Annotated in this window: 57 protein-coding genes, 1 tRNA gene and 1 pseudogene (1 of these 59 running past the window's edge); 29 read left to right on the top strand and 30 right to left on the bottom strand. The window is 63.8% G+C overall.

All coding sequences use genetic code 11. From position 1 onward, the window contains the following. Positions 1 to 195 (bottom strand): annotated as a pseudogene (gene sthA / locus O7A05_RS14695) (Si-specific NAD(P)(+) transhydrogenase); it reaches 1193 nt to the left of the window's first position. A 176-nt stretch (positions 196 to 371) separates the two neighbouring features. Between sthA and O7A05_RS14690 the strand changes: the two are divergent. From O7A05_RS14690 to O7A05_RS14675, 4 genes are all read left to right on the top strand, one after another. Continuing rightward, positions 372 to 1055 (top strand): methyltransferase family protein, encoded by a 684-nt coding sequence (locus tag O7A05_RS14690; protein ID WP_337093794.1) that lies wholly within the window; start codon positions 372 to 374, stop codon positions 1053 to 1055. Positions 1056 to 1154: 99 nt separating this feature from the next. Continuing rightward, a complete protein-coding gene (locus O7A05_RS14685) occupies positions 1155 to 1625 on the top strand; it encodes an RDD family protein (protein ID WP_073989170.1) in 471 nt (156 codons plus the stop codon). A gap of 148 nt (positions 1626 to 1773) precedes the next feature. Beyond that, positions 1774 to 2538, top strand: coding sequence for an arginyltransferase (locus tag O7A05_RS14680; RefSeq protein ID WP_337093793.1), 765 nt, complete (start codon positions 1774 to 1776; stop codon positions 2536 to 2538). Between the two features lie 125 nt (positions 2539 to 2663). After that, complete coding sequence (locus O7A05_RS14675; protein ID WP_337093923.1) at positions 2664 to 3560, top strand: DMT family transporter; 897 nt, start codon at positions 2664 to 2666, stop codon at positions 3558 to 3560. Here the strand turns inward: O7A05_RS14675 and O7A05_RS14670 are convergent. Further along, positions 3548 to 4747, bottom strand: a complete 1200-nt coding sequence (locus O7A05_RS14670; RefSeq protein ID WP_337093792.1) for an AI-2E family transporter — start codon at positions 4745 to 4747, stop codon at positions 3548 to 3550. The two genes, O7A05_RS14675 and O7A05_RS14670, sit on opposite strands and share 13 nt — an antisense overlap. Positions 4748 to 4984: 237 nt before the next feature. Beyond that, positions 4985 to 7243, bottom strand: a complete 2259-nt coding sequence (gene parC / locus O7A05_RS14665) for a DNA topoisomerase IV subunit A (protein WP_337093791.1) — start codon at positions 7241 to 7243, stop codon at positions 4985 to 4987. A 166-nt stretch (positions 7244 to 7409) separates the two neighbouring features. On the opposite strand from parC, the gene O7A05_RS14660 reads away from it, so the two are divergent. Next, positions 7410 to 7604, top strand: coding sequence for a hypothetical protein (locus tag O7A05_RS14660; protein WP_337093790.1), 195 nt, complete (start codon positions 7410 to 7412; stop codon positions 7602 to 7604). A gap of 56 nt (positions 7605 to 7660) precedes the next feature. Beyond that, a complete protein-coding gene (locus O7A05_RS14655; protein WP_337093789.1) occupies positions 7661 to 8851 on the top strand; it encodes a hypothetical protein in 1191 nt (396 codons plus the stop codon). Positions 8852 to 9082: 231 nt separating this feature from the next. Here O7A05_RS14655 and aspS read toward each other — a convergent pair whose 3' ends face one another. Together aspS and O7A05_RS14645 are read right to left on the bottom strand one after the other, a co-directional pair. Then, the gene (gene aspS, locus O7A05_RS14650; protein ID WP_337093788.1) at positions 9083 to 10876 is read right to left on the bottom strand and encodes an aspartate--tRNA ligase; all 1794 of its coding nucleotides are present in this window, start codon (positions 10874 to 10876) and stop codon (positions 9083 to 9085) included. A gap of 111 nt (positions 10877 to 10987) precedes the next feature. Then, positions 10988 to 11746 (bottom strand): DeoR/GlpR family DNA-binding transcription regulator, encoded by a 759-nt coding sequence (locus O7A05_RS14645; protein ID WP_337093787.1) that lies wholly within the window; start codon positions 11744 to 11746, stop codon positions 10988 to 10990. 114 nt (positions 11747 to 11860) lie between these two features. Here O7A05_RS14645 and O7A05_RS14640 point away from each other — a divergent pair, with 114 nt between their 5' ends. Together O7A05_RS14640 and rnd are read left to right on the top strand one after the other, a co-directional pair. After that, positions 11861 to 13087 (top strand): MFS transporter, encoded by a 1227-nt coding sequence (locus O7A05_RS14640; RefSeq protein WP_337093786.1) that lies wholly within the window; start codon positions 11861 to 11863, stop codon positions 13085 to 13087. A gap of 196 nt (positions 13088 to 13283) precedes the next feature. Continuing rightward, the gene (gene rnd, locus O7A05_RS14635; protein ID WP_337093785.1) at positions 13284 to 14435 is read left to right on the top strand and encodes a ribonuclease D; all 1152 of its coding nucleotides are present in this window, start codon (positions 13284 to 13286) and stop codon (positions 14433 to 14435) included. 2 nt (positions 14436 to 14437) lie between these two features. Here the strand turns inward: rnd and O7A05_RS14630 are convergent, their stop codons facing one another. Genes O7A05_RS14630 through guaB form a run of 3 tightly spaced genes read right to left on the bottom strand, consistent with a single transcriptional unit; the run spans position 14438 to position 16965 of the window. Then, the gene (locus tag O7A05_RS14630; protein WP_337093784.1) at positions 14438 to 14857 is read right to left on the bottom strand and encodes an MAPEG family protein; all 420 of its coding nucleotides are present in this window, start codon (positions 14855 to 14857) and stop codon (positions 14438 to 14440) included. Positions 14858 to 14867: 10 nt separating this feature from the next. After that, entirely contained in the window at positions 14868 to 15416 is a 549-nt protein-coding gene (locus tag O7A05_RS14625) for a hypothetical protein (protein ID WP_337093783.1), read from the bottom strand. A gap of 46 nt (positions 15417 to 15462) precedes the next feature. After that, positions 15463 to 16965: an IMP dehydrogenase gene (gene guaB / locus O7A05_RS14620; RefSeq protein WP_337093782.1), complete on the bottom strand. Its 1503-nt coding sequence runs from the start codon at positions 16963 to 16965 to the stop codon at positions 15463 to 15465. Between the two features lie 295 nt (positions 16966 to 17260). Between guaB and O7A05_RS14615 the strand changes: the two genes are divergently transcribed. After that, positions 17261 to 18682 carry an MFS transporter gene (locus O7A05_RS14615; RefSeq protein WP_337093922.1) on the top strand — a complete coding sequence of 474 codons (1422 nt, stop codon included), beginning with the start codon at positions 17261 to 17263 and terminating at the stop codon, positions 18680 to 18682. 65 nt (positions 18683 to 18747) lie between these two features. On the opposite strand, the gene O7A05_RS14610 is transcribed toward O7A05_RS14615, so the two are convergent. Both O7A05_RS14610 and O7A05_RS14605 read right to left on the bottom strand, forming a co-directional pair. Continuing rightward, positions 18748 to 19461 (bottom strand): RlmE family RNA methyltransferase, encoded by a 714-nt coding sequence (locus O7A05_RS14610; RefSeq protein WP_337093781.1) that lies wholly within the window; start codon positions 19459 to 19461, stop codon positions 18748 to 18750. A gap of 331 nt (positions 19462 to 19792) precedes the next feature. Further along, a complete protein-coding gene (locus tag O7A05_RS14605) occupies positions 19793 to 21145 on the bottom strand; it encodes a Ppx/GppA phosphatase family protein (RefSeq protein WP_337093780.1) in 1353 nt (450 codons plus the stop codon). A gap of 263 nt (positions 21146 to 21408) precedes the next feature. On the opposite strand from O7A05_RS14605, the gene O7A05_RS14600 reads away from it, so the two are divergent. Next, positions 21409 to 22341, top strand: a complete 933-nt coding sequence (locus O7A05_RS14600) for a lysylphosphatidylglycerol synthase transmembrane domain-containing protein (protein WP_337093779.1) — start codon at positions 21409 to 21411, stop codon at positions 22339 to 22341. A gap of 145 nt (positions 22342 to 22486) precedes the next feature. Further along, positions 22487 to 22560, top strand: a tRNA-Gln gene (locus tag O7A05_RS14595). Positions 22561 to 22607: 47 nt separating this feature from the next. Here the strand turns inward: O7A05_RS14595 and O7A05_RS14590 are convergent. The 5 genes from O7A05_RS14590 to O7A05_RS14570 all read right to left on the bottom strand — a co-directional run bounded on the left by O7A05_RS14590 (position 22608) and on the right by O7A05_RS14570 (position 24966). Continuing rightward, positions 22608 to 23651 carry a tyrosine-type recombinase/integrase gene (locus O7A05_RS14590; protein WP_337093778.1) on the bottom strand — a complete coding sequence of 348 codons (1044 nt, stop codon included), beginning with the start codon at positions 23649 to 23651 and terminating at the stop codon, positions 22608 to 22610. Continuing rightward, a complete protein-coding gene (locus O7A05_RS14585) occupies positions 23641 to 23829 on the bottom strand; it encodes a hypothetical protein (RefSeq protein ID WP_337093777.1) in 189 nt (62 codons plus the stop codon). The genes O7A05_RS14590 and O7A05_RS14585 overlap by 11 nt, the downstream gene beginning before the upstream one ends. Then, complete coding sequence (locus tag O7A05_RS14580) at positions 23829 to 24068, bottom strand: hypothetical protein (RefSeq protein WP_337093776.1); 240 nt, start codon at positions 24066 to 24068, stop codon at positions 23829 to 23831. Before O7A05_RS14580 ends, O7A05_RS14585 begins: the two co-directional genes overlap by 1 nt. Continuing rightward, positions 24065 to 24661: a hypothetical protein gene (locus O7A05_RS14575; protein WP_337093775.1), complete on the bottom strand. Its 597-nt coding sequence runs from the start codon at positions 24659 to 24661 to the stop codon at positions 24065 to 24067. Before O7A05_RS14575 ends, O7A05_RS14580 begins: the two co-directional genes overlap by 4 nt. Positions 24662 to 24729: 68 nt before the next feature. Continuing rightward, positions 24730 to 24966: a hypothetical protein gene (locus tag O7A05_RS14570; RefSeq protein WP_337093774.1), complete on the bottom strand. Its 237-nt coding sequence runs from the start codon at positions 24964 to 24966 to the stop codon at positions 24730 to 24732. A gap of 419 nt (positions 24967 to 25385) precedes the next feature. Between O7A05_RS14570 and O7A05_RS14565 the strand changes: the two genes are divergently transcribed. Next, positions 25386 to 25808 (top strand): hypothetical protein, encoded by a 423-nt coding sequence (locus O7A05_RS14565; protein WP_337093773.1) that lies wholly within the window; start codon positions 25386 to 25388, stop codon positions 25806 to 25808. Between the two features lie 10 nt (positions 25809 to 25818). Here O7A05_RS14565 and O7A05_RS14560 read toward each other — a convergent pair whose 3' ends face one another. The 9 genes from O7A05_RS14560 to O7A05_RS14520 all read right to left on the bottom strand — a co-directional run bounded on the left by O7A05_RS14560 (position 25819) and on the right by O7A05_RS14520 (position 33604). Continuing rightward, complete coding sequence (locus O7A05_RS14560; protein WP_337093772.1) at positions 25819 to 26658, bottom strand: hypothetical protein; 840 nt, start codon at positions 26656 to 26658, stop codon at positions 25819 to 25821. A gap of 4 nt (positions 26659 to 26662) precedes the next feature. Next, positions 26663 to 28405, bottom strand: coding sequence for a phage terminase large subunit family protein (locus O7A05_RS14555; RefSeq protein WP_337093771.1), 1743 nt, complete (start codon positions 28403 to 28405; stop codon positions 26663 to 26665). Positions 28406 to 28532: 127 nt separating this feature from the next. Continuing rightward, entirely contained in the window at positions 28533 to 28880 is a 348-nt protein-coding gene (locus tag O7A05_RS14550) for a DUF2190 family protein (RefSeq protein WP_337093770.1), read from the bottom strand. Next, positions 28877 to 29098, bottom strand: coding sequence for a phage head-tail joining protein (locus O7A05_RS14545; RefSeq protein WP_337093769.1), 222 nt, complete (start codon positions 29096 to 29098; stop codon positions 28877 to 28879). The genes O7A05_RS14550 and O7A05_RS14545 overlap by 4 nt, the downstream gene beginning before the upstream one ends. Before the next feature lies 1 nt (position 29099). Beyond that, positions 29100 to 30947, bottom strand: coding sequence for a prohead protease/major capsid protein fusion protein (locus O7A05_RS14540; RefSeq protein ID WP_337093768.1), 1848 nt, complete (start codon positions 30945 to 30947; stop codon positions 29100 to 29102). Further along, positions 30944 to 32359 carry a phage portal protein gene (locus O7A05_RS14535; protein WP_337093767.1) on the bottom strand — a complete coding sequence of 472 codons (1416 nt, stop codon included), beginning with the start codon at positions 32357 to 32359 and terminating at the stop codon, positions 30944 to 30946. Before O7A05_RS14535 ends, O7A05_RS14540 begins: the two co-directional genes overlap by 4 nt. A gap of 165 nt (positions 32360 to 32524) precedes the next feature. Then, a complete protein-coding gene (locus tag O7A05_RS14530; RefSeq protein WP_337093766.1) occupies positions 32525 to 32698 on the bottom strand; it encodes a hypothetical protein in 174 nt (57 codons plus the stop codon). Between the two features lie 439 nt (positions 32699 to 33137). Next, complete coding sequence (locus tag O7A05_RS14525) at positions 33138 to 33365, bottom strand: hypothetical protein (protein WP_337093765.1); 228 nt, start codon at positions 33363 to 33365, stop codon at positions 33138 to 33140. Beyond that, positions 33362 to 33604, bottom strand: a complete 243-nt coding sequence (locus tag O7A05_RS14520) for a hypothetical protein (protein WP_337093764.1) — start codon at positions 33602 to 33604, stop codon at positions 33362 to 33364. The genes O7A05_RS14525 and O7A05_RS14520 overlap by 4 nt, the downstream gene beginning before the upstream one ends. Before the next feature lie 848 nt (positions 33605 to 34452). On the opposite strand from O7A05_RS14520, the gene O7A05_RS14515 reads away from it, so the two are divergent. Further along, positions 34453 to 34686 carry a hypothetical protein gene (locus tag O7A05_RS14515; protein WP_337093763.1) on the top strand — a complete coding sequence of 78 codons (234 nt, stop codon included), beginning with the start codon at positions 34453 to 34455 and terminating at the stop codon, positions 34684 to 34686. Between the two features lie 131 nt (positions 34687 to 34817). Here the strand turns inward: O7A05_RS14515 and O7A05_RS14510 are convergent, their stop codons facing one another. Next, positions 34818 to 34991 carry a hypothetical protein gene (locus O7A05_RS14510; RefSeq protein ID WP_337093762.1) on the bottom strand — a complete coding sequence of 58 codons (174 nt, stop codon included), beginning with the start codon at positions 34989 to 34991 and terminating at the stop codon, positions 34818 to 34820. A 184-nt stretch (positions 34992 to 35175) separates the two neighbouring features. Here O7A05_RS14510 and O7A05_RS14505 point away from each other — a divergent pair, with 184 nt between their 5' ends. Further along, positions 35176 to 35478, top strand: a complete 303-nt coding sequence (locus O7A05_RS14505; protein ID WP_337093761.1) for a hypothetical protein — start codon at positions 35176 to 35178, stop codon at positions 35476 to 35478. Positions 35479 to 36165: 687 nt separating this feature from the next. Further along, complete coding sequence (locus O7A05_RS14500) at positions 36166 to 37227, top strand: YeiH family protein (protein WP_337093760.1); 1062 nt, start codon at positions 36166 to 36168, stop codon at positions 37225 to 37227. A 23-nt stretch (positions 37228 to 37250) separates the two neighbouring features. Here the strand turns inward: O7A05_RS14500 and O7A05_RS14495 are convergent, their stop codons facing one another. Further along, the gene (locus O7A05_RS14495; RefSeq protein WP_337093759.1) at positions 37251 to 37760 is read right to left on the bottom strand and encodes a GAF domain-containing protein; all 510 of its coding nucleotides are present in this window, start codon (positions 37758 to 37760) and stop codon (positions 37251 to 37253) included. Between the two features lie 90 nt (positions 37761 to 37850). On the opposite strand from O7A05_RS14495, the gene O7A05_RS14490 reads away from it, so the two are divergent. The 6 genes from O7A05_RS14490 to O7A05_RS14465 all read left to right on the top strand — a co-directional run bounded on the left by O7A05_RS14490 (position 37851) and on the right by O7A05_RS14465 (position 44471). Next, a complete protein-coding gene (locus tag O7A05_RS14490; protein WP_337093758.1) occupies positions 37851 to 38279 on the top strand; it encodes an NUDIX hydrolase in 429 nt (142 codons plus the stop codon). Beyond that, positions 38276 to 39253: a GlxA family transcriptional regulator gene (locus O7A05_RS14485; RefSeq protein WP_337093757.1), complete on the top strand. Its 978-nt coding sequence runs from the start codon at positions 38276 to 38278 to the stop codon at positions 39251 to 39253. The genes O7A05_RS14490 and O7A05_RS14485 overlap by 4 nt, the downstream gene beginning before the upstream one ends. Positions 39254 to 39428: 175 nt before the next feature. Then, positions 39429 to 40727 carry a M24 family metallopeptidase gene (locus O7A05_RS14480; RefSeq protein ID WP_337093756.1) on the top strand — a complete coding sequence of 433 codons (1299 nt, stop codon included), beginning with the start codon at positions 39429 to 39431 and terminating at the stop codon, positions 40725 to 40727. Positions 40728 to 40754: 27 nt separating this feature from the next. Further along, positions 40755 to 41432, top strand: coding sequence for an isochorismatase family protein (locus O7A05_RS14475; RefSeq protein ID WP_337093755.1), 678 nt, complete (start codon positions 40755 to 40757; stop codon positions 41430 to 41432). Further along, positions 41429 to 42406, top strand: coding sequence for an alpha/beta hydrolase (locus O7A05_RS14470; RefSeq protein WP_415927013.1), 978 nt, complete (start codon positions 41429 to 41431; stop codon positions 42404 to 42406). Before O7A05_RS14475 ends, O7A05_RS14470 begins: the two co-directional genes overlap by 4 nt. 424 nt (positions 42407 to 42830) lie before the next feature. Then, positions 42831 to 44471: an ABC transporter substrate-binding protein gene (locus tag O7A05_RS14465; protein ID WP_337093753.1), complete on the top strand. Its 1641-nt coding sequence runs from the start codon at positions 42831 to 42833 to the stop codon at positions 44469 to 44471. 357 nt (positions 44472 to 44828) lie between these two features. Here O7A05_RS14465 and O7A05_RS14460 read toward each other — a convergent pair whose 3' ends face one another. Continuing rightward, positions 44829 to 45692 (bottom strand): hypothetical protein, encoded by an 864-nt coding sequence (locus O7A05_RS14460; RefSeq protein ID WP_337093752.1) that lies wholly within the window; start codon positions 45690 to 45692, stop codon positions 44829 to 44831. A gap of 142 nt (positions 45693 to 45834) precedes the next feature. Between O7A05_RS14460 and O7A05_RS14455 the strand changes: the two genes are divergently transcribed. Genes O7A05_RS14455 through O7A05_RS14425 form a run of 7 tightly spaced genes read left to right on the top strand, consistent with a single transcriptional unit; the run spans position 45835 to position 52163 of the window. Continuing rightward, on the top strand, positions 45835 to 46461 hold the full coding sequence (locus O7A05_RS14455; RefSeq protein WP_337093751.1) for a DUF4129 domain-containing protein: 627 nt from the start codon (positions 45835 to 45837) through the stop codon (positions 46459 to 46461). Continuing rightward, positions 46458 to 47672, top strand: a complete 1215-nt coding sequence (locus O7A05_RS14450; protein WP_337093750.1) for a DUF4350 domain-containing protein — start codon at positions 46458 to 46460, stop codon at positions 47670 to 47672. The genes O7A05_RS14455 and O7A05_RS14450 overlap by 4 nt, the downstream gene beginning before the upstream one ends. Continuing rightward, entirely contained in the window at positions 47659 to 48615 is a 957-nt protein-coding gene (locus O7A05_RS14445) for an AAA family ATPase (RefSeq protein ID WP_337093749.1), read from the top strand. The genes O7A05_RS14450 and O7A05_RS14445 overlap by 14 nt, the downstream gene beginning before the upstream one ends. Beyond that, positions 48612 to 49901 (top strand): DUF58 domain-containing protein, encoded by a 1290-nt coding sequence (locus O7A05_RS14440; RefSeq protein ID WP_337093748.1) that lies wholly within the window; start codon positions 48612 to 48614, stop codon positions 49899 to 49901. Before O7A05_RS14445 ends, O7A05_RS14440 begins: the two co-directional genes overlap by 4 nt. A gap of 11 nt (positions 49902 to 49912) precedes the next feature. Next, positions 49913 to 50929 carry a stage II sporulation protein M gene (locus tag O7A05_RS14435; protein WP_337093747.1) on the top strand — a complete coding sequence of 339 codons (1017 nt, stop codon included), beginning with the start codon at positions 49913 to 49915 and terminating at the stop codon, positions 50927 to 50929. Next, entirely contained in the window at positions 50916 to 51794 is an 879-nt protein-coding gene (locus O7A05_RS14430) for an RDD family protein (RefSeq protein ID WP_337093746.1), read from the top strand. Before O7A05_RS14435 ends, O7A05_RS14430 begins: the two co-directional genes overlap by 14 nt. A 15-nt stretch (positions 51795 to 51809) precedes the next feature. Continuing rightward, complete coding sequence (locus O7A05_RS14425; RefSeq protein ID WP_337093745.1) at positions 51810 to 52163, top strand: hypothetical protein; 354 nt, start codon at positions 51810 to 51812, stop codon at positions 52161 to 52163. An 8-nt stretch (positions 52164 to 52171) separates the two neighbouring features. On the opposite strand, the gene O7A05_RS14420 is transcribed toward O7A05_RS14425, so the two are convergent. Next, the gene (locus O7A05_RS14420; RefSeq protein ID WP_140684126.1) at positions 52172 to 52858 is read right to left on the bottom strand and encodes a D-lyxose/D-mannose family sugar isomerase; all 687 of its coding nucleotides are present in this window, start codon (positions 52856 to 52858) and stop codon (positions 52172 to 52174) included. 205 nt (positions 52859 to 53063) lie between these two features. On the opposite strand from O7A05_RS14420, the gene O7A05_RS14415 reads away from it, so the two are divergent. Beyond that, entirely contained in the window at positions 53064 to 54122 is a 1059-nt protein-coding gene (locus O7A05_RS14415) for a D-TA family PLP-dependent enzyme (RefSeq protein WP_337093744.1), read from the top strand. Positions 54123 to 54231: 109 nt separating this feature from the next. Here O7A05_RS14415 and O7A05_RS14410 read toward each other — a convergent pair whose 3' ends face one another. Beyond that, positions 54232 to 55035: a heme ABC transporter permease gene (locus O7A05_RS14410; RefSeq protein WP_337093743.1), complete on the bottom strand. Its 804-nt coding sequence runs from the start codon at positions 55033 to 55035 to the stop codon at positions 54232 to 54234. Positions 55036 to 55377: 342 nt separating this feature from the next. After that, positions 55378 to 55811: transposase (locus O7A05_RS14405; protein ID WP_337093742.1), on the bottom strand; the 434-nt coding region annotated here is incomplete at its 5' end.

Genomic DNA, 55811 nt, shown 5'->3' with positions numbered 1-55811 from the left:
GCGTTCGCGCCAGCCCGAGAGGTTGAGCACCGTCTCGCGCAGCGTCTTCGACGGGATGGTGCCGGTATGCACCGAGACGCCGCCCAGGCGCCGGCCCCTGTCGACCACCAGCACCGACTTACCGAGCTTGGCCGATTGCACCGCGGCGCGGCGGCCCGAAGGGCCGCTGCCGATGACCAGCATGTCGTAGTCCATGAACCCGTCCCTTTGTGCGCCGCAGCAAGCTAGACCGGGAAGAATGTCATGTTCAACAGCCAACACCATTCGCCGACAGACGAATCCGCAATGCAACCGAATGCATGCGAAACCTTAACTGGACGGCAAGGCTTACGTGCAATGGTGCCAGCGAGGGATCACTTGGGGTAACAGAGTTGGCGATTTACAAAAGTGAGTCCCTTGTCGGGGCAGAAACGGGGTTTTGGTCCGGGCTGCGAAGCAGCGAGACCCTCACCGATCTGCGCGAGGGCCTGTTCCGTTTCATCGCGCTGGCCGTCGCCGCGGTCTTCGTCTATCGCGGCGCGTACCATATGGTCATCGATCCGGGCCGGCTGAACATCCTGCTGCTCATGATCTCCGACGTCCTGACTTTTACCTGGCTGCTGCTGGCGCGCCGACCGATTGTCCGCGACTGGAGCCCTTTCACGGTGTTCATCTCGCTGACGGCCGGTTTCGGCTCGGGTTTCGTATCGCTCCAGGACGGCATCGCCATTATCCCGCTCTATATCGCGGCGCCGCTGCAATTCCTGGCGCTATGGCTGGTGATCTGGGGCAAGATGTCCCTCGGGCGGTCCTTCGCTATCCTGCCTGCCAATCGCGGCGTGGTCACCGGCGGCGCCTACCGCTTCGTGCGGCACCCGATCTATGCCGGCTACCTGGCGGGGCACATCCTTTTCCTGCTTTCGAGCTTCTCGCTCTACAATTTCACCGTCTATGCGATCATCACCCTGTTCCAGATCCATCGCATCCTGCGGGAGGAGCGCATCCTGGCGCTGACCGAGGAGTATCGCGACTATCTCGGACGGGTCCGCTACAGGCTCTGCCCCGGCATCTTCTGACATCGCGCCCGTTCGTTGGCCCGCATGTTCCTTGAATTCAGGGCCATTCTCACCATTTGAGAAGGCAGGCACATACGAGTGCCGCGATCGAGGAACGACATGAACGCACGCGTATTGGACGGAGAGATCATCACGACGAGGTTCGAGGACACCCGCGCCTATCGCGGGGTGCGGACAAGGCGCATCTTTGCCTTCCTGCTCGACTATTTCTTCGTCGCGCTGCTGACCATTCCCTTCGCCATCCTGGTCGCCATTCTCGGGCTGTTGACCTTCGGCCTCGGGTGGGCGCTGTTTTCGGTGCTGGTGCCGATGGTTGCCATTCTCTACATCTGGAACACGCTGGGCAGCCGCGACCAGGCGACGACCGGCATGAAGATCATGGGCATCCGCCTGGAGAAGCTCGACGGCAGCCGCATCGACGGCATGACGGCCGTGGTTCACTCGGTGCTGTTCTGGGCCGGCAACGTCATCCTGACGCCGCTGGTGCTCCTGGTCACGCTGTTCTCCGACCGCAAGCGCACGCTGCACGATTTGCTGCTCGGCACCGTGGTCACCCGCACCGATATCTGACGGTGTCCAGGGCCGCGTTCATCGAACCGCCACGCCGCCTGCGCGTAAATATGAACAGGTCGAGGCCGTCGCGTCAGCACAATCCTGTTGAATTTTTCGTCGGCCGGGCCAAAGGTAGGGCGATTCGCAGGAGCGTTTCCAAGATTAGATGACGCAGCATCCGACCCAGTCGCCGCAGTTCTTCCTGACCGCGCCGTCACCGTGCCCCTATCTGGAGGGACAGTTTGAGCGCAAGGTGTTCACGCACCTTGTCGGCGACAAGGCGCCGGAGATGAACGATCTGCTGACGCAAGGCGGCTTCCGGCGCTCGCAGAACATCGCTTACCGCCCGGCCTGCGAATCGTGCCGCGCCTGCGTGTCGGTCCGCATCCTGGCACAGGAATTCAGCCCCAGCCGCAATATGCGCCGCGTCGTCCAGCACAATGCCGACCTCGTCGGCGCCATGCACGACGCGCAGCCTTCAACCGAGCAATACTCGCTCTTCCGCGCCTATCTCGATGCCCGCCATCGCCGCGGCGGCATGTCCGACATGACCGTGCTCGACTACGCGATGATGGTGGAAGACACGCATGTCGACACCAAGATCATCGAATACCGGCGGCGCGGCCCCGACACGTTCATCACCGGCAAGGGCCACGGCGAACTGATAGCTGTCGCGCTCACTGACAAGATGGCCGATGGCCTGTCGATGGTCTATTCCTATTTCAATCCCGACTTCGAGGACCGCTCTCTCGGCACTTTCATGATCCTCGACCACATCGCCCGCGCCAAGGCGATGGGCCTGCCCCACGTCTATCTCGGCTACTGGGTCAACGGCTCGCGCAAGATGAATTATAAGATGCGTTTCATGCCGCAGGAGCATCTCGGCCCGAAAGGCTGGGAGCGCTACGACCACGAAGCGATCAGTCGCTGAACCGCCCCACGCTTCATCCTTAAGCTGTTTCAAGGAGGAGGACGCTGGTCTTTCGGCCCTCAGGCTGGAAGGACCGCGGCATGGCCGCTGTGCGCCTCCTCAAGATTGTTTGCGAGACTGCCCAAGTGTCCACCCACACCGATCACCACAAAGGCCTCCTGATCACCGCCATAGGCGGCCTCACACTGACCATCGACATACCGCTGATCCGGCTTGCCGATGGCACACCTTGGACAATCATGCTGTTGCGCACCGGCACCACCTTGCTGGCGGGGCTGGTGATGTGGGCCATCTGGCGATCGTTCGACAGGAACGCGCCCCGGCTCATTCCGGGCTGGTCGGGACTTACCGTGGCATTCTGCTACGGAATGACCGGCATAAGCTTCGTCACGGCTGTCTATCACACCTCGACGGCCGACCTCGTCTTCATCCTGGCCTTCAACACCGTGTTCGCGGCGCTGCTGTCGTGGCTCTTCCTGAAGGAAAGACCACGACTTGCAACCGTGATCGCCATGCTGGCGATGATCCTTGGCGTGCTGATCATCGTCGGCGGCTCGGTCGGCACCGGGCATCTGTTCGGCGATTTCATGGCGCTGTGCTCGGCCTTCTTTGTCGCTCTGGCCATCACCATTTCGCGCGCCAGCGGCAAGGACATGGGCTTCACGGCGCTCGTCGGCGTCATCATACCGCTGGCGCTCGCCGCCTTCATGGTTTCGGGTGAAGGCTTCCACGTGAACGCGCCGTGGTGGATCGTCTTCAACGGCGCGGTGGTCATGCCGATTTCGTTCTTTTGCCTCGCCAACGGACCGAAATACATTTCCGGTCCGGAAGTGGCGATGTTCTATCTTCTGGAAACCGTGCTGGCGCCGATCTGGGTCTGGCTGATCTTCGCTGAGGCGCCCACGCGCAACAGCCTGATCGGCGGCACGATCCTGATCGTGACGCTGGTGGCGCATTCGCTGTGGCAATTGCATGAGGGCCGCAAGCGCCGTGCCGCGCTTGCCGTGGTTCACCCGGCCTGAACTTTCCTCGGCTCGGCCGCCGCTTCGATCTGCAGCGGCCCGCCGGCCTCTTCGGCGACAGGCGGAAGCTCGTCCATGATCTCGACCTCGCGCAGCCATTCGCGCCAGATGGCGACCAGCAGCGCCATCAACACCGGGCCGATGAACAGGCCGAGGAAACCCATCGTCTTGACGCCGCCGATTAGGCCGAAAAAGGTCGGCAGGAACGGCAGCTTGATCGGGCCGCCGACGAGCTTGGGCCGCAAGGTCTTGTCCACTATGAAGAGCTCGACCGCGCCCCAGATGAAGAGCGCCGTGCCAGCGAAAAGCTTGCCGCTGGCGGCGAGGTAGATCGACACCAAGGTAAAGGAGAGCGGCGCACCGCCGGGGATCAGCGCCATGATGCCGGTTAGCGCGCCGAGCGTCACCGGCGATGGCACGCCGGCCAGCCAATAAGCGATGCCGAGCACCAGGCCCTCGCCGATGGCGATGATGGTCATGCCCGTCACGGTCGAGGAGATGGTTGCCGGCACGACGCGCGAGATCCGTTCCCAGCGCGTCGGCAGGATGCGTTCGCCGAGGCGATCGATCTGGGCCGCAAAAGCCTCGCCGTCGCGATAGGCGAAGAACAGCGCGATCATCATGAACAGAAGCGTCAGCATCAGGCTGAAGGCGCTGCCGCCGGCAGCCAAGGCGCCGCGGTAGATGCTGCCGATGTTGGAGCCGCTGATCAGCTGGATCGCCTCGCCGATGCCGCCGGGATGGCCGAGATAGGCCGTCCACTGCTCGTTCAGCCACTGGCCGACGACCGGTATGGCGGCGATCCAACCCGGTGTCACCGCGCCGTGGCGATTGGTCTCGATCGCCCAGGTGACCCACTCGCGCAGCTCGTTAATGGCATAGGTGCCGGCAAGCGCGATCGGCACCACCAGGAAGGTGAGGATGAAAAGGATCGCCAAGGTCGCGCCGACCGTGCGGTTGCCGCCGACGCCAACGAGCAGCCGGCGGTAGAGCGGCCAGCTGGCAAAGGCGATGACGAGCGCCGCCAGCACCGGGAACAGGAAGCCGTGGAAGAAATAGACGCCGGCAGCGACGATCAGCACCAGGAGCCAGCGCGCCGCCGACAGCGGCGGGATGACGGCCGCCCTCAGCGGCGTCGACAGGCCGAACAGGCGCTGCCCCGGCTTCTGGATTTCAGCCCGCTTCAATCCGGTGTTTCTCCCTGCCCTATGGTTCATGGATGCTTATGCACCATCATAGTGCAGCAATCGTGACGATAGTCCAAATGATTGGGCGTCTCCCCCCTTGAGGGGGAGATGTCGCCGAAGGCGACAGAGGGTGCTAGCGCGTGGAGCGCCAGCGCCTTGTGCGACAAGACCGCGTCGGCGATCTATGCAAGACGACCCTCTCTGGCCTGCCGGCCATCTCCCCCGCAAGACGGGAGATTAGGTGCTAAATTTCCCCGTCCGCGGGAAACCCTTCGGCACCATGCGGCCGGCGGCGGCACGCGCTCCGATCCACTCGGCCAGCTCCTCGCGCGACTTGGTGAAGGTGCGGTCGGCCGAATCCTGCCAGGAGAGCCCCGTCTCCAGGGTGAAGGTCTTCAGGTCCAGCACGCCGCCGTCCTTGTATTTTTGCAGGCGCACGCCCTTGCCGCGCGCCATTTCCGGGATTTCGGCGAGCGGGAAGACCAGCATCTTGCGGTTCTCGCCGACGATGGCGAGATGGTCGCCGGAAACCGGTATGCAGCGCTTGGCCTCGTCCGGCGCCTTGACGTTCATCACCTGCTTGCCCTTGCGGGTGTTGGCGACGACCTCTTCCTCCGAGACCACGAAACCGTTGGCGTCGTAGGAGACGAGCAGCAGCCTGCGCTTCGGATCATGGACGAAGGCGGTGACGATGTCCTGGTCGTTCTCCATGTCGACGATGATGCGGATCGGCTCGCCATGGCCGCGCCCGCCCGGCAGCCGGTCGGCGCCGATGGTGTAAAACTTACCGCCGGTGGTGAAAACCAGGATCTTGTCCGTGGTCTGGGCATGGAACGCGAGCTTCAGGCTGTCGCCTTCCTTGAAGGTGAGCTGCGAATGGTCGGTCAGGTGGCCCTTCATGGCGCGCAGCCAACCCTTTTCCGACACCACCACCGTGACCGGCTCGCGCTCGATCATGGCGTGCGCGATGTCGGTCAGGTCGTGCTCGGGGGCATCGGCAAACTGGGTGTGACGCTTGCCGAGTTCGGTCTGCGGACCGAACGTGTCGCGGACCTTGGCGACTTCCCACTTGATCGTCGACCATTGCTTGGCGTCGGAAGCCAACAGGGCCTCGATCTGCTTCTTCTCGGCGGTGAGGCCGTCGAATTCCTTGCGGATCTCGATCTCTTCGAGCTTGCGCAAGGCGCGCAGGCGCATGTTGAGGATGGCTTCGGCCTGGGTGTCGGTGAGCGACCAGCGGGCCATCATCACCTGCTTGGGCTCATCCTCCTCGCGGATGATCCTGATGACCTCGTCGATGTTGAGATAGGCGATCAGGTAGCCGGCGAGGATTTCCAGCCGCTTCTCGATCTCGCCGAGCCGGTATTTCGAACGGCGGATCAGAACCTCACGGCGGTGGTCGAGCCACTCCTTCAGCACGCCTTTCAACGAAAGGACGTTCGGCACCTTGCCGCGCGACAGCACGTTCATGTTGAGCGGGAAACGGCTTTCGAGCTCGGTGAGCTTGAACAGCGATTCCATCAGGATGCCGGGATCGACGGTGCGGCTCTTCGGCACCAGCACGATGCGGATGTCTTCTGCGCTCTCGTCGCGGATGTCTTCGAGCAGCGGCAGCTTGCGCGCCATCAACAGCTCGGCGATCTTCTCGATCAGCCTGGCCTTCTGCACGCCGTAAGGGATCTCGGTGACGACGATGCTCCAGGTTCCCCTGCCCTGGTCCTCCTGGCCCCACTTGGAGCGCACGCGGAAACCGCCGCGGCCCGTCTCATAGGCTTCGAGGATCGAGGCGCGGCTGTCGACGATGATGCCGCCGGTCGGGAAATCCGGTCCTTGGACGAAATCCATCAGCTTCGCCACCGGCGCTTCCGGATGCTCGATCAGGTGGAGTGCTGCGTCGCAAAGCTCAGCCGCGTTGTGCGGCGGGATCGAGGTCGCCATGCCGACGGCAATGCCCGACGAGCCATTGGCGAGCAGGTTCGGGAAGGCGCCCGGCAGAACGGACGGCTCCTCGTCCTCTTCATTATAGGTCGGGCGAAAATCGACCGCGTCCTCGGTGATGCCAGCAAGCAGCTCGCTCGCCACCTCGGTCATGCGCGCTTCGGTGTAGCGCATGGCGGCGGCATTATCGCCGTCGATGTTGCCGAAATTGCCCTGCCCGTCGACCAGCGGGTAGCGCATCGAGAAATCCTGCGCCAGCCGCACCAGGGCGTCATAGATCGACTGATCGCCATGCGGATGGAACTTGCCCATCACGTCGCCGACGATGCGGGCGCATTTGGCGAAGCCCTGATCGGGGTTGAGTCTCAGCAGCCGCATGGCGTGCATGATGCGGCGATGGACCGGCTTCAGTCCGTCGCGCACATCGGGCAGCGCCCGGTGCATGATGGTCGACAGCGCATAAGCAAGATAGCGCCGCTCGAGCGCTTCCTTCAGATCGACCGGTTCGATTTTATCGCCGCCGCCATTGTCATCAGGCGGCAAAAGCCTTTTTCCCATGGATTTGGACTAGCCGAGCGGGTGATTCGCGGCAAGCGCCGCGTGAACATCGGCGCATTCGCCGCGGCCGTAGACACGCAGCCGGCGGTGTGAAGGATTTCACGGAAGCGGCGCCGCGACGGCTGCAATTTGCCGCCGATCTGCAACAGGCTTAGTCGGCAACATGATGCCGGCCAACATCAATCCGTTACATGCGGCCGCTATCTGGCAATGCAACGCGCTGGCGGAGGAAAGCCGCGGTCTTCATGACAAATTCACCGCATCGCGCAAAGGCTGCCGACCGCAGTTTGCTTTTCATCGCCGTTTTCGACAAATGTGCCGGGACATGCCTTTTTCCGTCCCGTTCGTCACGGAATGGTGATGGAGCAGGTTTCAAAACAAATTTCATCATAGCCAAATCAGGACAGGGAACTCGCCATGACGATCCAACGCTCGACGCTCAAGAAATTGGCTTTTTCGACCTTTCTGCTGACGCTGCCGCTCAATGCTGCCTTCGCCGCCGATCCGGCGGTGGCCGAGCGCATCAAGGCAGCCCTTGCCGCCCAGGGCGTCGACATTTCCTGGACAGGCGTCTCCGGCGACGATTCGAACGCCGTGCTGCAGGGTGTTTCCATCAAGCCGGCCGCCGAGAAGGAGGCACTGCCGATCGGCGACGTGAAGCTGGAAGGGGTCAGCGAAGCCAATGGGGGCTATGAGATCGCCACCGTCTCGACCTCGCCTTTCGAGCACAGCAAGGACGGCGTGACGCTCAATCTCAGCCCGGTGGTTATCCACGACATGAAGGTCCCGGCCGAAGGCGGCACCGATCCGCTCGGCTCGCTGATGATGTACAAGTCGGCGGAGCTCTCCAACATGACGGTCAAGGTCGGCGACAAGACGGCGTTCGCGATGGACGGGCTTGCCGTCCAGATCACCCCGCCGGCCGACGGCAAGGCGATGGATTTCACCGCCAACACCGAAAAATTCACCGCAGATCTCTCGCTGGTCGACGATCCGAAATCGAAGGAAGCGATCGAGGCGCTCGGCTACCAGAACATCTCGGGCAACATCGCGATGGCCGGCACCTGGCAGCCGAGCGACGGCAAGATGGAGCTGTCGAAATATGACATCTCGGTCGAGAACGCCGGCACGCTCGGCATGACCTTCAACCTCGGCGGCTACACGCTCGACTTCATCAAGTCGATGCAGGAGATGCAGAAGAAGCTCGCCGCCCAGCCGGAAGGCGCCGACAATTCCGCGCAAGGGATGGCCATGCTCGGCCTGATGCAGCAGCTTTCCTTCAATGGCGCATCGGTGCGCTTCGAGGACGATTCGCTGACCGGCAAGGTGCTCGACTATGTCGGCAAGCAGCAGGGCATGTCGGCCAAGGACGTTGCCAACCAGGCCAAGGCGATCGTGCCGTTCGGCATGGCGCAGCTCAACAATCCCGAGCTGACTGCGGAAGTCTCGGCGGCGGTCAACACCTTCCTCGACAATCCGAAGAGCCTGGAAATCTCGGCCGAGCCGCCGTCGTCGGTGCCGTTCGCGCTGATCATGGCCGGCGCCATGTCCAACCCGCTCGACCTGCCGAAGACGCTGGGCGTCAAGGTCAAGGCGAACCAGGACTGATCGAACTAGCTGCCTTCTCCCCGTCCCTATTCGGGGAGAAGGTGCCGGCAGGCGGATGAGGGGCAGCGCCGACGCTCGCGAATGAAATTCGATGCAGGACCGATTACCTGTTAGAAGGCCCCGCCTGCCACGGCGGCCCGTAAATCGCCAGCACCCGCGCTGCCCTCATTGTCCTGCCGGACATTTCTCCCCGTATAGTGACGGGGAGAAAGGGCAGTTGCTACGCTGCCGTCAGTCCTTCTTCGCCACCGCGACGCGCAGCGACAGCTCGCGCAGCTGCTGCGGGGTCGCTTCGGACGGCGCGTTCATCAGCAGGTCGTAGGCCTGCTGGTTCATCGGGAACATGGTGATCTCACGCAGGTTCTTGGCGCCCACGAGCAGCATGACGATGCGGTCGACGCCCGCCGCCATGCCGCCATGCGGCGGCGCGCCGTACTGGAAGGCGCGGTAGAGGCCGCCGAAGCGCTCTTCCACCGTCGCACGGTCCAGGCCGACCATCTCGAAAGCCTTGACCATGGTTTCCGGCAGGTGGTTGCGGATGCCGCCCGACGCGATCTCGAAGCCGTTGCAGACCATGTCGTACTGGAACGCCTTGATGCCGAGCGGCTCCTGGCCGTTGAGCGCATCAATGCCGCCCTGCGGCATGGAGAACGGATTGTGGGCGAAGTCGATCTTCTTCTCGTCCTCGTTCCATTCGAAGAACGGGAAATCGACGATCCAGCAGAGCTCGAACCGCTCGCGGTCGACGAGGTTCAGCTCTTCGCCGGCGCGCGTGCGCGCGGCGCCCGCGAAGGTGACGAACTTCTTCGGGTCGCCGGCGACGAAGAAGGCGGCATCGCCATCGGTAAGGCCGAGCTGCTGGCGGATCGCCTCGGTGCGCTCCTCGCCGATGTTCTTGGCGATCGGACCGGCGCCTTCGAGTTTTTCACCTTCCTTGCGCCAGAAAATGTAGCCCAGCCCGGGCTGCCCCTCGCCTTGCGCCCAGGAGTTCATGCGGTCGCAGAAGGCGCGGCTGCCGCCGGTCTTGGCCGGGATCGCCCAGACCTCGGCTTTCGCGTCGTTGGCGAGGATGTTGGCGAAAACCTTGAAGCCGGAGTCGCGGAAATGATCCGAGACCGCCTGCATCTCGATCGGGTTGCGCAGGTCAGGCTTGTCGGTGCCGTAGGTGCGCATCGCCTCGTCATAGGGAATGCGGCGGAATTCCTGGGTCACGGGCTTGCCGGCGGCGAAGGTCTCAAAGACGCCACGCAGCACCGGCTCCATGGTGGAGAGCACGTCGTCCTGCTCGACGAAGCTCATCTCGAGGTCGAGCTGGTAGAATTCGCCAGGCAGGCGGTCGGCGCGCGGATCCTCGTCGCGGAAGCAGGGCGCGATCTGGAAATAGCGGTCGAAGCCAGAGACCATGATCAGCTGCTTGTATTGCTGCGGCGCCTGCGGCAGCGCGTAGAAGGTGCCGGGGTGAATGCGCGACGGCACCAGGAAGTCGCGCGCGCCTTCCGGCGACGACGCCGTCAGGATCGGCGTCGAAAACTCGGTGAAGCCCACCTCGCCCATGCGCTTGCGCATCTCGGCGATGATCTTGGTGCGCGCGACGATGTTCTTGTGCAGCGTCTCGCGGCGCAGGTCGAGGAAGCGGTATTTCAGGCGGATGTCTTCGGGGTACTCCGGCTCGCCGAAAACGGGGAGCGGCAGTTCCTTGGCCGCCGACAGCACTTCGATCTCGCGCGCGAAAATCTCGATCTCGCCGGTCGGCAGGTTCGGATTGACGGTTTCCGGCAGCCGCGCCTTGACCTCGCCGTCGACGCGGATCACCCATTCGCCACGCACGGTCTCGGCGACCTTGAAGGCCGGCGAATCCGGATCGGCGACGATCTGGGTCAGGCCGTAATGGTCGCGCAAATCGATGAAGAGCAGCCCGCCATGGTCGCGCACGCGATGCACCCAGCCCGACAGGCGGACGGAATTGCCGACGTCGCTCTTTCTCAACTGGGCACAGGTGTGGCTGCGGTAACGATGCGTGGTCATGGGTAAAGTCCGGAAATTGCGGGGCGACGGCCCGGCTCGAAAATTGGCGCGAAAAGCGCATGAGAGGCCGGCTTTGTCAAGGCAAGCGGTCACGCAGGCGCGCTTCGGCCGTCAGGCAAAGTGGATTTGCGCGCCCCGGCTTTGGAAATCGGCGAGCGTGGCCGGAGGCGCGCTCTTTTCCACCACCAGATAGCGGATCGCATCCGCCCCCGCCACGCGATAGGGCGCGGCGGTGGCGAGCTTGTCATTGGTGACGGCAATGACGATGCCGGCGCTGTTTTTCGCCATGGCGCGCTTCACTTCGGCTTCGGCCGAATCGAAGGCGGTGACGCCGCGCGCTACATCCAGCCCGCAGGAGCCGAGAAAGAACAGATCGGCGCCGAGTTGCGCCACGGCGGCTAGCGTGTCGGCCCCGACGCAGGTGCCGAGATCGGGCACGTAGCGGCCGCCGAGCACGATCAGCTCGACCAAGGGAAGGTCCGCCAGAGCCGAGGCCACGCCCAGCGAATTGGTGGCGACGGTTAGCTCCATGTCGCGCGGGATCGCCCTGGCGATCGCCTCGTTGGTCGTGCCGCCGTCGATGAACAGCGACTGCCCTGAACTAAGCAGTCCAACCGCCGCCCTGGCGAGCCGCGTTTTTTCCTCGACCGCATGACGGCTGCGCTGGCTGAGCGTCGCGGCGGCAAAAGGCGCGGAGGCGACCGCGCCGCCATAGACGCGGCGCAACTGCCCGGCTTTCGCCAACTCGCGCAGATCGCGGCGCACCGTGTCTTCCGAGACGCCGAAACGGGTGGCGAGCTCGCCCGCCAGCACCTTTCCGTCCGCCGCCAACTGGTTCCGAATGAGTTGATGCCGTTCTTCGGTAAGCATGCATGATCCTATTTATTTGTGCACTTTATTGCATGTTTTGCCGGTTCATGCAACAAACGCAGTCGTGAACGAACCCGAGAGTTCGCCGTCATACTCCTTGTTGGATTGCCCGCGATGACCCTTGGCCTGAAACTAGCCCCCCAGCACCGCGTCTATGCGGGCTTTGCGATCTATTCCTTTGCCATGGGCAACATCTTCCCGCGCCTGCCCGATATCAAGCGAGCCATGGGGATCGAAGACGGCACGCTCGGGCTCGCGCTGATCGGCACGCCCATCGGCACCCTTGTCGCGCTGACGCTGGCGACGCCGATCCTGGAGCGTGTCGGCTTTCGTCGCGCGCTGCTCTGGCTGGTGCCGCTGCTTGGCCTTGCCTATGCCCTCGCGGTGCACGCGTCCGGCCCCGCCGCTCTGTTCCTGATGCTGCTCCCGGTCGGAGTGATGATCGGCAGCATCGAGATCATCTTGAATGTCGAGGCCGACAGGACCGAGTTCCTGCTCAAACGCCGCATCATGAACCGGGCGCATTCGTTCTGGAGCATCGGTTTCTTCGGCGCCGGCCTGTTCGGCGGCGCGCTGGCGCATCTCGGCCTGTCGCCGCAACTGCATCTGGCGCTGGTGGTGCCGATGGTGGCGGTTGCGATGGCGCTGTTCCTCGGGGGTTTCGAACCGGCGCCCGCCCGCTTCGCCACGTCCGGCGACAAGGCGCCGATGTTCGCCAGGCCGACGCTGCCGATCCTCATCCTCGTCGCGGTGACGCTGTCGGCCATGCTGATGGAAGGCGCCAGCATGGATTGGTCGGCGATCTATATGCGCACCGTGTTCGACTCAGGGCCGTTCGTCGCCGGGATCACGGTCGCACTGTTCGCCTTCTCGCAGGCGACGACACGCTTCTTCGCCGACAGCTTCGTCGATCGTTACTCGCCAAGCAGCGTGGCGCGCGTGCTGTTGGCGACGATGATGGTCGGCGTCTTCATCGTCTTCTTCTCGCCCCTGCCCTTCATCTCGATGCTGGGCTTTGCGCTTCTGGGCATCGGCAGCAGCGCCATCTTCCCGCTGGCGATCTCGGCTGCGGCGCAGCGCACCGATCGCGCCGCGGCGATCAATGTCGCGGCTCTATCGCAGATCTCCTTCGTCGCCTTCCTGCTTGGCCCGCCGCTGCTCGGCTTCGTGTCCGACCATTGGGGCATCCGCTCGGCCTATGGCATTGGCATACCGTTCATCGTGCTCAGCCTGGCGGCAGCGGGCGCGCTCGGCCGGCGACCGTCGTCGAACGCAATGCCGGAGGGGATAGGATCCGGCTCGACAGGAGAGAGGGTCCCGGCGCGAGCCTATGAAGCATGAACGGCTCGCGCGGCAGCGCCACTTAGCGAAGCTGGCCGCAGCCGCTTGACGGGCATCGCGCGATGGGGTGCGGGCACGCGGTGCGATTTCGTACGGGAGAACCCGACGATAGAGCCACCGCTTACGTCGCGGCGCTTGACGAAAGAGCGCGCGGCTGAAATTGAAAGAGGCCTAATACTGTGCCAAAAGCGATTTGATGCGCGTCATCACCACACAAGAAGAACTCGAGAGCGTTGTCGCGGCGTTCGAAAAGTCGGAATTCGTTACCGTCGATACCGAATTCATCCGCGAGACGACCTTCTGGCCGATCCTCTGCCTGATCCAGATCGCCGCGCCTGGGATCGAGGCGCTTATCGATCCGTTGGCGCCCGGCATCGACCTCAAGCCATTTTTCCGGCTCATGGCCAATGAAGCGGTGCTGAAGGTCTTCCACGCGGCGCGTCAGGACATCGAAATCATCGTCCATCTCGGCGATCTGGTGCCGCATCCGGTGTTCGACACGCAGGTGGCGGCGATGGTCTGCGGCTTCGGCGACAGCGTTTCCTATGACCAGCTCGTGCAGAAGGTCACCGGAGCCCGGCTGGACAAGTCCTCGCGCTTCACCGACTGGCGGCACCGGCCGCTCTCCGACAAGCAGCTCGAATACGCGCTTGCCGACGTCACCCATCTGATCAAGGTCTACCAGCATCTCAGCGCCGAGCTGGAGCGCGAGGACCGCGCGCACTGGCTGAACGAGGAGATGGACGTCCTCACCTCGCGCGAGACTTACGATCCGCATCCGGAGGATGCCTGGAAGCGGCTGAAGATGCGGCTGCGCAAGCCGCAGGAACTGGCGATCGTGCAGGCGGTGGCGGCCTGGCGCGAACGCGAGGCGCGCGAGCGCGACGTGCCGCGCGGCCGCGTGCTCAAGGACGATGCCATCTACGAGATCGCCCAACAGGCGCCGCGCGACGCGGCGGCGCTCGGCAAGCTGCGCACCACGCCGAAAGGCTGGGAACGCTCGGCCACGGCAACCGCGCTGCTTGGCGCGGTCAACGCCGCCCTCGCGCTGCCCAAGGACGCGATGCCGAAACTGCCGAAAAGCTTGCAGCCGCCGGAGGGGTCGAGCGCGGCGGCGGAGCTGCTCAAGGTGCTGCTCAGGATTGTCGCGGAGAAGGAAGGCGTCGCCACCAAGGTGCTTGCCTCCAGCGACGATATCGATCGCATAGCCGCCGAGGGCGACGAAGCCGACGTGGCGGCGTTGCAGGGCTGGCGGCGCGCCGTTTTCGGCGAGCAGGCGCTAAGGCTGGTGCGCGGCGAGATCGGCATCAAATTCGACAAGCGCCGGATCGCGGTGTTCGACCTGTAGCGTTAAACCAGCCCCAGCAAGTGCAACGCGAACCAGATCCAGGCGATGAGAAGTACGCCCGCGCCTAGGAAGAAGGCGCGGCTGCGGTGCAGCACATAGTTTCTGTCGAGATGCACCCAGGCGTGAACATAGCGCGTGACTATGAAGAGCCACATCAGTGCCAGCGTCAGATAGTTCACGCCGTTGGTGACGAACAGCGCCAGGCACAGCACGTGGAAGAGAACCGGCAGCTCGAACTGGTTGATCAGATTGTTGGCGACGGTGACGCTTGAGGCCGGCTCGGTCGAGCGGACCTTGTACTGGCTGATCCTGGCCTCGCCCGACTTCACGGCGAGATAGCGCCGCTTGAACATCACCAGATAGACGATATAGACCAGAAGAACATGCGCCAGCATCGGCCAGAAGATGGCGGTCTGGCGCATTTACTTACCCTCAGCGCCGCCGCTGCCCGGCCAGCACGAAGACCGCGATGACGAAGACCGGAATCGCCAGCAGCGCGAATTTGGTAACGGTCAGCGACGAGGCGAGGGCCAGCGAATCGGGATTGGCCAGCTGGAAATCGGAAAGCAGCCGCGCCAGCGCAAAATTCTGCGCGTAGTCGGCGACCGCATAGGGCAGCACCAGCACCAGCGAGAACAATGCCTGGAGCTGCGCCGGCATGGCGCGGAAGGTGCTTAGCCGCCGCCCGAAGGCGAGGATGAGGCTCACCAGCGTCAGCGACAGCAGCGCCGGGAACAAAAGATCGAATGTCAGGTAGTGCCAGACGATGATGATCTCGCCGCCGCGACGGCCGAGCGCGGTGAGCCAGGCCATGCCTTCGTCGGGCGTGAAGCCGGCGACGCGCATATCGAGTGAAGCCAGGCCGCCGCTCAAGCGCTGGAAATAGAGAAACTCCAGCGCCGTCATGACCAGGAACAGCGCAATCGAGGCGATGGAGAGCGCCGCCGCGTGACGCGACAGCCGCAGCACCGCCACGCTCAAATCACGCCACAGTCCCCGCTGGCGCTCGGACTGATCGGCCTGCCGATCAAATTCCGCCCGGGTAATTGGGGCTTTCGCGGGTGATCGTGACGTCATGGGCATGGCTTTCACGAAGTCCGGCGTTGGATATGCGCACAAAAGTGGCGCGCTCGCGGAAATCTGCAAGATCACGTCCACCCACATAACCCATAGCGGCTTTCAGGCCGCCTGCAAGCTGGTGCAGCACGCCAGCCACAGGTCCTTTGTAGGGAACCTGCCCCTCAATGCCCTCCGGAACCAGTTTGAGGGTGTCGCGGACCTCGGCCTGGAAGTAGCGATCGGCCGAGCCGCGCGCCATGGCGCCGACCGAACCCATGCCGCGATAGGCCTTGAAGGAGCGGCCCTGGTGAAGATAGACCTCGCCGGGGCTCTCGTCGGTGCCGGCAAGCAGCGAACCGATCATGGCCGCACTTGCGCCCGCGGCGAGCGCCTTGGCGAGATCGCCCGAATATTTGATGCCGCCGTCGGCGATGACGCTGACGCCGGCCTTGCTTGCCGTCTCGACCGCCGACATGATCGCCGACAACTGCGGCACGCCGACGCCGGCGACGATTCTGGTGGTGCAGATCGAGCCCGGACCGATGCCGACCTTGACCGCGTCGGCGCCGGCGTCGATCAGCGCCTGCGTGCCGTCGGCCGTGGCGACATTGCCGGCCAGAATGCGTACGGAATTTGAGAGTTTCTTCGCCCGCGTCACCGCATCCAGCACGCGCTGCGAATGACCGTGCGCGGTGTCGATGACCAAAAGGTCGACGCCGGCGTCGATCAGGCGCTCGGCGCGCTCGAAGCCGTCGTCGCCGACACTTGTGGCGGCCGCGGCGCGCAGGCGCCCCTGGGCATCCTTGGTAGCGTGCGGGTTGAGCTGCGACTTCTCTATGTCCTTGACGGTGATCAGGCCGACGCAATTGCCATTCCTGTCGACCACCACCAGCTTCTCGATGCGGTGCTTGTGGAGGAGACGCTTGGCTTCGTCCTGGTCGACATTCTCCTTGACGGTGATCAGGTTCTCACGCGTCATCAGCTCGTAGACCTTCTGCGCCGGATCGGAGGCGAAGCGCACGTCGCGGTTGGTGAGGATGCCGACCAGGCGGCCGACGGTGTGGCCGCCGGTGCCGCCATTTTCCACCACCGGAATGCCGGAGATCGAATAGGTGCGCATCAGCGCCAGCGCGTCGGCCAGCGTTGCGTCGGGGCCGATGGTGACGGGGTTCACCACCATGCCGGATTCGAATTTCTTCACCTGCCTGACCTGCTCGGCCTGCTCGGCCGGCGAGAAATTGCGGTGGATGACGCCGATGCCGCCGGCCTGCGCCATGGCGATCGCCAGCCGCGCCTCGGTGACGGTGTCCATGGCCGCCGACAGGATCGGCACGTTGAGATCGATATCGCCGGCTATGCGGGTACGGATGTCGGTTTCGCCCGGCATCACCTCGGAATGGCCGGGCTGCAAGAGCACGTCGTCGAAGGTCAGCGCCAGCGCGCCGGTGGACGTTTCGATGATTTTCGCCATGGCCAGTCCTTTTGAATGCGGAAAAGGCGCCGGGCCGATTGGCCAGCGCCGACTCTCATCTTCCCTTTCAGGATTGGCGCTGGCTGGTACCACGTCCTGTCGCGGTTGAAAAGCCGATCGTTGCGCCAATCGCAAAGTCTTGCGCTCGGTCACTTTCCACCCACCAGTGGTTGCGTTCCCGCAAAAGTGACAGCAATTTAATGCGACATCGGGGCCGAGGCGTGATAACCGCCCGGTCACACCGGTTCGCCCCCAAGCCGGGCCTAGAATCGCGAAGACAGATCAGGGCGTTTCCCTGAACCGCATCATCCCGCTTATCCTGGCGGTCGCCTTGTTCATGGAGAACATGGATTCGACCGTGATCGCGACATCGCTGCCGGCGATCGCCGTCGCCATCCACACCAGCCCGATCGCGCTGAAGCTGGCGCTGACGGCCTATCTGGTGTCGCTGGCGATCTTCATTCCGATCAGCGGCTGGATGGCCGACCGGTTTGGCGCCAAGACCGTGTTCCGCGCCGCGATCGGCGTCTTCATCGCCGGCTCCGTCGCCTGCGCGTTCTCCAATTCGCTGCCGGCATTCGTGGTGTCGCGATTCCTGCAAGGCATAGGCGGCGCTATGATGACGCCGGTCGGCCGCCTTGTGCTGGTGCGCGCCACGCCGAAGAGCGAGCTGGTCGCGGCAATGTCCTGGCTGACCGTGCCGGCGCTTGTCGGCCCTCTGGTCGGCCCACCGATCGGCGGCTTCATCACCACCTATTTCACCTGGCACTGGATTTTTCTGATCAATGTGCCGATCGGGTTGCTGGGCATCTGGCTCGCCACGCGGTTCTTGCCCGAAACCGAGCCTGCGGAGACACCGCCACTCGATTTCCCCGGATTTGTGCTCAGCGGTCTCGCAGCTTCCGGCGTCGTCTTCGGCCTTTCCGTCGTCAGCCTGCCGGCGCTGCCGCCAATGGCCGGCTTCATCACGGTGGCGGTCGGGGTGATCTCCGGCGTGCTTTATCTCCTCCATGCGCGGCGCGCCAGGAACCCGCTGCTGGCGCTGGAGCTGTTCCGCAACCAGGTCTTCCGATCCTCCGTGCTCGGCGGCTCGCTGTTTCGCATCGGCATCGGCGCGGTGCCGTTCCTTCTGCCGCTGATGTTCCAGATCGGCTTCGGGTTGACGCCATTCCAGTCGGGCATGATCACCTTCGTCTCGGCGATCGGCGCCATCGGCATGAAGTTCGTCACCGCGCTGCTGTTCCGGCTCGCCGGCTTCCGGCGCGTGCTGATCTGGGGCTCACTGGTCGCGGCCGCCTCGATCGCCATCTACGGGCTGTTCACGCCGCAGACGCCCAACGCGCTGATGCTGGCTATCCTTTTGGTCGGAGGCTTCATCCGCTCGATGTTCTTCACCGGCGTCAATGCGCTCTCCTATGCCGAGATCACGTCCGCCGACACCAGCAAGGCGACGCCGATCACGGCGGTTTTCCAGCAATTGTCGATCGCGATGGGCGTGGCGCTGGCCGGCGGCATCCTCGAAGTGTCGACCTCGATCCATGGCGGGCCGCTGACCTTGAGGGATTTCCACATCGCCTTCTTCATCGTGGCAGCCGTCTCGGCGGCAGCCTCGATCACCTTCATGCGGCTTGCGCCGGAGGCAGGCAATGCGGTCTCGGGACACGGTCGGCTGACCACACCGAAGACGCTGGAAACGGTGGGCACGGCGGGGAAGTAATGGTGGCGCGCCCTGCCGTAACATCGTCATTCTAGGGCGGAGCGACGCGAAGCGGAGCGCAGAGCCTAGAATGACGAAGTTCCGGGACCTTTGAACTCCTTCGCCAGCAGGTAAAGCTCCACCGATTCATCGCGCGAGGCCGGCGGCTTCACATGATGGACTGAGCGGAAGTTCTGCTTCAGCAGTGACAAAAGCTCATTCTCAGCGCCACCCTGAAAGGTCTTTGCGAGGAAGTGCCCGCCGGGCTTCAGGACGTGCAGCGCGAAATCGGCCGCGACTTCGCACAGATGCATGGTGCGCAGATGATCGGTGCGGCGATGCCCGGTCGTGGGTGCGGCCATGTCGGACAGCACCACATCCGGCTGGCCGCCGAGCGCCTCGGCAAGTTTTTGCGGCGCGTCAGGATCAAGGAAATCCATCTGCAGGATGATAGCGCCCGGAACCGCATCCATTTCGAGATAGTCGATGCCGACGACATGCGGATTTTCCGCCGTCGACTTCGTCCGCGCGGCTGCCACCTGGCACCATCCGCCGGGCGCCGCGCCCAGGTCGATGACTTTCATGCCGGGCTTCAGCAGACGATGCTTGTCGTCGATCTCGATCAGCTTATAGGCGGCGCGCGAACGGTAGCCATCGGCCTTGGAGCGCTGCACATAGGGATCGTTCATGTGGCGCTCGAGCCAACGGCGCGAGGATTCCTTCAAGCCGCTCTTCTTCTTGATCCTGGTCTTGAGGACGCGAATGCCGGCAGATCCTGGCTTTTCGGGTTTCCTGGTCATTGCCTGATTTCTTGCCCGAGCATGATCCTGTGCGAAAACCGATCGCGACTTTTCGCTGACCTGAAATTCGGTATCAGGACTTCTGGTCCGCTTTTTCCTGCTCGCGTCGTCGTGCCGGTTTTGCGACCGCTTCGCGTTTCCCGGAGGGCTTCCCCCACCCCGTCGCCGCTTCGCGGCGCCACCTCTCCCCCCTTCGGAGGGAGAGAAAGGGAGCCAAGGCTGGCGACCTCGCGCCTTTCCTCTCCCCCGTCGATCGGGGGAGAGGTGTCGAGCGTAGCTCGACGGAGTCGGGGTCGACTGCTCATCAAAACAACGCGGCCACTTTTTGGGATCATGCGCGGCGCCCGCCATTATTGCGCCAGACGCCGTCATCGGCCATCAGCTCGCTCAAAATTCCCTCGCGCAGGCCGCGGTCGGCGACGCGCAGCCGCTCGGATGGCCAGACACCGCGGATCGCTTCCAGGATGGCGCAGCCGGCGAGCACGAGATCGGCGCGGTCGGCGCCGATGCAGGGGTTGGCGCAGCGCTGCTGGAAGTCCCAGCCGATCAGCCGCTCGATCATGCGGTCGACGCTGTCGCGGTCCATCCACAGGCCGTCGACGCGGCGGCGGTCGTAGCGATCGAGATCGAGATGCACGCCGGCAAGCGTCGTCACCGTGCCGGAAGTGCCAAGCAGATGGAAGTTGGGGCTGGCCAGCACATGGGCGAGCCGATCTCGGCCGTCGAAGGCCTTCAGCCGGGCGGCCACATCGTCCACCATGGCGGCAAAGGTCTCGCGCGTCACGGTGCGGCCGCCGAAGCGCTCGGCGAGCGACACGACGCCGACGGGCAGCGATGTCCAGGAGACAATGTGGTTGGCCAGCCGCGGAGAGCGCCGCCCGGTGAGGTCGATCAGCGCGATTTCCGACGAGCCGCCGCCAATGTCGAACAGCACCACGCCTTGAGTGTCGCGCTCGACCAGCGAGCCGCAACCGGAAACGGCAAGGCGGGCCTCGGTCTGGCGGTCGATGATCTCGAGCTTAAGCCCGGCCTCGCGCTCGACGCGATCCAAAAACTCGACACCGTTTGCGGCCGAGCGACAGGCTTCGGTGGCGATCAGCCTGGCTTTCCTGATCTTGCGGTTGCGCAGCTTCTCGCCGCAGATCTTCAGCGCCTCTACCGCGCGATCCATCGCCGCCTGGCCGAGCCGGCCGCTGGCGGTCAGCCCCTCGCCCAGCCTGACAATGCGCGAGAAAGCGTCGATGACGCGGAATTGACCGTGGCGGCCGGGCACAGCGACCAGCAACCGGCAATTGTTGGTGCCGAGGTCCAGCGCGGCGAACACAGGCAATTCCTGCTGCGGCGGACGCTGCGGGGCCGCCAGCTTTGGATCAAACGGCGAAGGCCCGCTCCGAGGCTGGCTAGCCGCCGTGGCGGCAGGCGCGGCATGCGGCACGGCGCCGTTCTCGTCGCGCGCGAACACCTTGCGGCCGCGCTTGCGCTTGCGGCGCTTGCGTGTCTTGCCTTTTGGTTGATCGCCATGCTGGTCGGCCTGACTTAGGCCAATCTGTCGCTGGCTGGCATGTCTTTGGTGCGCGCCCGCGTGGCGGCTGAATCGCGCCGTGTGCGGGCCCGCCGATTGCGTCGGCGATGCCCCGGACATGCCCACTGCCGACGCGCCCGCGCCGGTATCGTGGTCTTCCACTTCAGTTCCTTCCGGCGCCGCGCGAACCGGGATCGGACGCAGCAGGCACCTCGATTTGTTTCAAGTTGGCAACAGAGTAGCAGCGCCGTTCGCAATCACCAAGAGCGCGAGGCCGAATTTCGCCAACGTCGCATTTTGCCAGGATCACGTAGGGGCAATGTCTTGCCGGTTGAATAGCCGGCTTCAATCAGGCATGTCTCAAATCCGGGTTCGAAGGGTTGGGCACATTAAATCAATGAGTTGCAGCGCATGATGACGACGCCATGAATTGGAGGCGCTATTTCTGGCCGGTCATAGGCATCGCGGCCGTGGCGTTCTCGCTGTGGCTGCTCATCCACGAGCTGCGCGGCATTTCGCTCGACGATGTCTGGGCCGGCATTGCCGCCATCCCGCCGCGCGATTGGGTGCTCGCGGCACTGAGCGCGGTCGTCGCCTATGCCTCGCTCGCCGGCTACGACCACATAGCGCTGCTGCATATAGGCAAAAAAGTATCGTGGCTGTTCGTCACGCTGTGCTCCTTCACCACTTACGCGGTGTCGCACAATATCGGCGGCTCGGTGTTTTCCGGCGCTGTCATCCGTTACCGCGCCTATGCCACGCGAGGGCTGACCGGCCAGGAGGTCGGTGTGCTGGTGGCGATCTGCTGGTTCACCTTCATCCTGTCCAGCGTTTTCCTCGGCGGCCTCGTTCTGCTGTTCGAGCCGCAGATCATCGATCGCTTCACCGGCGCGCCGCATCATGGCGCCGCATTCGCCGTGGGGTTCGCCATGCTTATCCTCGTCGGCACTTATGCCTTCGGCAGCTGGCTGCGGCTGAGACCATTGATGATCGGCAGCTTTCAGCTCCACTACCCGGCGCTGCCGATCGTGGCGCGACAGTTGCTGATCGGACCGGTCGAACTGCTGGGAGCCGCTGCAATCATCTATTTTGCCCTGCCGGAAGTCGGCAATCCCGGCTATTTCGTCGTGCTCGGCGTGTTCATGGTGTCGTTCTCGATCGGGCTTCTGTCGCATGCGCCGGGCGCGCTCGGCGTGTTCGAGGTCGTCTTCCTCACCGGACTTTCCGACATGGATCCGGTGGGCGTGCTTGCCGCGCTTCTGGTGTTCCGCTTGTTCTATCTCATCATTCCGCTGCTGATCGGCCTTGGCGTGGTGCTCTATTTCGAGCATTCGCAGTACAGCAAAGGCGGGAGTTGAAATCCCTGCCCGCTTCCGCGGCGAGCATCGGCAAAAAGCCTGCGATTGAACTCAGTTGCGGGCTTGACTATTTTCCGATGGCGGCTACAAGGCAGCGCTCGCGGCACATGAGCCGCCCGCATCGCTCGGCACCAGCCGCGCCTGCTGGGGAATAGGTTAACGGTAGACCCACGGACTCTGACTCCGTTAGTCCTGGTTCGAATCCAGGTTCCCCAGCCACTTGATTTTGCTACGCTTTTCCCGTTTTTCATTTGGAACATTTCAGGTCAGTTGGACGCTTGGTTGGGAGAATTTGTTCTCTTTTCGAGCTTCCGAATGGCAGATTCTCCGAGCGCGGGATCACGGTTGAGGTAGTGCGCATCGAGGATCGATCGCACGTCGCGAAGGCTGTGCCCGGTGATTGTAGCGATCTCCGCTTCCGTGCATCCGGCTATCGCAAGGCGGGTGACGGCGGTGCCGCGAAGATCGTTGAAGGTGACGCCAACGATCCCGGCAGCGGCACATGCCTTCCGCCACGATGACCGGAAGCCGTCCGCCGTCCAAGGTTCCTTGTCGCTGTTGAGCAGGATTAGGCCAGCCTTGCCGCGATCGGCGTCGAGAGCGGCTTTCAACGGGGCGCCGACCGGGACTTGCACACGTGCACCGGTCTTTCCTTGCTGGAGCCGGATCACCTTACCATCGTATTGCGTCCACGCGAGGCGCAACAGGTCGCCCTGGCGCTGGCCGGTCCAAAGGGCAAGGATAAGCGCAAGGTGCAAATGCTTCGGCGCGCTGGCGAGGAATGCGGCTTCGTCGGCATCGGTCCAGACGAATTCGGCGCGGCTGCCGCGATAAACGCGCCCGCCCTTTTCGCAAGGATTGGCGATGACCAGCCCGCGACCGTGCGCCCATGACAGGATGCGTGCCAAAACCTGCCACGAATAATCCGCCTGCCGGCGTGAGGCCTTGGCGCGCTTGTCCCGCCAGTTCATGAAGATGTCGCGGGTGCGGCGGTCGGCGAGCGCGGAGAGCGGGAAATCGCCGAAGTCCTTTTCGATGACCTTGATCAGGCCCACGTAATCGCGACGGGTGCGCGGAGCGAGGTCATCCCATAACGTAGTGGCCTGGAAGCCTTGAAGGATCGATAGCAACACGCCGCGCGGCGGCTCGATCTTGCGGGCAACGGCGGCGTTGTACGCCGCAATGAATTCTGGCTCGCCGGGCTTGCCGGGGAGCGAAGGCCCGCCCTTCCAAGCATAGTAGAAGGTCTTGGTCGTGCCATCGGCGAGCTTCTTCTTGACGCTGTTCAGGCCCTTCAATCTAACCCGCATGGTTCGCCATCCATTTGTCGAGTTCGTTCGCCGGTTCCGGCGCTTGTCCTACTGCGACGACCACGATCTTGCCCGTCGGGTCTATCTCGACGCGCGCCACCTTCATGCCAGCCGACGCCGCTGCCTTGATGGCGCGGGATACATCGACTTGACGGAAGGAAGCGGCGCGAGCGGCCATCAGTTAACGCGCCCCAGCGGCCGGACGGGCATACCGGCCTTAGCCATCGAATGCATGAAGCCGCCCACTACGACATCCAAAGGCAAATCGAGCGCCTCGGCCATCTTGTCGAACGACGGCTCCTTTTTGCCAGCTTTCCACAACTTCGCGATGCGCGCCTGCAGCCGCTTCGAGCGGCGCTTGAACGCGGCGCTCTCCATGTACTCGATCAACTCGATCTCGTTGCGCTGGGTGATCATGCCGGACGCCCCTTCGGACAGAAGGGGGACGTCTGCAAACCAGTGGATGCCTTTGCTTTCCACTCTGCGCTGCTTCGGCCCGGCCATCTTTCTGGGTGCCAGAAATCTTCAATGTCGATGCCGAGGTCGCTCGCGCGGCGGCGAAGCTTGGCTGCAAGTCGTGTGATATTGACAGTCACGACGTTAGATGGAGCAACGAACTCGGCCGCGATCTGGGCAAATGCACCGCATACGCAAATAGGCTCGGCGCCGGCCATATCGACCACTCCGTAGAGTATCTCGGCCGATGGCTTCTTGCCGTCGACCAAGGCGGCGCTCCCGTCGCAAACTTCCTGCCAGCGATCCGTGAAGACCATGAACGCCCGTGCGGCAATCTCGGCGGAGCGCTCGCGCGAGATAGCGAGATTCTCATAGAGCTCGTCGGCGAGCATCATCAGGAAGGTCGCCGTATCGGTGAAGCCTCGTGCAGCTTCCCTTTCAGGATCGTCGCCCCACACAGCGGGAACCTGGCCGCGCTGCCGCAGCGACTTGAACGTGTTCACTTCCATGCCAACGAGGGCACAGAAGCTTTCGCGATTCAGAAATTTGACCATTGAAATGCCTTTGGATGGTTGCACACTGCACCCGACCTAGCACGCCCGGGTGCAGTGTGCAACCAAAATCAATGACGTGTAGCCGCCATAGCCTCCAGCATGTCCCAAGCGGCGTCGCGGTTTCGATGCTTGCCCGGAATCCGGACCCAGCATTGCCGAGCGAAGATTCGCGCATGTGGATCATCCTCGTCGGGATGCGTATCGGTCATGAGCGCCGTCCAATCGCAACTCCGCGACTTGAGGCGCATCACATCGATAACGAACCAACCCGCCGGCATCTCGTCAAAAACAAGCCTGCCGATCATGACAGCACTCGCGCCGCGAACCGCTCGTCAAGTTGGCTAATCGCATAACCACCGTGGGAAGGGTGAGACACGGGATAGACGGTCGCGCTCCACATGGTGGCGCCGGCGCGATCGCGACCCCAGTAGAAATCGTCAAGCGCGTCCGACAGCTCTCGCATTAGGCGGACTACGCGAGCTTGTGGATCTTCCGAAGATTTGTTCATGTGGCACTTCCTCCAAAGGTTGAGGAAGCCCGGCGCAACGCCTAGCGAATCGTGATCGGAATGATAAATCTGGTGTCGGTCACTGCGAGGCCCTGCAAGGCTTCCGGTGGCAAGTGCCCGTCGACTGCTTCCAACAGTCGGCGGGTGCGCGTAACGTCCGCTTATTCGATCGAATCGTCAAGCGCGAGGCTGCACCCAAAGGGGAGAGTGATTTTCATGCAAGATGGCACCTATTCGATCGCAGCGACGGCCGAGAGCGGTGCGTCAATCCTGGTACTCAGAATTGAAGACGGCTCTATCCGCGGGAACGACACGTCGGGCACCCGGTATCGTGGAACGATCGCTCCGGGACCTACCGGCGGGTTTCGCGTTTCATTGGAAGCCACATTTCCCACCGGAACATTTGGCATCTGGGGCACATCTCCTGGCGATACTTTCCAGACGCGACGGTTTGAAGCCGAGGTGCCCGAGGGATTCTTCGCCGACCGTGTTCCCTACAAGTTGCCGGGATACGATATGACGCTGACGGCTGTTCGCATTCCAGACGAGAACGGCTTCCTGGCGGACGAAGATGGCCTAGATCGGTACATTGACATCCTCGACGACGTTCGGAAGGCATGGGCCGCCCATCAGGAATAAGCCAGTCGCGCTACTCTGCCGCCTCGCAACGGAAGCGTGACGAACTGGCGCATGGCTGGCTGCAGAACCGCTGCCCGGATTCCTTAAGCCTGAAGACCTTGCCGCAGTGCTCGCATGTCTTTTCTGGCAACGTGCGGTAGGCGGCGCCCATACACTTGGCGTTGCAGTATTTCGCGCCCCTACCGTTCGGCGGCCGGAACATGGTACCGCATACCAGGCACGCCTGCTCGAAGATCGTGCGGCGCGCATCGGCGCCGGCGGCGCGCGAGCATTCAACGGTGCAATAGCGACCGTTCCGGCTCCGCTGGACGAACAGCCCGCCGCAACGCTCGCAATCGCGCGTCTTGACCTTCTCGGCGCGGTGGGCCGCCCAAAAAACCATCCACTCCGCTTTCGACATCTGGGTGCCAGACCGATAGTGCACCTTGTCGGCGTGCGAGCGCCGGCAAAGATCGCTGCAATATTTCGTCTGCCTCCCATCGCGGAGATCGATCGCCGTGGGCTTGTGGCAACCTTCATTGGCGCATGTCAGCCGTTCGGTTCGATCCTCAGTATATTCGGCCTGTCCTTGCTGCCAGGTTGGCCGCCTTGCACCAATCTGCCGAAGGGCGGCGTCGACCACGTCGGCGGCGGCGACGTCGGCGGCGGACCACGACCAGCCGGCCAGACAAAGGCTCGAACGTAGCCCGTGTCGGACGGAGCCTTCGAACGCAAAGTAGGTCGGAAGGCCGCTTTTGAGAACGGCCGCCGTCGTGTCGATCAGATGCCGGCGCCGATCGCGACTAAGCACGCGTGCGCGCGGCTTGGGCTTGTCCACCTGTCGCGGCTTCCACGGTACGCGGGCAAGCATGTCGTCACCGCCTTTCCGTCATCCATCGGCTTTGCACCACGACCGGCGGCGGCACCCGAGCCGCGGGCGGCGCCCGCAAATCGTCCTCGCGCTGGTCGAGCGGGATTTGCACCGCCGCTCGAGCCGCGAAGGCATAGGTGAGACAATCGAGCGCTTCGGCTTGGGCGCCGGGGATGCGCTCGAAGCGGTGGATGGGGCGCCCGCGGATGAACCGAACAACTCGGCGCTCGCTGGCGAGCTGCTCAAAATAGGTCGGCTCCAGCTCAGCGGAAAAGCGTATGCCCTTGGCGCGGGCCAGGCGGGAAACGATGATTGTCTTGACGGTATCGACGCCGACAATCCACAGACGGCCGCCCTTGGTCTTACTCTTCGAGAAGGCGATTGACGGCCGCGATCCCGGCGCGCCCTTGATAGCCATGACGCGGCGGCCGGCGCGCGGAAAGCAGAACCGGTAGACGCAATCCGTCCAGTCACCATCGCCGGAATCGACGCACGCCGCATCAACCTGCAGCTCGCCGCCGTGCGGGTGCTTCCAGCGGGTGCGCAGGAGCTTTTCCAGTTCCTGCCAGGTCTCGTTATCGTCAGGGCTTCCCCAGATGACCATATGGCCCAGGATCAGGCATTCCCCCTCCCGCGACCATCCGCAGATCGAGCATTCCAAGCGATCGTCCTGCACGTCGACGCCGATGGTGATCACCACGACCTCGGCCGGAATCCGGTCGAGGGAAAAGCCTTCGGCGCGGGCGGCAAGCGCGTTTTCGTCAATGGTTTCCGCCTCGTCCCGCCAGCCCTGCCCCAGGAAGCGCGTGACGAACGTTTTCAGGCGCTCGCTATCGTCTTTCTTCAGCAAGAAATCAGCAGCAAGCTTTCCCCAGGAAGCGTTTGCAAGCAGCGAGACAAGCGCATTGAGCCGAAAGCCGGCATGGCCGTTTGCCTCGCCGGTGGCGCGCCAGCGGCCTTTGCGGACCATCGCCGGCTTGTGCTTCTCGTCGACCAGGACGCCGCAGGACGGGCAGCAGAAGGTCGCCGTATGCGGTTTGTCGGGTTCCCATTGGATATGCTGCCACAGGATCTCGGTGAAGGCGCCGCAGTCGGGACAAGGCACCTCGAAAACCCGCCGATCGCTCTGGGCATAGAGCGGCAGGATCAGGCTCGTTTCCTCGTCGCCAGGCGTGCTTCCGATGATGATCTTGCGGTCGCCGAAGGAGTGCGTTCGATCGATGGCCAGGTCGATCGGGCTGCCCTCGTCGGTCAGCACCATCCCGTCGACCTCATCGCAAAGCAGGATTCGCGCCGTCGGCCCTCGAAGGTTTCGCGGCGCGCGGGCTGCTACGAAATGCAGGGAGCCGCCGTCGAATAGCCGATGCAGGATGGTCGAGCGGTGCTGGCCCGTTCGATCGCCAAGTTTTGGTGATGGAAGCTTGCCTTCGAGGTTCGGCGAGGCCTCGAAGATGCGTTCCAGTTCCGAGACCATGACGCGCCGGCAGTCGGCATCAGTCGGCAGGACGCTAAGGATCGGCGCCGGAGCCTCTGCGATGTGGTAGGCGGTCACGGCGTGCAGCAGAGTGGAAAAGCCGACGCGCACCGGCTTGACCAGGGTTATGCGCTCGATTGCCGGATCCTCGACGGCCTCGACTATGCCCCGGTGCCACGGCCACAGACGCATCGGGCCGGGATCGGCGCATACCTCGCGCGGCAGGACGACGTTGCCTTCGATCCATCGGGACAGCGATTTACGACGACGCATGGGCGTTTTTTCTCACTGACTGACGTGTCGGGCTGCGCCGCCCCGCATACGAATCGGGCAGACAGGACCCGCGCCACCCGTCGAGGATGACGCGGAGGGGGCGGGCCGCGCCCCATGACATCGCGTGTCAGCCGGCGATCTGCGGTGCGAGGCGCACCCGTGCGGTAGCCGCGCCGGAGCCGGCCTCAGCCACAGCCGAGCCGATCGGCTGGTTGTCGCCCTCGGTGCTGCTGTCATCGGTGGTGACGACCTTGGCGTCGTCGTCCCAATAGATGGCTTGGCCGAACGTCACGGCGCCCGTTGCCTTCGGCAGATCGAAGACGCCGACGGTTGCCAGCTCGAAGTCCTCGCCCTCGGCCGCGTCGGTAGAGGCCACGCCGAAGAGGCTGTCGTAGAGAATGCCATCCCCGGAAGACACGCCGCCGGCGGGCGCGGTCGCGGTGATGACGTTGCCGGCCTGCACATAGTTCTTCATGTCGAAAGTCCTTTCGATGAGGTGAAATAGAACACGCCACCCGGCCCGCGGCCGTTGACGCCCGCGATCTGGCGTTCAAGGTCGGCTATGGCCGCAGCCAGTTCGGCGTCGCTGCGGTACTCGGTCTTGCTGTCGCCATGCTGCGCAGAACGCAGGCCCGTGGCGCGGGCTCTGCGCAGCGTGTCGAGTTGGGACTGGAGTTCCGCGAGCGTGGCCATCTTACGAGTGCACCAAGCCCTGGTTCATGTACCAGCCGCGGTAGTCGGTGAAGGCGGCACCGAAATCGAGGCGGACCTTGACTTCCACGCCGTCGACCTCGAAGCCGGCGCGCGTTTCAGTCTGCGGACCTTCGGCGCCCTGCAAATAGGCGTATTCCAGCCCCTCGAAGGTTGCCGGGTCGGCCGCGATGTACCAGCGGATTGCCGAAGTAAGGCGGGCTTCTACAAGCAACTGCAGCTTGCCGGAGAACGGATTGACGTCGTCGACGGTGGCAGCCTGGATGGATGCAAGCAGCTTTTCGCCAGCGGTTTCCAGTTCCGGCGGAACAACCAGAAACTTCGGCGTCACGTTGATGCGCTTGCCCGACAGGCCGGTCTGCTTGCGCATGGCCAGGCGGCCGGCGCCCAGGCCGTCGATTGCTGAAGCGCCGGCGAGGTCGACGGCGGTGGCGGCAAGATTGCCGTGATCGGCGTGGAAGAGCTTCTTGGTGTCGCTCATCGTCGGGCCGAGACCGGAGCCGGTGATCAGCAGATCGACAAGAAATTGCGCTTCGAAGTCAGCGGCGGCAGCGCCCATCTTGCCGGCCAAATCGGTGAAGGCGCCGAGATCGTCATTGACGATAGCTTTGCGGGACAGGCCGACGATCTTGCCGAAAGTGTCGATCTTGTACGTTTCGGCGGCTTCGGCCATCGAGCCGTATTTGTATTCGCCGGCCTCGTTCACCTTCTCCAACGTCGGCGCCTCGCCGAGCTGGATGCTAGTCTTGGCGCGGAAGTCGCGGGCGGTGGTCTGGCGAGCCACGGCCTTGAGCGTTGCCGGTGCCGCCTGGTAGGCCGCGCGAAGCGTGCGGTTGGCGGTATCGGCAAAGATCAGCGGGAAGTCGCTGGTAGTGTTGAGCGCTCGCGTGATGGTCTCGGCTGCCGAAAGGCCGGTGGTGGCGAGACCGCGCAGGCGCATCATCTCGCGCGCCATGTCCAGCGTGGTCATGCCGACGAACGGCCGGGCCTGCTCGGAAAGCTGGTGGCGAGGATTGGCGCGCAGATAGAGCGCCTCGCCCATGCGCGTGGCAATCTGCCCCGGGTCGTCCTGGTTGGCGATCGAGGTCACGCGGGCCTGTGGCGTCGTGCGGTTGCCGGTTTGGCGAACGCTTTCGATCGCGGCAGCGCGGGCCTGGTCGACGGTCGCTTCGCTGTCGATCAACTGGTCGGCGAAATCGTTGCCGAGATTGAACGTGGTCGCGAGCGCACGGATTTCCTGGTTGGTCTGCGCACGCGTCATTGAAGGCGCGGGTGCGGGCGAAGGCGTGGGAGCCGGCGCAGGTGCGGGCGCCGGAGCGGCGGGAGTAGTCATTTCGGGACTCCGAGTTTTGGCCCCGGCATCGGCTCCGACCGGGACAAGGGAAACTTCATGCAGCGCCCATTTGGTGACCGTGCGCACCCGGAGCCCCGCAGGGTCCAGACGGTCCTCAAAGTCGATGACGCCGTAGCCAACTGACACGTTTCGGATGATGCCGGTCGCCACGTCGCGAAAGATCGCGTCGGCGCTCGGGCGTTCGGAAAACTGCACCTGCACAATGAGGTTGCCGCCTTCCATGCGCACGGCGCGCACGACGCCAAGCACGCGGTCGAGGCCATCCTGGCGGTGACTGTCGAGCAATGGCATGCCGTCGGCGCGCGATAGGTCGACGGCACCGTTCGCCAGCGATAGCACCTCCGCGAAATCGCCTTCCATGTCGCGGCGCATGACGCCGGCGCCGGTGGATGCGATCAGCTCGACGGTGCGGGCTTTTGCATCGACGCTATGCGGCGCGAATGAAAGCGCCCTGGTGTTCTGGTCGATAACGGTCATTGCACGGTCTCCGGCGGCGGTGCACTGGATGCCGCGGCGGCGGGCGCCTTGCGGGCGAGGCCGAGCTTGGCGGCGCGCGCCTGGTCCGCGGCGATCTCCGCGTCGACCTGCTCGACATCGTAGCCGCGCTCGGCGACGATCTCGGCACGCGAGCGCAACAGATTGTCCATTTCCAGCACGGCAGCCGCGGCGTCCTTCTGCGGATCGACCCAGGGCCATGCGGGCGGCAGCCACTTGGCGCCGAAGGCAGCACGGTCGCGCTGATAGGCGGCGGCCGGGACATTGCCGGCGAGGATCTGATAGCGGATGAAGCGTTCCCAGGCCGGCCGGCAAAGCTGGTGGATTACGGTGTGGTGCTGGACCTGCTCGGCGAAGCGCCGGAATTCAAGCAGCGCGGCGCGCGAGCTTGAATAGTTCACCTGGCTGTAATCGCCGGTGAGCATTTCGTAGGTGACGCCGGCGCCGGCTGCGATCATGCGCAGAATGCCCGTAGCGAAGCCGACGGCGTTGCCCTGGTCGGGCGTGTCGGGAAATTCGACGGTCTTGCCGGGCGGCAAGCTGACCATCGCGCCGGGCTCAAGGCTGACGCTCGGCGGGATGCCGGTGGTCTCGCCATAGGGATTCGCCCCGTCGGCATCGACGACAAAGCCGGCATGAAGCGCGGCGACCTTTGCCCGCACAAGCATAGCGTCGATCAGCTGGTCGAGCTCGTGAGCGGACAGCAGCACCGGCGCGAACCATGACAGCCCGCGCACCTGGCCGGGGAACAGCGGCCGGAAGAGATGGATAACCTCACTCGCCGGCCACCGCTCGGAGACCAGCGGCATGCCGGCGAGGATATCGCCCGGTGCGTGCGGGCGAAGCCAGTAGGCGACAATTCGGCCGTTTGCAGAAAACTCGACGCCTTGCACGATCGAGCCGCCGCCCGTCAGCAGTAATGACTTGGCGCGGTCGAGTTGTTCCGGGTGAAGCCGACGGAGTTGCGGCGCGCCGTTCATCGGGTCCGCCGTCCATATGGCGAGGCCTTCCCCGAAGGTCACCATGTCGCGCACCGCCGTAGCCTGTTGGCCGTAATGGTCGGTGCGCCCTTCGGCGTCGGCCTGGTCGGTCCATGCCGTCCAGTTGCGCGCAAGCCGGCCGCGCGCGATTTCTTCGGGATGAAGGGGCCGCGGCGTGATGCCGGTGCCGATCAGGTTGGAGGTTGCCGCCTCGACGATGCGGGCGCCGTGCGGATTGTTCAAAACGAAGCCGACGGCACGGGCAGCGATCGTGGAAGCGTCGGTTAAAATGGCGCGGCCAGGGTCGCGCATCTGGCGATCGTCTGCCCACCGGCGCCCACCGGCGCCCGCCTCGAGGCCACCACGCGTCAACGCGCGCCAGGCGAGACCGATGCGAGTCGTGAGGCCGCTCATCGGCCGCACCTCGTCGTCTTGCTTTCGAGGATGGAAATCATTGGCACCGCCGCGCCGATGTAGGATTTGAATCCTATACCTGAACAGCAAGTGATAAGCAACGGCTTATAGGAATGCCATCCTATGGCCGCGACGGACAAAGGGATTCCGGCAAAGTTGCCAGCGTCAACCAGCGCTGACGAGAATGTGGGCCTCTCGCAGAAGCGAAGTCCACTCATAGCCAAGTAGGGCGATAAGGTTTCTGGCCTGCTCTTCGGTTATGCCCGTCTCGTCCACCAGGCGTCGAATGAAATAGCCGTCATCGGTCCTGCCGGGTGGCCCATGCTCTTCTTTGGCCATTAGCGTTGTCCTGTTTAAGCCCAACGGACCTACCGACCTTCTGTTCCTCCATGCGCCCGTGTTCTCCGCCGGGCTCTTGGGTCTGTTCCTTCGGTCCTGCAGCGTGGACGCACTACCCCCTATGAAGGGGGCAATGCATCAAGCGACTGTTCCTTTCGGGAGCCTTTGCTTAGTGCCTCGGATCGCCGGCTTCTCTTTCGAGACGGAACGGGGTCAGCCTGTCGTTCCTCACCGGTGCTACCACAACTGGCGGCGCAAGCGCGGGCCGATCCGTCGACCTCGCGCTGCGGTAGATTTCCTACTTCCTTGGTGTTCTATCCTCGCGCAGGCGGTCTACGGCCCGGTTGAGGCATTCTGCTTGCCCGGTGGCCCTTGCGGTCATGTTCCCGCAGTGAGTGGCCGAAGTCGGAGGGCTGTCGATGTCAACCAATGGTTGACACTATGCGAGGCGGAACTGGTTCCCCCTCGTCGGTGTCACCTTGCCCTTGCGGGCGAGCTCGATAGCGATCGAAAGGCCGATCGCCTCTTTCGCGCGCCACGGGATTTCGCGGGATCTGGCCTCGCCCTGAATAGCGGCCTGGCCGATTTCGAGAGCTGAAGCGCAGCGGTTGCGCCGGATGTAGGCAAGGCCTTGCGCCTCGCGCGTGTCGCGGTTCCTAGCCTTCATGCCGCCCTCGCATTCCAGCCGATCAGGCCGCTTTCGGTGAGGGTCTGGCGAAGGCGGTTCAACTCGCCCTCAGTGTCGACAAGCACAGATTCGACCGGTTGGCCGCGACGATGGATATTCAGCGCGAAGCCTCGGCCGAAAGCCTCGTAGGTGAAATAGGATTTGGTGCCGATCGCCTCGGCGGGATTGGGGCGCTCGAAGCGCTTGGCGCCCCGGCGGAGGTCGCGAGGCCCGTTCATGCCGACCTCCGCAACTCGGTCGCGAGCCGGCAGGCGTCACATGCTTGTTTGGCCGAGAGGTCGAATGCCCGGCGCATATTGGGGATGATCGGGCGCGGCGGGTTAGCCTGATTGGCAAGCCACGCGGCGGCCTGACGAACGGCCGAGATTTCGGTTGGCAGATCGGCCGTATCTATTTGATATTGCAAGGCCGCTTTTCTCCGCAGTTGGGAGAAAAACGTAGCGAGATCAACAAGGCGGGATGGACTCTGACTCCGTTAGTCCTGGTTCGAATCCAGGTTCCCCAGCCAGTTTCTTCGCATCGGTTGCTGATTGTGGGAATGCGTGCCGACGCTGTCCCATCCGCGTCCCAGCGCATAGGCGGCCTTCAACCGCTTACTTCGAGCCTTTCACGGCCAAGTGCCGGTGCCGTTCGAAGATCGCCAGTTTGTGCCCATATGTCATCCGCACCTCGGATCGGCATCCTTCGCATCTGAAGGTTTTGATGCTCTTGATCCAGGAGCCCTTCCTGACGATCGTCCTGGAGCAGCGCTGGCATTGAAACATCAGATTCTTGTCGTGCAGGTCGTTTGACAGCGGCATCATCCCTCCTGGACGAGCAGGCCGTGCCGACATGCCCCTCGCCCACTATACCAGACGCTGCAGCACAGAACCGTGACAGAAGTCACATGCATGGTTGCAAGCATCGCCAACATTCCTGCTTGGCCAATGCCGGATCGATGCGCCATATATTAGCAATCTACGATATGTTAACGGCTACACTGCAGCCTGTTCGAATCGGGAAGTCTCCCGATCGACGATCCGGCACCCGGTGTGCCGAGACGCTCGACCGATGCGGAGCAAAACGCATGAGTGTCGAAACAGCATTGGCGCAGCTACTGCGCATGATCCACCGTCGCGCCCTGAACTTGGCGGCACTGCCGGACGATGAGAGAGATCCATATTACGACAGCATCCGCCGATCCTGTTGCGGAGCGGCCGAGCACATCGGTCAATCCCCCGATGATGCCGCCATCACCGCAAACAGCATGGTCGAATTTACCCGGGCGATGGTCGGTATCATTGAGGCGGGGCGCGGGTAAATCGCACGTCGACACGCTCGCGACGAGCTCGGGAGGTGTCGAGAAGCGCGGCTACGGCGCGTTGCCTGCGGCTCGCGAGGTGATCATTGCCATGCGCAGCCCGACGATCGGGCTTCCGAGCGATCGCTATCTCAGATCCCGCCCCAAATGTTCGAGGACAGATGCTTGGTTGTCGGCATCACCGGCCAGCAAATATCCAGCTGATTGTCGGACGGCATACCGTTCCGCATCCGCGTTAGGTTGCGGGCATCCTGCGCATATTTCAAGGCCGCGCCCATGCGGTTCAATGTCTTCAGGATCGACATAAAGTTTATCCTCAATTCGCCATGGCTGTAACGGGGGTCCCGTCGCCTTCATGATGGCGCTTTAGATGATCGCCGATCGTTTCCGCCGCATTGCACGCAAGCGCAAGGCTCGTAACGAGAACGACCGCCTTTGAAACATTCGTATGCAAACAACCCGTATTAGCTTGCAAGGCGTCCGGCCGGCTTGGCTACCGCCGTTGCCCGTTTCGAAACAAATTTGCGCTCAAGCGCCATCAAACCGAAACCAAACTACAGGAAAACCGCAATCGACCGGCTCGACCGGAATTTAAACAGAGGAAAAATCGAAATGTCCAAGATTGTTCGCAATGCAATTCTCGCCCTTGTTGCTGTCGCCGGTCTGACTGGTTCGGCCTATGCTCAGCAGACGACCGTCAATTCGTGCAGCAACCATGACGATTACTATGGCACGTGCCTGGGCGCCGCCAACAACGGTCACCAGGAAGGCCGTGGAAGCAATCTTCGTTAATCGACTATCCGCCGAAAAGAGCCCCGCAGGCATCTCGCCAGCGGGGCTTTTCGTGCTTCACCGCACCCTACCGGAAGACCTATACTCACGCCCTGGGTTGTTGGGTCAATGTCTCAAAGTTCGGAAAAAACGGCATTCTCGAAGTCCGACGAGTGATGAAACTCGCTGGTGACCACGCGCAGCTAGCGCGCCGGCAGGCCATCCCCCAACGTAATCACGGCGAGGCCAGGCGGCCGTTAAGGGTATCCCAGCCGCCGCATTTCATTAGCGTTAACTAATTGTAGACCGCGCTGTCCTATTCTGACACAGCGCGGTCTACTGCCACACAATGACCGTGCAGGCGGCTCTGGCCCAACGCACCCCCCGCACCCAGCCGGAGCCGCCACTTCTCACCATACTCGGCCGGGTTGAATTAACCCTTACCAAATATCCTTTCTGGTGTGTTTCGCAGAAAGGTCGCCTTGCGATCAAATGCTCAGTCGGTCGAGCACGGCGCTGTGCCCTGACCGCAGTTCCGTTGCCATGAACCGCTCTCGTAACAAGCGGTGCCTGGGGTCGCAGCAGGTAAGCCCGGTTTGTTGAGCCCAGTCAGTCTTCGGAAAAATCGATCATTATAACTCGAATAATTCGTTGGAAAGATTGGTTCTGGAATGGCATTTCGGTGGCGAACGCGCCTGGAGAATTCGATTGTCTTTCCTGCCCACCATCGCGAACGATCTTCCAAACAGCCTGAACCCGGCCAATGCCGGACGCGAGCGCCCCGCCCTCGCTTCGGTCTCCACCGGCGTCGTGCCGGGACTGGTCCTGGTGGCGATGGTCACCAGCGTCGCCTATTCGGCGCGCGGCCTCTCCGGCCTCACTTTGTTCAGCCCGATGATCCTGGCTGTCGTCGCCGGCATGATCTATTCCAACGTGCTCGGCGTGCCCGCCGATGCCAAGGCCGGCATCGCCTTTTCGCAAAAGCGGCTGTTGCGCTTCGCCATCGGGCTGCTGGGCTTCCAGCTCACGCTCGGCCAGGTGGCGGGCATCGGCTTTGTCGGCGTCGGCATCGTCGCGGCCACGCTGGGCGCCACCTTCCTGTTCACGGTCACGCTCGGCCGGCTGATCGGCGTCGATGCCAAGCTCGCGCAGCTGATCGCCGCCGGCACCTCGATCTGCGGAGCCTCGGCGATCGTCGCCACCAACATCGTCACCGATGCGCGCGACGAGGACGTCACTTATGCCGTCGCCGCGATCACGCTGTTCGGCACCATCGCCATGCTCGGCTTTCCGCTGCTGGCGCCGGTTCTTGGGCTCGACCATCACGCATTCGGTCTGTGGGCGGGAGCCTCGATCCATGAGGTGGCGCAGGTGATCGGCGCCGGCTTCCAGAACGGCACGCTTGCCGGCGAGACGGCGACCGTCGCCAAGCTGACGCGCGTCGCCATGCTGGCGCCGATGGTGATCGCGCTCGGCGTCATGGCACGCCGCGGCAGCGGCGATGCTACCGGCGCCAAGCCGCCCATGCCCTGGTTCGTCGTCGCCTTCGTCGCGGTCGTGACGCTGAACGGCCTGGTTGCGGTCCCGGCCCAGATCCATACCGCGTTCGCTTTGGCCGCGCAGGTGATGCTGACCATGGGGCTCGCCGCCATGGGCCTTCAGGCCGATATTTCCCAGCTGCGCTCGCGCGGTCTTCGGCCTCTGATGCTGGCCTTCTCGGCCTTCCTCTTCATCGCGGGCTTCAGCCTGACACTGGTGAAGCTCGTTTGAGGCAGGCCGAGACCGACCTCACCTCAGTCCTCGTCATCGCCCTCGAACTGACAGGCCGCGACATAGATCGCGGCGAGTTTCTCGATGCCCGCCTGGTCTTCCTTGTCGAAGCGGCCGGGCAGCGGACTGTCGAGATCGAGCACGCCGAACGCGCCTTCGGCATCGCGCAGAAGCACGACCAGCTCCGAGCGCGAATCGGCATCGCAGGCGATGTGGCCGGGAAATTCGTTGACGTCCTTGACCAGCATCGACATGTCGAGCTCGATGGCCTTGCCGCAGACACCCTTGCCGACGGCGATGCGAACGCAGGCGGGCTTGCCCTGGAAGGGCCCGAGCACCAGCTCGTCGTCAGAGGCGAGGAAATAGAAGCCGGCCCAGTTAAGGTCGGGCACCATCTGATAGATCAGCGCCGCGGTGTTGGCGGCGTTGGCGACGGAATCGCCTTCGCCTTCCAGCAGCGCCTTCAATTGCACCGCCAACTCCTTGTAGAAGGCCGGCTTATTGCTTGTGTCGATTGCCGTTGCAGCAAACATCGCTTGATCTCTCCGTTGCAAGCCGGCCGTGCGGCCAGCTACAGTTCACCTCTCTTTGCCACCAAAACCGCCGCCGGGAAACAGCCTATCGTGACCTCCAGCCATTCCAGAATAGCAAGGGCCAGGACGATCCGGATCGCCGCCGCCGTCATCCGCGACGACGGCGGCAGGCTGCTTCTGGTGCGCAAGCGCGGCACGAGCGCCTTCATGCAGGCCGGGGGCAAGATCGAGCCGGGTGAATTGCCTGCCGCCGCCCTTGCGCGCGAATTGCGCGAGGAGCTGGGCATCGTCGTCGATCCGGGCGCTGCTTCGCATCTCGGCTCCTTTTCTGCGCCCGCCGCCAATGAGCCGGACGCCTGCGTCGAGGCCGAGCTGTTCGAACTCACCATCACCGGCGAGCCGATCCCGGCGGCCGAGATCGAGGAGATGATGTGGTTGAAGCCGGAGCTGGCAAGCGGCATGGAACTCGCTCCGCTTACCTCCGATATCGTGCTCCCGCGCTACGGCCGCCAGCCATGAATTCACACAATGTGGAAAAACAGGCGGCGGGCGGAGCGCCCCTCACCTTTGCGGTGCTGGTCTTTCCCGGCTTTCCGATGATGGCGTTTTCGTCCGTCATCGAGCCGCTGCGCGCCGTCAACATTCTTGCGAAGCGCGACTGCTACCGCTGGGTGATCGTCGGCGCCGATCGAGGCACGGTCGAGGCCTCCAACGGTGTCGTCATCCAACCGGGTTTTTGTGCCACCGACGCGCCGAAGGTCGACCGCATCGTGGTGTGTTCCGGTGGCGATGCCGATCATGTTGTGGCTGATGAGGCGATGAGCTGGATCCGCAAAAGCCTGCGCGGCGGCGCGCATATCGGCGCTGTCGCCGACGCCGCATTCTTCCTCGCCCGCGCCGGCCTGCTCGACGGCCATGCCTGCACCTTGCACTGGACCAGCCAGGCAGCCTTCAGCGAGGCTTTTCCGGATATCGAGCTTCGGCGCGATCTCTTCGTCATCGACCGCAAGCGCTTCACCTCGGCCGGCGGCGTCGGCAGCCTCGACATGATGCTGGAAATCATCACGCAGGACTATGGCGCCGAGATCGCGGCGGGCGTCGCCGAATGGTTCGTGCACTCGCCATTGCGGTCGAGCGTCGACCGCAAGCTGATGCCGCTCAGGCTGCGCACCGGCGTGCAGAACGAGCTGGTGCTGTCGGCCATCGCCATCATGGAGGATGCGGTCGAGGAAAGGCTCGGCATGGCGGAGCTGGCGGAACGGCTCGGCGTCTCGCCCGACAAGCTCGAGCGCAGTTTCCGCGCCGAGCTGGATATCTCGCCCAATGGATACTACCGGCGGCTGCGGCTGAAGCGGGCAGCCGACCTGCTGGCGCATTCGACGCTGATGGTGCGCGATGTGGCGCTGGCTTGCGGGTTCGCTTCCATGTCGAGCTTTGCAAGGGCGTTTCGTGAGGAGCATGGGCACGCGCCGAAAGCGATGCGAAGGCACTAGGTGGAGTGGTGCGGCTCCACGCTCCTTCGTCATCCTAGGGTCTGCGCGCGTCGCTTCGCTCCTCGCTCGCCCTAGAATGACGAAGTTATGATGCGGCATCCGGCACGACAATCGCGGAATTCCGCACAAGCCTAAAACCGTACCCGGCTATGTTCTCCGCAACAGGAGGCTGCGCATGAGCATCGTCGTATTCGACCCCGACAGCACCGAAGATGTGGACTTCAAGGACCGCATGCGCCATCCGGTAGCGGCCGATCCGGCCGGCGGCATGTGGCTTTCCGACACGGAGCCGTCCTTCATCGATGCCGACGCGCTGCGCAAGGGTCGGCTGGCCAAGCTGCGCGCCTGGATGCGGGAGGCAGGCTATGGCGGCGTCGTTTTGTTCGATCCCTACAACCAGCGCTACGCCACCGGCTCGCGCAACATGTTCGGCTATTTCCTGCGCAACTCGACCCGCTATTTCTTCGTGCCCACCGAAGGGCCGATCGTGCTGTTCGAATATCCGCAAAGCTATCATGTCTCGATGGTGCTCGACACGATCGACGAGGCGCGGCCGTCCAAGCTCGTCTGGTCGTCGGTGTCGGGCCGCGACGACGAGACCGCCGGGCCGTTCGCCGACGAGATCACCGAGTTGCTCAAGAAGCATGGCGGCGGCTCGATGAAGCTTGGGCTCGACCGCTGCAGCCATCTGCAGGCGCTGGCGCTGGAAAAGCGCGGCTGCGAGGTGAAGGACTGCCAGGGCGAGATACTGGCGGTGCGCGCGGTCAAGACGCCGGAGGAAGTGAAATGCCTGCTGGCCTCGATGGCGGGCGCCGAGGCCGCGGTGGCGGCTGTGCGCGAGGCGATCAAACCCGGCGTTTCCGAGAACGAGCTCTTCGCCCTCATGTATGGCGAGGTGATCCGGCAAGGCGGCGAGTTCATCGAAACCCGGCTGCTCACTTCGGGACAGCGCACCAATCCATGGTTCAACGAGGCGAGCGGGCGCAAGATCAGGCCGGGCGAGCTGCTGGCGCTCGATACCGATACGATCGGCTGCTATGGCTATTATTCCGATTTTTCGCGCACCTTCCGCTGCGGGCCCGGAAAGCCGACGCCCTATCAGAAGTCGCTCTACCGCATGGCGCACGACCAAGTGCAGCACAATATCGGCATCGTGAAGCCCGGAATGGCCTTCCGCGAGATCGCCGAGAAAGCGTGGAAGATCCCGGACCGCTTCGTCGACCAGCGCTACACCTCGGTCATGCACGGCGTCGGCATGCATGGCGAAACGCCTTTCATCGCGCACGCGATGGACTACGAGACCTATGGCCGCGACGGCATCATCGTGCCCGGCATGGTGGTGAGCGTGGAAAGCTATATCGGCGAGAAAGGCGGTCGCGAGGGCGTCAAGCTCGAGGATGAGATCCTGATCACCGAGACCGGCACCGAACTGCTCTCGCGCTTCCCGTATGAGGATGAGTTTCTTGACAATTAGCGCCGACGCATCGACAGCACATTCCGCATGAAAATGCCCATTTCCATCCGACGCGGCACGGTGGCCGCGGTGTTCATCGATCTCCAGGAGGAGCATCGCAAGGACAAGCGCTATCTGGTCGAGGGCTTCGCCGACATCCTCGCCAATGTGCGGCGCCTGCAGGAGGCGGCGCGGCGCAATTTCGTGCCGCTCTACCACTGGGCCTATATCGTCGATCTCGCCGAGGCGCGGCCCTTCCATCCGGTGGACGGGAGCGGCAAGTCGGCCTTTTCCGACAAGGACGATCCGCTAACCGCGATCTGCCATGAAGTGGCGCCGCAAGATGGCGAAGCCATGCTGGTCAAGCAGGAAGCCAGCGCCTTCGGCAAGAACGATTTTGCCGACCAGCTCAAGGTCTCCGGCATCGAATGGCTAGTGATTGCCGGCGTCTGGACCGAGGCCTGCATCGACGCGACCGTGAAGGACGCGGTGGCGCGGGGTTTTCGCGTGCTTTTGGTCAAGGATGCCTGCGGCAGCGCGAGCGCGGCCATGCACCAGACCGGCATCCTCAACCTCGCCAACCGTCTCTATGGCGGGGCCGTTACCAACACGCTCGACGCCTGCCGGCTGATGGCGGGAGACACCGTGAAGGTATGGCAGGTCGAGGGTTCGGTGCCGCTGCGTTTCACCTTCGAGAACGCGGCGCAGCTCTACGCAGAGCTTTGACGGCAGTGACCAGCGCCCCAACCGATCCGGCGAGCCGCGGCAAATATGCCGACCGGCTCGATCCGGAACTCTGGGATTATATCGACAAGATCAACAGCTGGTACCCGCCGGAGATCGTTGCAGCACCGATTGCCGAGCAGCGCGCGGTCTATGATCGGATGTGCGTCGCGTTTCACCAAGGTCATCCGGAAGGCGTGACGACCAGCGACGGCCTGGTATCGACGACTGCGCATGCGATCCCGATCCGATACTACCGCATGGCGGACAAGGCGGCGGCGGCGATCGTCGTCTATTACCATGGCGGCGGTTGTGTTCTTGGCGACCTCGACAGCCACGACGACATCTGCGCCGAGATCTGCGCCGGCACCGGTTTCGAGGTGGTCTCGGCCGACTACCGGCTGGCCCCGGAGCACCTGCATCCAGCCTCCTTCGACGATGCGCTGGCCGTGTTCGAATGGGTCGCGGCGACCAGCACGCTGCCGATCGTGCTTTGCGGCGAAAGCGCCGGCGGCAACCTCGCCGCCGCGGTGGCGCAAGCGACGCGGCGCCATGAACGGCACGCTGTTGGCCAGATGTTGATCTATCCGGAGCTGGGCGGCGACGAGACCGGGCGCTCTTATGTCGAGCATGCCGAAGCGCCGCTGCTCAGCGTCAGCGATATCGAGTTCTACCGCCGTATCCGGTCCGCGCCCGGGCAGGCTTTGGACGACGCGAAATTCTCGCCGCTCAGGGATAGCGACCTCTCCGGCCTGCCGCCGACGATCATCGTCACCGCCGAATGCGATCCGCTGTCGTCGGACGGTGAGGTCTACCGTGACCGCATCCTCGCCGCCGGCGGGCAGTCGTGGTGGCGCGAGGAGCCGCGGCTGGTGCACAGCTTTCTGCGCGCTCGAACGACCGTGCCGCGCGCGGCGGAGGCGTTTCGGAGGATTGTCGCCGATATTGACGCGCTCGGCGCAGCGACGAAGCGCTGATCTTTCCCTTAGGAGCGTTGAGAGAGATCCTGCAGGGCAGATGGCCTGTGAAGGATCGCGGCGCCGGAAGATCAAGATTCCTCGCCCCACGTAAGTGGGGAGAGGTGGCTCGGCGAAGCCGAGACGGAGAAGGGAGCGCCTTACGAAGGCTCCCCTCTCCGTCCGCTTCGCGGCCACCTCTCCCCGCCTTTGGCGGGGCGAGGAACCCAAGCTTGGTTACCCTGCGGAACAGCGCACAAGAACTGCGGAAAACCAAACATTTCGCCGCAGAAAGCGGACCTATCATCCCCTCGCAGGCAACGGCGTCCCGGCGGTCGCATCCGCCCCCGCGCCTGGCGACCATGGGGCGCCGTTGGCTCGTGCAAGTCGTTGCCCCAACAGGCCGCTGCGTGGGCAACGTGCGCCAACAACAGAGGGAACGACAATGAAATTCATGCTGACCGACAGAAGACTGCACCCGCGTGCCAAGCCGATCGCCGACGATTTCAAGAAGGGCGCGATCAGCCGGCGGGAATATCTGGCTTTGATGGCCGCCTTCGGCGTCAGCGCCGCCGGCGCCATGGCGCTGGGCGGTATCGCTCCCTCACCTGCCCGCGCCGCCGAGCCAAAAAAGGGCGGCGTGCTGCGCGTGGCGATGAACGTCAAAGGTTTTAAAGACCCGCGCACCTTCGACGGCGTCGAGATGTCGAATGTCGCGCGCCAGTGCAACGAATATCTGATGCGCTGGAAAACCGACTTCAGCTTCGAGCCCTGGCTGCTGGAAAGCTGGGAAACCAGCGACGACGCCAAGACGATCACGCTTCACGTGCGCAAGGGCATCACATGGTCGAACGGCGACATTTTCAACGCCGACGACGTGATCCACAACCTCAACCGCTGGTGCGATGCCTCGGTCGCCGGCAATTCGGTCGCGGCGCGCATGGGCGCGCTGGTCAATGCCGACACCAAGAAACCTGTCGACGGCGGCATCCAGAAGATCGATGACTACACCGTCAAGCTCAACCTGCCCAAGCCCGACATCTCGCTGATCGCCGGCATGGCCGACTATCCGGCGCTGATCATGCACCGCACCTATGAGGGCGATGCCGATCCGAACAAGGCTTTGGCCATCACCACCGGCCCTTGCGAGCTGGTGAGTTGGGACGCCGAGACGGGCGCGGAGGTGAAGCGCAAGGACAAGCCCTGGTGGAAGGGCGAATTCTATCTCGACGGCATCAAATGGATCGACTACGGCTCCGATCCCAACGCCATGCTGTCGGCCTTCGAATCCGGCGAAATCGACACCGACCACGAAACCGCCTCGGATGCCGTGTCGCAGACCGAGCAGATGGGCCTGCAGAATTCCGAGATCGCCACCGGCTCGACCATCGTCGCGCGTTTCAATGTCTCCAACGCGCCCTATGACGACGTCAAGGTGCGCCGCGCCGCCCAGTTTGCCGTCGACAATGCGGCCGTGCTGAAGCTCGGGCTCGACGGCCGCGGCAAGCCCGCCGACAATCACCATGTCGGCCCGATGCATCCGGAATTCGCCGATATCGGCCCGGCCAAGCGCGATGTCGAGCAGGCCAAGAAGCTGATTTCGGAATCCGGCAAGGCCGACCACGAATATGAGCTGATCTCGGTCGACGTCGAATGGCAAAAAAGCACCGCCGACGCGATCGCAGCTCAAATCCGCGAGGCCGGCCTGAAGATCAAGCGCACCGTGTTGCCGGCCGCGACCTTCTGGAACGACTGGGCCAAGTTCCCCTATTCCTGCACCGAATGGCTGGGCCGCCCGCTTGGCGTGCAGGTGCTGGCCTTGGCCTACAAATCGGGTGGTGCCTGGAACGAAAGCGCCTATGCGAACAAGGAGTTCGACGAGCTTCTCGACAAGGCGCTTGCCACGCCGGACGCCGCCCAGCGCAAGGAAATCATGGCCAAGATCGAGACCAATCTGCGCGACTCCGGCATCATCATCCAGCCCTACTGGCGCTCGGTCTACCGCACCTACCGCAAGGGCGTGCAGGGCTGCGAACAGCACCAGGCGCTCGAGCAGCATTTCGAGAAAGTCTGGCTGGAGTCCTGATCCTCCCAGGACCGGGCGGCCGGCGCGACCTTCCCGTCGCGTCGGCCGTTTGTCATTTGCCAGCGATTGCCTTTCAGCTCAGATTGCGCCGACCGGTCCCCGCCGGCGCGGAACTTCAAGACCGGCGCGCCGGCGCCGAATTCCGACGTGATCGACGCGCTGGAGATGTGCGAACGTTCGATCCGGCTGTCGGACGAGCCAGGTACCACGGCCCACTCGGCCGCCCGCATTTGCATATCTACCTGCTCGAAATGTCGACGCAGCCCGAACGCGGCATGCGCTCGGCGGAGAGGCTGGGCACGCCGCGGCGTTCCTTACAAGAGGATCGCCCAAGCCTTGAAGCCCGGTCCTGATGGTCTACGAGAAGATCTCCGCCAGTTCGTCGACACTGGTGCCTTCCTTGACCCGGCGCAGCTCGACATAGGTGACCGCGATAGCCACCGAGATCACCGCGGAGAAGATGGTCGACAGTAGACTGCTGCCGACCGCGCCGACGATGATCCCCCTGGTAGTAATTCCGCCACTCAGCACGGCGGCTTGGAACAGCAAGGTGAAAATCACCTGAAGCGCCATTGCCGCTATGCCGATGACCAGAAACAGGAAAAATATCCGCCAGCGGCTCCCCTTCGTCAGAGTTCTGCTTCGTGAAATCGCGGCGAAGACACCGGGTCTTTCCTGGACCACGACGGGCACAGCGACCGATATGCTGATCAACCACATAGCCATGGGAATCATGGCCAGAAGCGCGATAATTCCGCCAGCGATCGGTATGATCATTGCGACGACACCGAGCACTAACACCGCCAGAACCAATGCAAGAATGATTACGAGACCAGTTCCAAGCGTGGGAAAGAAACTGCGCAGCGCGATCTGTATGCAGTCGCCAATTGCCGGGCGCTTGCCGTTCAGATCCTCGATTGTGGCTCGCACCAGCGCAGCTTGCGCGAGAAAAGCCAGCGCCAGAAGGACCAGACCAGCGACTAACGAAACAACACCGTAAGTCCCTACGGTCGACCTTTCGAAGGTGGCGATATCGCCACTGCCTGTCATCCTGGCAACCTGCGTGAAGTTCCAGATATTGTATAGCAGCGCAGGCAGCATCGAAAAAAGGCCGACGATAGCCGCTAGCGTAGCGAAGCTGCGACCGATAACCGAAAAAGTATTGCTGAAAGCCCGGCCGATGCTGAACTTTTCTAGCCTGCCGCTTGCAATCGATGCCATGTTACATTTCCCCCTTAATGGATCTGCAAAACTCGAAAAGTATAAACCACCAACATTGATACTTGCGGTTGGGCCCGCTTGCAATTGTCATGGCGTATTGCCAGTGTCGGCCCGAACCGCAGGTTGCAGGGGGAACGAGCGGGTGACAGCCGCAGGGACGGAAGAGGCCGAACGGCTGGCGCAGTTGCACAAGCAACTGCTGGGGGACGATTCGATCCAGTTCGGGCTGCCGACCTATGTGCGGCCCGAGCCGCCGGAGTGGCTGAAGCCCTTTCTGGATGGCTTGGCAAAGCTCGGTCCCTATATGATCTATCTGTTCTGGGGCGCGGTGATCATCGGCGTCGCGATCATTGCTTTTCTGCTTTTCCTCGAGGCGAAAGGCGTTGCCTGGCGCCTGCCATGGCGGCGGAAACGCGAAGAGACCGAAGCGAAGGAAGAGTGGCGCCCTGACGCGGGGGCGGCCCAGGTCCTGCTCTCCGAGGCCGATGCGCTCGCCGCGCGCGGCGAGTATGACGAGGCGGTACATCTTCTGTTGCGCCGCAGCGTCTCAGACATCGCCACCAGGCTGCCGGATTTCCTGCGTCCGTCTCTCACCGCGCGCGATATCGCCGCGGCGGGTTCGATCCCCACCCGGCCCCGCGCCGCCTTCAGCGAGATCGCGCGCATTGTCGAGGCAGCCTTGTTTGCCCGCCGACCCGTCGGGGTCGAAGGCTGGCGGCAGGCGCGCGGCGCCTATGAGCGTTTCGCCTTTCGGGACGCCTGGGCATGAGCGCGCAACCGACCGAGGCGGCCGCGGAGCCGTTCAGCCGCAAAACCCTGTTCTGGGGCATTTTCGCCAGCCTGCTGGCGGCGGCCGGATTTTTTCTTCTGTCCACCTACGCGCCGGATTTTCGCCAGCCCCAAGGCGGCGCCACGCCGCTTTCGAAAGGCGGCACCGGCTATGCCGGGCTTGTCGAGTGGCTGAAGCTGACCAATGGACAGGCGCCGCCGATGGAACGTGGCGAGAAGGACCTTGCCTCCCCACTGGCATCGACTTTCCTGCTCGTCGTCACCATCGCGCCGGGCAGCGACCCGGCCGCGCTCGATCGCCTCATCAAGCTGCGCTCCGGCAAGGACACGCTCTTCGTCCTGCCGAAGTGGCAGACCTTACCCTTGTTCAGCCATGACGGCTGGGAGACCAAGATCGAGCGGCTGCCCAACAACGTCGTCAACGACTGGCTCGGCCGCATCGCCAAGGCTAAGCTCGGCGAGGCAAAGAGCACGCTCTCGCAGATCAACATCGCCGGCCGCATGGTACCCGCGCCGGACGAGCTGCAATGGGTGGCGGACGAGCATCCGCTGATCGCGGCGGGCGACGGCAAGGCTATCCTGACCGAACTCGACAACGAACCCTTTTACATCCTCACCGACCCCGATTTCATCAACAACTTCGCGCTGAAGGACGAGCAGACGGCGATCGCCGCGCTCGACCTGATCGCCATGCTGGAGCCCGCCAAGGGCGCCGTCATGTTCGACCTGACGCTGCACGGCATCGGCCAGAAATACGATCTTGCCAAGCTTTTGGTCGAACCGCCCTTCCTGGCGCTGACGCTCTCGGTGCTGGTGGCGGCCGCGCTCGCCTTCTTTCACGGGCTCGGCCGCTTCGGTCCGCCGCGCGCCGAAGGGCGCGCCATCGCCTTCGGGAAGCGGGCGCTGGTCGACACGACGGCAATGCTGTTGAAGCGCGCCGGGCGGCTGCAGGGGCTCGGCGGCCGCTATGCAACGCTGATGCGCCAGCGCGCCGCCGCGCTGCTTGGCGCGCCGCATGGGCTGCAGGGCGAGGCGCTCGACCGCTGGCTCGATTCCCGCGACGGGGGCGAAGCGCACGGCTTCACCGCGCGGTTCAAGGCAGTTAACGATTCCAACAGTTTGGCCGGAATGCATGAAGCAGCGGAGAAGCTGCATGACTGGACGGCAAGGAGGCTCGGTGAACGTCGATGAAGTGAAGGCCCTGGCGAGCGCGATCAGGGAAGAAGTCGCGAAAGCGATTACCGGACAGCGCGACACGGTCGACCTGATGCTGACGGCGCTGTTTGCCGGGGGGCATATCCTGCTCGAAGGCCCGCCCGGCACCGCCAAGACCATGACGGCGCGCTGCTTCGCCCAGGCGCTCGGCGTCGCCTATGGCCGTATCCAGTTCACGCCCGACCTGATGCCCGGCGATATCGTCGGCGCCAACATCTATAATTTCCAGACCGGGCAGTTCACGCTGACGCGCGGCCCGATCTTCTGCGATCTCTTGCTCGCCGACGAAATCAACCGCACGCCGCCAAAGACGCAGGCCGCCCTGCTCGAGGCCATGCAGGAACACGCAGTCACCTTCGACGGCACCACGCATCCGCTGGGTCGGAATTTCATGGTGGTGGCGACGCAGAACCCGATCGAGCATCAGGGCGTCTATCCGCTGCCCGAAGCGCAGCTCGACCGCTTCCTGTTCAAGCATCGGGTGAGCTATCCGGACCTGAGGGAAGAGCGCGACATCATCGTCCATCACGGCGGCGGCTCCGCCTCGCACGATATCGGGCAATACGGCATCAAGGCGCAGACCGACCGCAAGACGCTGGAAGCTGCTCTCGCCACGGTCGGCGAAGTCACGCTGGTCGACGATGTCGTCGGCTATATCGCGGCCCTTGTGCGCGGCACGCGCGAAAGCCCCGACCTCGAGGTCGGCGCCAGCCCGCGCGCGGGCGCCATGCTGGCCCGGGCCGCGCGCGCCAGGGCGGCGCTCGAGGGCCGCAACTACGTCATCCCGGACGACGTCAAGGCTTTGGCCGTGCCGGCACTGCGCCACCGCGTCGTGCTTTCGCCGGCCGCGCAGATCGATGGCCGGCTGGTTGAGCAGATCGTGTCCGACCTCGTCGACAATACGGAAGCGCCGCGTTGATCTATCCGAGCGGCCGAGCGGTCTGGGCAGCGGCGGCGGGGGCAATCCCCGCCTTCCTGATCGCGCTCGCTTTGCCGCATGTCTGGTATCTCGGCCTGTTGTGGATCTGCGTGCTTCTCGCCTTCCTGGCGGTGGACGCTGCCGCAGGCAGAGGCCGCGCCTCACTCGATGCCACGCTGACGGCGCCGCCGCAGGTGGGTATCGGCGGGCGCTTCACGTTGCACATCGCGGCCGGTGTCGGGGCAAAGCTACGGCGCCTGCTGGCGCGTGTCGGGCACGACCAGCGGCTGCAGCCGGTCGCGGGCACCGGCGGCGCGCTGCCGGCCAATGGCGGCACGCTCGATCTCGAATTCGAGGCGATCCGCCGCGGCATCGCCAGCTTCGACCGGCTGTGGCTGCGCTGGCAGGGCCCGTTCGGCCTGATGTGGAACCAGGTCATATTGCCGGTCGACCGCAAGATTGCGGTGCTGCCCAACGTCAACAGCGCACGCGACGAGGCGATCACGCTCTTGCAGCGCTCGGCCCTTGCCGACGGCCATGCGCAGAAGCGTGCCGGCCAGGGCCGGGAGTTCGAGTCGCTGAAGGACTACCAGCCCGGCATGGGCCGGCGCATGATCGACTGGAAGCGCAGCGCCCGGCACGGCAAGCTGCTGGCGCGCGAGTTCCGGATCGAGGAGAACAACAACATCGTTCTGGCCATCGATAGCGGCCGGCTGATGTGCGAGCCGGTCGACGGCGTGCCGAAAGTCGACCGCGCGGTGACGGCGGCGCTTCTGTCGGCCTTCATCGCGCTCAAGGGGGGCGATCTCGTCAGCCTGTTTTCCTTCGACGCCAGGCCGCGTGTCTCCAGCGGCGCGGTGCGCGGCTCGCCGAGCTTCACCATGATCCAGAAGCGCGCCGCCGAGATCGACTATTCGACCGAGGAGACCAACTTCACCCTGGCGCTCACCACGCTGTCGGCGAAGCTCGACCGGCGCTCGCTGGTCATCGTCTTCACCGATTTCGTCGATCCGATCAGCGCCGAACTGATGCTGCGCACCGTAGGCCGATTGACCGAGCGGCATCTGGTGCTGTTGATGCTGATGAAGGATGTGGAACTCGAAACGCTGGCCGACATGGCGCCGGCGGCGCCCGAGGATGTCGCCCGCTCGGTCACCGCCGGCGACCTCTTGCGGCAGCGGCAAGTGGTGATCGGCAGGCTCAGGCTGCTTGGCGCGCATGTCATCGAGGCCGACCACCAGCGGCTCGGTCCGGCGCTGGTTGAGCGCTATATCCAGCTCAAGTAGGAGAACCTTCTATGACGCTGTCCACCGGCACCGATGCCGTGCGCCAGTCGCTGGCCAGCTTCCGCCAGGAGCGCGAGGCCGACTGGAAAGCCTTCGAGGCGCTGCTGGCGCGCGTCGAGAAGCGCGCGCCGCGCGCGCTCTCGGAAGACGAGCTGCTGTCGCTGCCGCTCCTCTACCGGTCGGCGCTGTCCTCGCTCTCGGTGGCGCGCGCGACCTCGCTCGACAGCGCGCTGATCGCCTATCTCGAGGCGCTGTGCCTGCGCGGCTATTTCTATCTCTATGGCGCTCGGCGGTCTTTGAAGACGCGCATCGGCGACTTCTTTCTGCACGATTGGCCGGCTGCGATCCGCGACCTTTGGCGCGAGGTGTGGACATCGGTCGGGTTGACGGCGATCGGCGCGATCGCCGGCTATCGGCTGGTCGCCGCCGACAAGCGCTGGTACGACGCCATCATCGCGCCGAGCCTGGCGGGCGGGCGCAACCCGGATTCGTCGGCTGAGACGCTGCGCAGCGTGCTTTATGGCGGCGGCGACCATTTCCTGTCGGGGTTCGCCGCCTATCTCTTCACCCACAACACGCAGGTCTCGATCCTGGCCTTCGCGCTGGGCTTCGCCTTTGCCGTGCCGAGCGTGCTGATCATCCTGATGAATGGCTGCATGCTCGGCGCCATTTTCCAGATCTATGCCGCCAAGGGCCTAGGCTTCGAGCTCGGCGGCTGGCTTTCGATCCACGGCACGACGGAGCTGTTCGCCATCGCCATCGCGGGAGCTGCCGGAATGCGCATCGGCACCAGCATCGCCTTTCCCGGCGAGCTGACCCGCATGGCTGCCGCGGCGCGGGCCGGACGCGTCGCGGCAACCGTCATGATCGGCGTCACGGTGATGCTGCTTTTTGCCGGACTGTTGGAAGGCATCGGCCGGCAGACGATCACCAGCGACCTCGCCCGCTATTCGATCGGCGGCGGCATGCTGGCCTTGTGGATCTGCTATTTCTATCTCTTCCGGATGTTGCGGTATGGCGACCGCTAGGACAGCAAAGGTCAAGAACCCGGCAGTGCTGATCCGCCCGCTGGTCACGCCGGAAGGCGTCGACCTCAGGGTCAAGCTGGCCGACGCCGGCACCCGCGCTTCGGGCTTCCTGCTCGATGTGGTGATCATCATCGTGGCGGCGGTCGTGGTAAGCCTCGTCGCGCTGTTCGGCCTTGGCGGGCTTGGCATACACGATGCCGAACCGCTGTTCATCGTCTGGATCATCTTCATCTTCTTCCTGCGCAACGTCTATTTCATCGCCTTCGAGGCTGGCCGGCGGGCAGCCACGCCGGGCAAGCGCATGGTTGGCGTGAGGGTCGCGTCGCGCAGCGGCGCCGGCCTCACGCTCGACCAGGTCATCGCGCGCAACCTGATGCGCGAGATCGAAGTGTTCCTGCCGCTGTCGATCCTCGCCGCGCGCGCCAGCGCCGACGTCGCCGACACGCTGACGACCATCTTCGGCCTGGTGTGGGCGCTGCTGTTCTCGCTGTTCCCGCTGTTCAACCGCGACCGGTTGAGGATCGGCGACCTGCTTGCCGGCACCTGGGTGGTCGAGGCGCCGAAAGTGGCGTTGCTCGAGGACCTGTCGCTGCGCAACGACCCGGTCGCGGCCGGCTTCCAGTTCAGCCCCGCGCAGCTCGACACCTATGGCATCGCCGAACTGCAGAAGCTTGAGGAAGTATTGCGCCGCGACGATCATTCGGCGCTGAAGGCGGTGGCGGAGACCATCGCCCGCAAGATCGGCGCCAAGGTCGAGCCAATCGATTCAAAGGCTTTCCTCACCGCCTATTACGGCGAGCTGCGCGCGCATCTGGAGCGCAAGCTGCTGCTTGGGAATAGGAAGGCGGATAAGTACGCGCGGTAGGTTGGAGCTCTCAGTATGTCCACCACGATCAGCCAAGCCGAGAGCGCCAGGATAGAAAGCGCAATTCAGGCAGCAGTCTCTGGATCGTGGGAGGAATTTGCGAAACTCACCGACGAACCGTTTCCAAACGATGCGTCGATGAAGGAGCAATTCGAAGATTCCTATCCCCGGCTCAAGCAGGCCAGGGGAAATTGGCAAATGACCTCAGACATAGGTATCGTGCCTGAAGATGGGACGCGCGTGATCACAGTCATACTCAAAGCACCGCCCAACGTGGATATCGTCCTGACACTGCACAGCACAAGCGATCGGGATGACAGCGCCATCAGCATTTGGACGTTTTTTCAGCAGCTGAATTTGGACGATTAGGCCCTAGCCTACCCCACCCACTTCTCGTAATCCGACACCAGCAGGTGCAGCGGCGCCACATCCTCGTCGATGTTGGAGAAGCGGCCGATCGGGTCGCGGAAGACGTTGTCGGTGAGGTCGTCATTGACGGTCGAGACCTCGCCGATCAGCACGTCCTTGCCCTCGGCCCAGAAGGCGTGCCAGACGCCGGGCAGCAGCGTCACGCTCTGGCCCGGATCGAGCTTCAGCAGCCCGCCCGCCGGCAATCTGGTGATGGTGCCGTCGACCGGCACCGAGACTTCGGCCTTCGGGTCGATGCCGCCGTCGCGGTCGTGCATGAACAATTCCAGCACCAGCTTGCCGCCGCCGCGGTTGATGATGTCCTCGGCCTTGATGTTGTGGCGGTGCATCGGCGAGAGCTGGTCCTTGCGCGAGATCATGATCTTTTCGGCATAGAGCATGCCCATGCCGAGCTTCATGTCCTCGTAACGGCCGTTGCGCACGGTGAAGAGGAATAGCCCGAGCTCGTCGAACTTCTCCTGGCCGTAGTCGGTGATGTCCCAGCCGAGACGCGAGGTGAAGATCGCTGCGGAGTCGGCCTTGTGCGCCTTCATCTCTTCCGGCGACCAATAGGCGAAGGGCGGCATGATATAGCCGAAGGAGCGGATGAAGGCGTCGGCTTCGCGGATGATATCGTTGATCTTGGAGCGCTTCATGGGTTCTCTTCCTTCCGGCCGCCGCCTGCTGAAATCTCTCCTTCCGAATAGCCCAATGCCGGTCCTCTGTCGACGCAAACCGACGGGTCTGGCCTCGTGACATAGGCCGAATTCGGGCCCATAAACCCAACTGATTTGTTTTAACGCAATGTCTTTGCCCCACAGCGGATCGCCGCTCGGAAGACATGCTCGGACGGGTGATCTCATGCCAAGAATAGACGACCTCGACACACCGGCGATCCTCATCGATGCCGCCCGCGCCGAGGCGAACATCAAAAAAGCGCAGGCCCATGCGGACGCTCACGGTCTGAAGCTCCGCCCGCATATCAAGACGCACAAGCTGCCTTACTGGGCGAAGAAGCAGGTGGCGGCGGGCGCTGTCGGCATTACCTGCCAGAAGATCGGCGAGGCCGAGGTGATGGCTGATGCCGGGCTGACCGACATTTTTCTCCCTTACAACATCCTTGGTCGCGCCAAGCTGGAGCGGCTGAAGGCGCTGCATGGGCGCGTGACGCTATCGGTGACGGCGGACAGCCGTGACACTTTGGAGGGCCTTGCCGCCACCTTCACAGACGCGGGCCATCCGCTGCAGGTGCTGGTCGAGTGCGACACCGGCATGGGCCGCTGCGGCGTGCAGAGCGCCGACGAAGCGCTGACGCTGGCGAAAGTGATCGACCAGGCCAAGGGCCTCGCCTTCGGCGGATTGATGACCTATCCGGCGGCGGGGCGCGGCGCCGAGGCGGACGCCTGGCTGAAGACCGCGCGCGGCGCGCTTGCCGCGGCGGGGCTCGAATGCGAACGCATCTCCAGCGGCGGCACACCGGACATGTGGCGCTCCGGCGAGGACAGCATCGTCACCGAATACCGGCCCGGCACCTACATCTATCTCGACCGCTACCAGGTCGCCAAAGGCGTCGGCACGCTGAACGACTGCGCGCTGACCGTGCTCGCCACGGTGGTCAGTCATCCTACGCCGATCCGCGCCATCCTCGACAGCGGCAGCAAGGCGCTATCGTCCGACACACTCGGCCTGCCGGAATTCGGCGAGCTGCTCGGCGTGCCGGGCGCCCGCGTCACCGGCTTGAGCGAAGAGCACGGCACCGTCACGCTTTCGGACGGCGCCAAGCTGCGCATCGGCGACCGCGTGCGCGTCGTTCCCGATCATTGCTGCGTGGTGACGAATTTGTTCGACCAGGTGCATCTGGTCGACGGTGACAAGGTGCTGGAAACGCTGCCGGTGGCGGCGCGTGGACGAATGGGGTGAGCGGCTTTTCCTTCTCCCCTTGTGGGAGAAGGTGGATCGGCGCGTTAGCGCCGAGACGGATGAGGGGTGCTCCAGCGGAGCGAGGCGCTGGCTTTCCCTGGAACACCCCTCATCCGGCCGCTTCGCGGCCACCTTCTCCCACAAGGGGAGAAGGGGGAGCCCGTTCCGCCTGCCTCGCGGCAACTCTGCGCATTGCGGTTACCCGCCGCCTGAAAATCTCCGTGCGCATGGCCATCACGTGCAGGGCGAAGAACAGTACCGTGAAGCCGAGCGCCATCACGGCCAACGGCCAAAGCATCGAGGGGTCGATGGTCGGACCGCCGAGGCGGAAGACCGAGGCCGGCTGGTGCAACGTGTTCCACCAGTCGACCGAGAATTTGATGATCGGGATGTTGATGAAGCCGACCAGCGTGATGATGGCGGCGGCCCAGGCGGCGCGGCCGGCATCGTCCAGCGCACGGGTCAGCGCGATGATGCCGAGATACATCAGGAAAAGCACGAAGACCGAGGTCAGCCGCGCGTCCCACACCCACCAGGTGCCCCACATCGGCTTGCCCCAGATGGAACCGGTAATCAGCGCCAGCGCGGTGAAGGTGGCGCCGATTGGGGCCGCCGCTTTCAGCGCGACATCCGCCAGCGGATGACGCCAGACCAGCGTGCCTAGCGCCGAGATCGCCATGATCGTGTAGCACATCATGGCGAGCCAGGCGAAAGGCACGTGGATATACATGATGCGCACCGTGATGCCCTGCTGGAAATCCTCCGGCGCGGTGAAGCTCATATAGAGGCCGACGGCGAGCAGGATCGCCGCGACCGCCACCAGCCACGGAATGACCTTGTCGGCCAGCCCGACGAAGCGCGTCGGGTTGGCGAGATCGATCCAGCCGGCAAGGCGTGAGGTGGTGTCGCTCATGCCGACCTAAATAGACCGGAGATTGGTCTGGGGCAATCGGGGGAAGGCGTCGCAGGAAGAGGCACCCTGCCTCCTCCCCTTGTGGGAGAAGGTGGATCGGCGCGTCAGCGCCGAGACGGATGAGGGGTGTTCCAGCGGAGTGAGACGCAGGCTTTCCCTGGAGCACCCCTCATCCGTCGCCTTCGGCGACACCTTCTCCCACAGGGGGGGCTTTGCACGGGGGAGTGAGTTCTGTTTGTTGGGCTAATGAGGCGGTTTTTTAAGGCCCAGGGGAGCGGTTTTGGGCGGCTTTGCGGGGCATTTGCCGGGTTAGGCGGCCGATCCGCTGGACTGCGGACGCACTCATGCTCGTCTCTCAGCAGGTGGAAAGAGGGCGCCGATCATGGTCCTTAGATTGTAAGCGCAGGCCGCCAGCATGCACTGCGTGCGGTTGGCGGCCAGGTTGAAGAAGCGCACGCGCCGCATGCCATAGTGCTCCTTGAATACGGCGAACGGCCGCTCGACCGCCGCGCGCACCTTGGCGATCAGCCGGTTGCGCAGCTTTTGGCGCGGCGGCAGCTCGGGGTGATGCTTGTTGGCCCGCCGCATCAGCCGATCCTTGATGTTGGCCTCGGCTAGCCGATCGTGCCTGGCGTGGGTGTAATAGGCCTGATCGCCATAGGCCGCCTTCTCGTCGCCGCAGATCAGCTGGTCGGCCGGCTCGGTGTCGGTGAGCGAGGCGTCGCTCACCTCGACGCGCCGGATGATGGTGTGCGCCTGGTCAGCGCCGATGTGCA

This window comes from Mesorhizobium argentiipisi (SeqCode), from assembly GCF_037179585.1.
GTDB classification, from domain to species: domain Bacteria; phylum Pseudomonadota; class Alphaproteobacteria; order Rhizobiales; family Rhizobiaceae; genus Mesorhizobium; species Mesorhizobium argentiipisi.
This window is presented reverse-complemented; position numbering and strand designations above follow the sequence as displayed.

Excerpts from the sequence above, each read along its gene's own strand:
- O7A05_RS14475 (WP_337093755.1), top strand. The coding sequence starts at position 40,755 with ATGAAAATGCCCATTTCCATCCGACGCGGCACGGTGGCCGCGGTGTTC.
- O7A05_RS14555 (WP_337093771.1), bottom strand. The coding sequence starts at position 28,405 with ATGCGTCGTCGTAAATCGCTGTCCCGATGGATCGAAGGCAACGTCGTC.
- O7A05_RS14525 (WP_337093765.1), bottom strand. The coding sequence starts at position 33,365 with ATGAAGGCTAGGAACCGCGACACGCGCGAGGCGCAAGGCCTTGCCTAC.
- guaB (WP_337093782.1), bottom strand. The coding sequence starts at position 16,965 with ATGGCGAAAATCATCGAAACGTCCACCGGCGCGCTGGCGCTGACCTTC.
- rnd (WP_337093785.1), top strand. The coding sequence starts at position 13,284 with ATGCGCGTCATCACCACACAAGAAGAACTCGAGAGCGTTGTCGCGGCG.
- O7A05_RS14420 (WP_140684126.1), bottom strand. The coding sequence starts at position 52,858 with ATGAAGCGCTCCAAGATCAACGATATCATCCGCGAAGCCGACGCCTTC.
- O7A05_RS14465 (WP_337093753.1), top strand. The coding sequence starts at position 42,831 with ATGAAATTCATGCTGACCGACAGAAGACTGCACCCGCGTGCCAAGCCG.
- O7A05_RS14600 (WP_337093779.1), top strand. The coding sequence starts at position 21,409 with ATGAATTGGAGGCGCTATTTCTGGCCGGTCATAGGCATCGCGGCCGTG.
- O7A05_RS14570 (WP_337093774.1), bottom strand. The coding sequence starts at position 24,966 with ATGATCGGCAGGCTTGTTTTTGACGAGATGCCGGCGGGTTGGTTCGTT.
- O7A05_RS14585 (WP_337093777.1), bottom strand. The coding sequence starts at position 23,829 with ATGGCCGCTCGCGCCGCTTCCTTCCGTCAAGTCGATGTATCCCGCGCC.
- O7A05_RS14430 (WP_337093746.1), top strand. The coding sequence starts at position 50,916 with ATGGCGACCGCTAGGACAGCAAAGGTCAAGAACCCGGCAGTGCTGATC.
- parC (WP_337093791.1), bottom strand. The coding sequence starts at position 7,243 with ATGGGAAAAAGGCTTTTGCCGCCTGATGACAATGGCGGCGGCGATAAA.
- O7A05_RS14575 (WP_337093775.1), bottom strand. The coding sequence starts at position 24,661 with ATGGTCAAATTTCTGAATCGCGAAAGCTTCTGTGCCCTCGTTGGCATG.
- O7A05_RS14645 (WP_337093787.1), bottom strand. The coding sequence starts at position 11,746 with ATGCTTACCGAAGAACGGCATCAACTCATTCGGAACCAGTTGGCGGCG.
- O7A05_RS14680 (WP_337093793.1), top strand. The coding sequence starts at position 1,774 with ATGACGCAGCATCCGACCCAGTCGCCGCAGTTCTTCCTGACCGCGCCG.
- O7A05_RS14540 (WP_337093768.1), bottom strand. The coding sequence starts at position 30,947 with ATGACCGTTATCGACCAGAACACCAGGGCGCTTTCATTCGCGCCGCAT.
- O7A05_RS14450 (WP_337093750.1), top strand. The coding sequence starts at position 46,458 with ATGAGCGCGCAACCGACCGAGGCGGCCGCGGAGCCGTTCAGCCGCAAA.
- O7A05_RS14480 (WP_337093756.1), top strand. The coding sequence starts at position 39,429 with ATGAGCATCGTCGTATTCGACCCCGACAGCACCGAAGATGTGGACTTC.
- O7A05_RS14435 (WP_337093747.1), top strand. The coding sequence starts at position 49,913 with ATGACGCTGTCCACCGGCACCGATGCCGTGCGCCAGTCGCTGGCCAGC.
- O7A05_RS14550 (WP_337093770.1), bottom strand. The coding sequence starts at position 28,880 with ATGAAGAACTATGTGCAGGCCGGCAACGTCATCACCGCGACCGCGCCC.
- O7A05_RS14590 (WP_337093778.1), bottom strand. The coding sequence starts at position 23,651 with ATGCGGGTTAGATTGAAGGGCCTGAACAGCGTCAAGAAGAAGCTCGCC.
- O7A05_RS14520 (WP_337093764.1), bottom strand. The coding sequence starts at position 33,604 with ATGAACGGGCCTCGCGACCTCCGCCGGGGCGCCAAGCGCTTCGAGCGC.
- O7A05_RS14515 (WP_337093763.1), top strand. The coding sequence starts at position 34,453 with ATGAGTGTCGAAACAGCATTGGCGCAGCTACTGCGCATGATCCACCGT.
- O7A05_RS14565 (WP_337093773.1), top strand. The coding sequence starts at position 25,386 with ATGCAAGATGGCACCTATTCGATCGCAGCGACGGCCGAGAGCGGTGCG.
- O7A05_RS14655 (WP_337093789.1), top strand. The coding sequence starts at position 7,661 with ATGACGATCCAACGCTCGACGCTCAAGAAATTGGCTTTTTCGACCTTT.
- O7A05_RS14640 (WP_337093786.1), top strand. The coding sequence starts at position 11,861 with ATGACCCTTGGCCTGAAACTAGCCCCCCAGCACCGCGTCTATGCGGGC.
- aspS (WP_337093788.1), bottom strand. The coding sequence starts at position 10,876 with ATGACCACGCATCGTTACCGCAGCCACACCTGTGCCCAGTTGAGAAAG.
- O7A05_RS14610 (WP_337093781.1), bottom strand. The coding sequence starts at position 19,461 with ATGACCAGGAAACCCGAAAAGCCAGGATCTGCCGGCATTCGCGTCCTC.
- O7A05_RS14415 (WP_337093744.1), top strand. The coding sequence starts at position 53,064 with ATGCCAAGAATAGACGACCTCGACACACCGGCGATCCTCATCGATGCC.
- O7A05_RS14495 (WP_337093759.1), bottom strand. The coding sequence starts at position 37,760 with ATGTTTGCTGCAACGGCAATCGACACAAGCAATAAGCCGGCCTTCTAC.
- O7A05_RS14530 (WP_337093766.1), bottom strand. The coding sequence starts at position 32,698 with ATGGCCAAAGAAGAGCATGGGCCACCCGGCAGGACCGATGACGGCTAT.
- O7A05_RS14660 (WP_337093790.1), top strand. The coding sequence starts at position 7,410 with ATGCCGGCCAACATCAATCCGTTACATGCGGCCGCTATCTGGCAATGC.
- O7A05_RS14425 (WP_337093745.1), top strand. The coding sequence starts at position 51,810 with ATGTCCACCACGATCAGCCAAGCCGAGAGCGCCAGGATAGAAAGCGCA.
- O7A05_RS14510 (WP_337093762.1), bottom strand. The coding sequence starts at position 34,991 with ATGTCGATCCTGAAGACATTGAACCGCATGGGCGCGGCCTTGAAATAT.
- O7A05_RS14580 (WP_337093776.1), bottom strand. The coding sequence starts at position 24,068 with ATGATCACCCAGCGCAACGAGATCGAGTTGATCGAGTACATGGAGAGC.
- O7A05_RS14460 (WP_337093752.1), bottom strand. The coding sequence starts at position 45,692 with ATGGCATCGATTGCAAGCGGCAGGCTAGAAAAGTTCAGCATCGGCCGG.
- O7A05_RS14630 (WP_337093784.1), bottom strand. The coding sequence starts at position 14,857 with ATGCGCCAGACCGCCATCTTCTGGCCGATGCTGGCGCATGTTCTTCTG.
- O7A05_RS14485 (WP_337093757.1), top strand. The coding sequence starts at position 38,276 with ATGAATTCACACAATGTGGAAAAACAGGCGGCGGGCGGAGCGCCCCTC.
- O7A05_RS14410 (WP_337093743.1), bottom strand. The coding sequence starts at position 55,035 with ATGAGCGACACCACCTCACGCCTTGCCGGCTGGATCGATCTCGCCAAC.
- O7A05_RS14560 (WP_337093772.1), bottom strand. The coding sequence starts at position 26,658 with ATGCTTGCCCGCGTACCGTGGAAGCCGCGACAGGTGGACAAGCCCAAG.
- O7A05_RS14545 (WP_337093769.1), bottom strand. The coding sequence starts at position 29,098 with ATGGCCACGCTCGCGGAACTCCAGTCCCAACTCGACACGCTGCGCAGA.
- O7A05_RS14685 (WP_073989170.1), top strand. The coding sequence starts at position 1,155 with ATGAACGCACGCGTATTGGACGGAGAGATCATCACGACGAGGTTCGAG.
- O7A05_RS14535 (WP_337093767.1), bottom strand. The coding sequence starts at position 32,359 with ATGAGCGGCCTCACGACTCGCATCGGTCTCGCCTGGCGCGCGTTGACG.